The sequence below is a fragment of the Pseudonocardia kujensis genome (genome assembly GCF_021283305.1).
GTDB lineage: Bacteria > Actinomycetota > Actinomycetes > Mycobacteriales > Pseudonocardiaceae > Pseudonocardia > Pseudonocardia kujensis.
On record NZ_JAJSOK010000025.1, the window covers coordinates 56,293 to 102,956 of the forward strand.

Genomic DNA, 46,664 nt, shown 5'->3' on the forward strand with positions numbered 1-46,664 from the left:
TCGACGAGCTTCTGCTGGGTGAGCTGGAACCCGGCGAGCGGTTTGCCGAACTGGTCGCGCTGCTGGGCGTAGTCGAGGGCAGTCTCGATCGACGAGCGGGCCGCGCCCAGGGCGCCCCAGACAATGCCGTACCTGGCCTCGTTGAGGCAGCTCAACGGACCGCGAAGGCCTCGGGCCTCGGGGAAGGCGAAGGCGTCCGGGATCCGGACGGCGTCGAGCACCAACTCGCTGGTCACGGAGGCGCGCAGTGAGAGCTTGTGGTGGATCTCTGGGGCGGAGAAGCCGGGGCTGTCGGTGGGCACGGCGAAGCCGCGCACTCCCTCGTCGGTCTGCGCCCAGACGACCGCGACGTCGGCGATGCTGCCGTTCGTGATCCACATCTTCCGACCGTCGATCACCCAGTCCCCGCCGTCGCGGCGGGCCCGGGTGCGCATGGCGGCCGGGTCGGAGCCGATGTCGGGTTCGGTAAGGCCGAAGCAGCCGATGACCTCGCCTGCAGCCATCTGGGGCAGCCACTGCTGCTTGATCTCCTCGCTCGCCCAGCGGTGCAGCGCGAACATCGCCAGTGATCCCTGGACCGACACCAGCGATCGGATCCCGGAGTCGACGGCTTCGAGCTCGAGGCAGGCCAGACCGTAGGCGGTGGCGCTGGTTCCCGCGCAGCCGTAGCCCTCGAGGTGCATGCCCAGGACCCCGAGCGAGCCGAGCTCCTTGGCCAGGCCACGCGCGTCGGGGAGCTCCCCACGTTCGAACCAGCCCGCGACGAACGGAGCGATCCGGTCGGAGGCCATCTGGCGCACGGTCGCGCGGATCTCCTTCTCTTCGGAGGAGAGGAGGTCGTCGATTCCGGCCAGGTCCAGCGGGTTCATGCGGTCCTCCTGCGGTCGAGGAAGCGGCGCACCGCTTCGGTGTGCTCGCCGAGCCGCGGCGGGCGGCGGTAGGTGGTGACGGGGGTGCGGGAGTAGCTGACGGGATGACGGATCTGCGGCGTCGCGTCCGGCCCGACGTCGACGAGCGGGGTCAGACCGAGGGAGTCCGCCAGGTCGAGCGCGGAGCCGATGTCGCCGACGGACCCGGCGGGGATCCGCGCGGCCGTGAGGCGGTTCACCCAGTGTTCAGTGGTGTCCTGGGTGAGCGCGGCTTCGAGCAGCGGCACAAGCTCGGCGCGGTGCGCGACGCGGGCTCCGTTCGTGCGGAACCGGGGGTCCTCAGCGAGTTCACCGTGGCCGAGGACCTCGGTGAGGTCCCGGAACTGGCGGTCGTTGCCACAGCAGACCGCGATCTGGCCGTCGGCGCACGCCAGCGTCTCGTACGGGGCGATGGAGGGGTGCGCGTTGCCGAGCAGCCCGGGTGAGTGGCCGGTCGCGAGGTAGGACGAGGCCTGGTTGGCCAGCGAGCCCAGCAGGCTGGACAGCAGGTTCACCTCGACGTGCTGCCCGAGCCCGGATCGATCGCGCTCGCGCAGCGCGGCGAGGATGCCGATGACGGCGTCCTTAGCGGTGAGCACGTCGACCAGCGCCACACCGACCTTCGTGGGGTTGGCGTCTCCGGTGATGCTCATCAGGCCGCCGACGGCTTGGACGAGGAAGTCGTAGCCGGGCAGCGCCGCCCCGCCCGCCGAACCGAACCCGCTCACCGAGCAGTAGACGACTCGCGGGTTGGCAGCGGCGACCGCGGCATATCCGAGCCCCTTCGCATCCAGCGCGCCGACCCGGAAGTTCTCCACCACGACGTCGGCCTCGGCGGCGAGCATGCGGGCGGTGTCCAGATCGTCCGGATCGTCGAGGTCGAGTGCGACGGACTGTTTGCTGCGGTTCGCGCACTCGAAGTAGGCGCTGGTGTGCGCGGTCCACGGTGGCCCCCAGTGGCGGGTGTCGTCGCCGACCGACGGGCGTTCCACCTTGATGACGGTCGCCCCCAGGTCAGCCAGTGTCGTCGTGGCGAGCGGGCCGGCGAGGACCCGGCTGAAGTCCGCGACCAGCACTCCGTCCAGGGGGTTCACGACCCGACCTCCCGCCGGGCGATCGCCCACGGGTTCCCCGACTGCAGAGGCGGCGGGAGCAGTTCGTCGGGCACGGCTTGGTAGGCGACGGGCCGCACGAACCGCTCGAGGGCGGCCGCTCCCACCGAGGTCGCCCTCGGGTCGGTGGTGGCAGGCCAGGGCCCGCCATGCTGTTGGGCCCAGTCGACCGCCACACCGGTCGGCCAGTCCCCGACGACGACCCGGCCGACCCGGCGCCCGAGCCGGTCCAGGAACACGGCGGCATCCGGGTCCGCATCCGCGGCGAACAGACTCGCCGCGAGGGCGCCCTGCAGTCCGTCGATCACCTCGACGGCCTCGGCGACCGAGGAGTACTCGATGACCACGGCTACGGCGCCGAAGCACTCCTCGACCACACGGCTGCCCTCGGTCACTGCCGAGAGAGGTGCGGACAGGACCGCCGCCGGAGCCGACCAGCCCGAGCTCGCCGACGGGATGTGGGCGATCAGCTCGGCGCCTGCGTCCCGTAGCGCCTCGATGCCGGTCTGCACGGCCTCCGCGATCCCTCGGGTGAGCATCACCGGCTGCACGGCGATCTGCCGCAACGCCTCCCCGAGCGCAGGGGCGGCACCGGCGCCGTGCGGGGCCAGGAACAGTCCGGGCTTGGTGCAGTACTGGCCGGACCCGAGGGTGCAGGAGCCGGCGAACCCCTTCGCGATCGTCGTGACCTCGGGAGCGGCGGACGGGGTGACCACGACGGGGTTGACGGTCCCCATCTCGGCATAGACGGGGACGCCCCTGCTCCGGCAGCGTTCCCACAGGCTCATCCCGGCCCGTTGAGATCCGGTGAACGCGACGGCGGCGATGGAGGGGTGGTCGACCAGAGCCAAGCCCTGCTCGAACCCGACCACAGCACCGAGTGTGCCGTGCGGAGCTCCAGCCTCTGTCAGGGCGTGCTGGGCCAGCTCGACCGTGCGGGCGCTGGTGAGTGGATGGGCGGGGTGGGCCTTGACCACCACGCTGCAGCCTGCCGCCAGGGCCGAGGCGGTGTCGTTGCCCAGGGCGCCGAATGCGAACGGGAAGTTGCTCGCGCCGAACACCGCGATCGGGCCCAACGGCATACCCGTCCGCGCCAGGTGGGGGCCGACCACAGCGTCGAGGAATCGGCCCTCACTCGCGGCGTCGGCGTAGAACCGCAGCTGGTCGGCCGTACGGGCGACCTCGCCGTCGAGCCGGGCCACCCCGAGGGCGCTCTCGCAATCGGCGAGCAACGTCAGCTCGTCGCGATGAGCCTCCAGCGCGGTGGCGACGGCATCGAGCCAGGTCCGACGTCGCTGCGGCGAGACGCGCGACACCTGCTCGAAGCCGACGCACGAGGCATCGATGACGGCGAGGAGCTCCTCGGGCCGGCTATGGGGCACCGACCCTGCCGGTGCGCCGGTTCGTGCTTCGTAGCTGATGTCCGCGTCCATGATCTTCCTCGTGAGAAGCGGCCCGGCGCCGACCACGCCGAGCCGCAGGTCTGCCGGACCGCCCGGCCGAGCCGGCAGGCGGGTCAATCGGGGCCGATGCTGGTCGGGCGGTGCTGGTCGGGCGGCCCCGTCGGGGATGTCAGTGGCGGACGAGGTATCCGGCGTCGACGAAGTGCTTGCTGCCGGTGGTGTAGCGCGACTCGTCCGACGCCAGGAAGAGCACGGCGTTCGCGACGTCCTCGGGCTCGATGAGATCCACCGGCAGCGAGTTGGTGGCGCGGAACGCCGCCATGGCCTCGTCCTGGCCGACCTCACCCACGCCCGGCTTGAACAGCTGCCAGGTCGCCTGGTTGTCCACCATCGCCGTCCGCACCGCCGTGGGGTGAACCGTGTTGACCCTGATGGACTCTGGGGCGAGCTCGTTGGCCAAGGCCTCGGCCAGGCCGATCACCCCGTGCTTGCTGGCGCTGTAGTGCGAGGTGCCACCGGAACCGCGGATGCCCAGGTTCGAGCTTGTGATGATCACGGAACCGCCACGGCCTCCGGCGAGGACGTGCGGGACCGCAGCCTTCACCGTCGCCCACACGCCCGTGAGGTTGACGTCGATGGTCGTCTGCCACTGTTCGCGGGACAGTTCCCACGTCCGGCCCTGTGGGGCGAAGATCCCGGCGTTGCAGACGACGATGTCGAGGCGACCCAGCTCGGCGACCCCGGCGTCGACCGCCGCGGTCAAGGCCGCGAGGTCGCGAACATCGGCGACGGCGCTCACGATGCGGCGGTCGTGCTTCTCCACCTGTCGGACGGTCTCCGCGAGGTCCTGCTCGGTCGCACCCCGGCAGATCGCCTCCATGCCGTCGATCGTCGCGCAGGCGTCGACGGCGATGATGTCAGCGCCCTCCTCGGCCAGGCGTACGGCCTCCGCGCGGCCCTGCCCGCGTGCCGCACCAGTGATGAGAGCTACCTTGCCCTCGACTCGCTGACTCATGACGTTTCCCTTCTCCGCTCCGAGAGGACCCGGTCAGCCTGCGCGGGGAGGACGGATCGGCGGTGTTCGGATTTCTGACGGCGCGAGCGTCAGAAACTTGAACGGTCGGCGCTGCGCGGCTGGCCCAAGCTGATCGCACGCCCCGCGCCGCCCCCGGAGAGCGCGGGCCTCGACGAGGAGGAGACACATGTCCCGGATGAAGTTCGGCACCTTCATGGCGCCCTTCCACTGCCCGGCCGGTCAGGACCCGGTCTCGGCCTACCAGCGTGACCTGGAGGTCCTGCAGCACATGGACCGCCTCGGCTTCGACGAGGCGTGGATCGGCGAGCACCACTCCTGCGGCAACGAGCTCATCCCGGACCCGTTCATGTTCATCACCTGGGCCGGCCCGCAGACCCGCAACATCAAGCTCGGCACCGGTGTCGTCTCGCTGCCCTACCACAATCCGCTGTGGACGGCCGATCGCGCGCTGTTCGCCGACAACCTGTTGCGCGGTCGGTTCATGCTCGGCCTCGGCCCGGGTGCCCTGCCCACCGACGCCACCATGATCGGGATCTCGATGGAGGAGCAGCGCGGCGCGTTCGAGGAGGACGTCGACGTGCTGATGGCGCTGCTGCGGGGCGAGACGGTCACGGCGAAGACCCCGCGCTACACCTTGCAGGACGCTCGCACACAGTACGGCGCCTACAGCGACTTCGACATCGTGTGTGCGGCGATCGCCTCGCCGACCGGGCCTCGTGCCGCGTCGAAGAACGGCGTCGGGCTGCTCTCGGTCGGGGCGACCGCCAAGGGCGGGTTCGACTCGCTGGCGCTGCACTGGGACGTCATGCAGGAGCGCGGCGCCGAGTTCGGCAACCCCCCACGGCGCGACCAGTGGCGCCTCGTCGGCCCGATGCACCTCGCCGAGACCAAGGAGCAAGCGATCGAGGACGTCCGCCACGGCCTCGACGACTGGGCCGACTACACCCAGCACGTCCTCGCCGCCCCGCATTTCCGTGCCGCCGGCGCGACGTTCGAGGAGCGGGTGGCCTGGGTGAACGAGACCGGGCTGGGCGTCATCGGGACCATCGACGACGCCATCGCGCAGATCGAGCGCCTCGCCACGCAGTCCGGTGGCTTCGGCTCCTACCTGCTGCTCCACCACGAATGGGCCCGGCCGGAGGCGACGCTGAAGAGCTACGAGCTGTTCGCCCGCCACGTCAAGCCACGCTTCCAGGGCACCACCGACCGGCTCGAGAAGGCCGTGGCCTACGCGCGGTCCCGGTGGGAGGAGCTCGACCAGCGGCAGGCCGACGCCATCCAGGCCGCCACCGATCGTCACTCTGCCCAGAAGACCGCCGCCGCGCAGTCCGGCGTCGAGACGACGCGAGGCTGACTGTGACGACGCTGCCCGAATCGGACCGGGTGGCACCGGCCACCCCGACCGCGCGCACACTGCCCTGGTGGGGCTTCGGCCTCGCGAACGTCGCCGTCGTGCTCGTCCTGGCCATCGCCTCCTGGTGGCTGCTGGTAGACCCCCGGTGGAGCGCGATCGGGGCCTACCCGCAGCCGTTCACAGCGGCATTGTTCTGGACGATCATCAGCGTGGTCTGGGTGGCCTTCACCTGCGCCTGGACCGGCCCGAGCCAGCTCGGGCAGCCTGTCCGTGGCCTCGTCGGCATCGCGCTCACCCTCGTCCTCGGGATCGGGATTACCGCGCTGCTGGCCTACGGCTGGGGCAGGGTCGACCCGAGCTTCGCGGCGGCGCGTGAGGGCGGAGCCGGGTTCGCCACGGGCAACCTGATCGTGCTGTTCGCCTTCTTCTTCTACGTGATGGCCGTGCTGAACTGGGGCCAGGCACCGTGGGCGGGCCGACTGAACCAGCCCTGGCTGGGACTTGCCGAGCTCGGCGCGCTGGTCCTGCCCACGCTGGTCGTCTACGGCGTCTTCGCCCTGCCGGGGCTGGCGGTGTGGGGTGACCAGACAGCGGCCTGGTTCTCGACGACCACTCTCATCGGATGGTTCTACTGTCTGATCGTCGCCGCCGTCATGACCGGCCTGCTGACTGAGAACCTGCCCTGGAAGCTCGTCGGGTCCCCCGGGCGCGTCGTGCTGGCGTCGCTGGTCGGCAACGTCGTGCTCGGGCTCGTCCTGTTCGTCGTACTCCGAGGGCTGGCCACCGTCTTGATGGGCTCGAGCAATGCCGCGCTCATCGGTGACGCGTTGTCCTCGCACGCAGCCGAACTGGGAGTGTGCTGGGTGTTCTGGATGATCGCCTGGGCCAACGTGTTCGGCAACCGGCCGACCAACCGCGGCACCACGATCAACGTACTGGTGCGCGTTGTCGGCACCCTGGTCCTCGCCATGGCCACGTACGTCGTCTACTACTTCGTCCTGGCCGGCCCGGTGCTCCACGAGCCACAGGTCGCTGGGGCGATGCATGGTGACGCCCTCGGCTTCATGGACTGGATGATCCTCTGGCTTCTCTGGTACGTGCTGTTCCTGGGTTCCTGGGGTCTCCCCAAGGCGCGAGAGGCCGAGACCACGGCCGTTCAATAATCGAACAACCCCCGCCGCCCGGGCCGACTACAGTCGAGCGATCGTCGACCAACGTCGGTCCGTTAGCGGTATGAGAACACGCAGCGCCTGGGAGCGGTTTCAGGCCGAGGGCGAGAGCAGCAACGGGGCCCTCGAGGTCCGTTCAGAGATCCTCACCTCCTGGCGTCGCTCGCAGCTCAGCGGTGTCGATCCACTCGAGCTGAGCCTGCCCCACTTCGAGATCGACACCGACACACGATTCGCTCGCGCTGCTCGCCCCGTGCTCGAGGCCGTCTGCGACGAGATGACCGACAGCGGCTTGTGCCTGGCGATCACCGACCGCAACGGTCGCGTCCTCTGGAGCTGGGCGCCGAACCCCACCCTGCGGCGCGGCCTCGACGATCTCGAACTCCACCAAGGCTTCTCCTTCGACGAGGAGATCGCAGGCACCAACGGCCTGGGAACAGCGCTGGAGACGGGACGCCCGGTCACGGTCCGCGGCGAAGAGCACTTCAAGGAGGCGTTCCACTCCTTCACCTGCGTGGCGGCACCGGTGATCCACCCGGTGACCGCTCGCACGGTCGGCGCCGTGAACATCACGTGCCTTGTCGGGGACACCCACCCTGTGCTCACCAGCACCGTGGTGACACTGGTCCGAGAGGTGCGAGAAGCGCTCCTCGCCGCCTCCGGCGAGCGCGAACGCCGACTCCTCGACGTCTTCCTCGCCACCAACGTCCGACGTGGCGCAGCGGTCGCCACCCTCAACGCCGACGTCCTCATCACCAACGATGCCGCCGCCGAACTTCGCCTGGACCATCGACAGGTCTGGGCCCGCATCCTCGAAGCGTCACCGGGCGACGAGATGATCGAGCTGCCCGGCCTCGAGGGCTGGACCGCGCGGCTGCGCCTGCTGACCGAGCAGAGGAAGACGACAGGAGCGATCCTCCTCCTCGACCCGCTGCATCAGCCGGCTCCGATTGCGGACTCCCCGGTTCCCGCGGCTCCGAAGGCCTCGCCGAAGATGGCCAAGGCGCTTGCTCGTAGCCTGGAGATCAACGGCGCCGCCGTACTCCGGGGCGAGGCAGGCAGCGGAAAGCGAACCGCAGCCCGCCACACCCTCCAACGCGAGGGGCAACCGGCACTTGCCACTTTCGACCCGGCAGACCTCGCCGTCACCGACTTCAGGGCCTGGTGCAGGGAGTTCGCCGCCGCGCTCGCTGCGTCGACACCGATCCTGCTGTCGCGCATCGACGCGCTCTCAGCCGATCAGGTTCCCACCGTGGCCGCCCTTACTCGCCCGCGTCGAGCAGCGTGCATCGATCGTCGCGACCTGGGACGCCAACCCCACCGATGCCGCGCCGCCGCACCTGTCCACCCTGACGGACGCCCTCGGCGGCGCCGTCGTCGAGGTCCCTCCACTTTGGCGCCGGCTCAATGAGCTGCGGCTCTCTCGTCGACACACTCGTCGACCCGGCCCATCGACCGGTGCCGCAGGCGATGCAGCTTCTCGAGGAACATCACTGGCCGGGCAACGTCGCCGAACTCGCAACCGTCCTGCACAGCGCGGCCACTGCCGCAGGCGAGGGGCCAATCCGTCGGGACCACCTGCCCACTTACGTTCGGACCGGACGCTCGCTCACTCCGCTTGAGCAAGCGGAGGCCGCCGTCATCGCAGAGGTGTTGGCCTCGACCGGCGGGAACAAGACCGAGGCGGCAAAGCAGCTCGGAATCGCCCGCCCCACCTTGTACGCGAAGATCCGGTCGTACCGGCTCTGAGCACGACCCGAACTGACCGGTTCTCAGGCCCCCTCGGGGCCTGACCCCAGTTCCTGGACACGCTGATCCCCGCACCGCGGGGAAGGCGAGATGGTCCACGATCATGGCCCGCAAGAACTACTCCGACGAGTTCTGTGGGCCGGCCGTCGAGTTGTACGAGCCCCCTCCGGGTGCGACGGTGCGCGGCATCGCCGAGGACCTGGGCATCAAGCTGGGCACCCTGCGCGGGTGGCTCGAGCGGCTCGGCACCGGCCGCAAGACCGCCGCGGACGGCACCCCGGCCCCCAGCCCACTCACACCCTGCCCCCCCGCCTCGGCCCCGTGCCGGAGGTGGGCCCGAGGTCGGCGGGCCGGAGACTACGAGCAGCGCCTGGCCCGTCTGGAGGCCGAGAACGCCGCGCTGCGCGCGGAGCGCGCCAAGCTCGTCACCCGAGCAGACCACGATCGAAGCGTCGACGTCGATAACCAGTACGTCCAGGTCACGGCCGGCGACCCGCACCGGCGGGAACGCCCGCCCGTGGGTCTCGGCGTGCTGGGCCCACACGATCTCCCGAGCCCTGGCCCGCGCCGAGGCCACCGCCGCGAGGGCGGCATCGTCGAGCCGGTCGAGCAGCCGCCAGCACGTCGAGTCCGACGCCACCGGCCCGAACAACGCAGCCTGATCCGCCAGCACCGCGATCTCGGAGATCGTGGTCGCGCCGTCGGCCACCGCCACGGCCACATGGATCAGCACCCTTCCCGGGTCATGCCGGGCGCGCGGGCGACGCAACCCGCCCAGCGCCTCGGACAGCTCGCCGGTCAAGGTGGTCCGGTCTGCGACATCGGCCAGCAGTCGCGACCCTGCATGCGAGACCACCCCGGCCCCGTCCGCGGTCACGACGATCTTCGGACGGGTGGTTGTAGCCTGCACCTGGAAAGTGCCTCCTCGACCTGGCGGACATGGCCCTCGACAAGCCCTGTCCTACCTGGTCACGAGGCACTTTCTTCTTTCGGGGTCACCTAACCGCCGCTCACTCGTGAAGAGCCGGGGCTAGAAGTTGTGTCCGCACACAATCTTATTGGGTGGCCAACCAAGCCGTTGACGTCCTGACCGGGACATGCGTAGTCTACCAATACGTAAGTTAACTTTCACTAGATGAAAGTTGCGGGACACTGGATTAGCTGTCGCTCTAGTGACCGCTTCGACCGCGTAGGAGGCCGTCAGTCGCTCCGTCGACTACCGCTAGACCCGCTGAGGCGGCAGCTTCAGGTAACCAGTCTCTCTGCACCGAGCGACGCGGAATCGGGACGCCGGGGGCGTGTTCGGCGAAGCGCACCTTGACGACTTAGGTGATCGCGACCAGTGGCCTCGTCACGGGCCGAGACGCATTGCGCCGCAGTGAACTGAGCAACGGAAGGAGCCAGATGGGCACGGAAGAATTGTGGCAGATTCCTGCAACGCGGCTGGCCGTGATGATTCGGGCCCGGGAGGTTTCACCGGTAGAAGTTGTCGAGGCCGTCGTTACGCGAATCAGTCAGTTCAACTACATGCTGAACGCATACGTCGACGTGCACGCTGACCGCGCTCTGGCTCAGGCGAGGGCCGCGGAGGCTGCCATCGTTGCGGGGGAACCGCTCGGACCTCTCCACGGTTTGCCTGTGTCGATCAAAGACAATATTTGGTATAAGGGCGACGTCGCCGCCTCGGGTTCGCGCGTGTTGAAAGACTTTATCGCCACTGCCGACTCGCCGACGGTGCTTCGACTTCGCGCGGCTGGCGCAATCGTTATTGGGCGCACCAGCATGCCCGAGTTCGCCTGGCGAGGGACGACCGACAATCCGTTGCACGGTGAGTGCAGCAACCCATGGGATACCTCGATGACGGCCGGTGGATCGAGTGGTGGTGCGGCCGCGGCGGTCGCTGGTGGTATGGGGCCGCTCTCGGTGGGGTCTGATGGGGCCGGATCCATTCGCATTCCGGCAAGCTTCTGCGGCATCGTTGGTCTCAAGCCGACCTTCGGGCATGTGGCGCATTATCCCGCCCTTGGCGGCAGCGAACTGCTGGCCCACGTCGGGCCAATGACTCGCACCGTTGACGATTGCGGCCTGCTGTACCGCGCGATCCGCGGCTACGACAGGCGCGATCCGCTGTCGACGCTCGACCCCTCGCGCGGTGAAGACACGCTGTTGGCCGGGACGAGTGGCCTGCGGGTCGCCTGGGCCGCACACCTCGCCGACGTACCGGTCGAGCACGAGGTGCTGGAGATCGTCACACGAGCAGTGCGTGCCTTGTCGGGCCTGGTGCTGACCGTGGAAGAGGCTACGCCGAACCTGGACTCGATAGGCGAGCTGCTCGACACCCTCTATGGCGTGGCCCAGGCGGGCGGTCACGCAAGCCGCCCCGCGGAGCAGAAAGCGCTGATGGACCCGGAGCTCGTGGCGTACGCCGAGGCTCACCAGGGGATCAGCGGGGTCGACTATGTCGCGGCGGTGAAACTGCGGCAACAAAACGTGGCAATTCTGAACGAATTCTTCACTGAGTTCGATCTCCTCCTCACGCCCACGGTCGGATTGCCGGCATTTGGGCTCGGTGCAGTGAATCCGTCGGCGGTCGCGGGTCGCAACGTCGGCCATCTCGCCTGGGCGCCGTGTTACCCATTCAACTTCTCCGGTCAGCCGGCAATCTCCGTACCGGCAGGGCAGACCACGCAGGGTCTGCCTGTCGGCCTTCAGATTGTGGGACGCCGGCACGAGGACGCCACCGTCTTAGCCCTGGCTGCAGCTTTCGAGCGCCTCCAGCCGTGGGCCGACCGCTGGCCACCAATGCAACTCGCGATCGATCGCGACCCAACCTTCTCCGATTCCGAAATAGTCGCGCGAGCCGAAGGTGAATGACTAATGCAAGAGCTGCACCCGGTCGGTAACCAACTGCTGTTCGAGAACGAACAGGTGCGTGTCTGGCAGGTCGACTTGGATGGCGGCGAGGAATTGCCGTTGCACCAGCACGAGGTGCCCTATCTGGTTATGCACCAGACCGACGGTCATCTGGGTGTGGCAGACGCCGACGGCTCGCGGGAGCGGGATGTCACCGGCAATTCGTTCGAGTGGCACCCGGTAGGTGAGCTGCATGCGCTGACGAACCTCGGCGCCGATCGATATCGTAACATTCTGGTTGAGATCCGGCCCGCGGTGATCACCCGAGACGGGGGGATCTCAATCGCGGAGGTCCGTCATGAGATCCCCTGACGCGCCAGTGGTCCAGTCCGCTCTGCGAGTGCTGAAAGCTCTGGAATACTTGTGCCGGGCGTCGCAGGCGGTGTCCCTAGAAGAACTGGCGAGGGAGCTCTCGGTCGCACAGCCGACCGCATATCGGATTGCAAATACCTTGATCGCTACCGGATACGCGCGGGTGAATGGCTTTCACGGCGGATATGTCGCGACCCTTAAGGTGATGGAGCTGAGCTCGCAGGTGTATAGCACGTTCGATTTGCGCGGCGAAGCGCGGAACGCCTTTCGGTCTGTCGGCATGCAATTCGGCGAAACAATCACCGTTGCCCAGGCAGACGGATTTGAGGTGGTGTTCGTCGATAAGATTCGAGCTGGTGCCAGCCTGGCGTTCTACTGTCATATCGGCCGGCGTTTGCCGTTACATATCGGCGCCGCTGCGAGGTGCATCCTGGCGCACCTCGACGACGATGAGTTGGAGGAGTACCTCGGCGGTGAGCTGACGGCGCGCACTTCCGCGACGCACACCTCGCCCGCGGTGCTGCGAGCGCTGCGTACTCAGGCTCTTGAGGACGGTTACGTTCTAAGCGTCGACGAAGTTGACATAGGCGTCTCCGCGATCGCGGTTCCCCTGATGGACCGCGGTCGCGTCCTTGGTGCTGCGGCGATCGCCAACACGTCGACGGCGTGGACACCGGAAGACCGTGCCGATCGGGTCAGGGCGATGAAGACGGCGGCTGCCGCCATGTTCGGGACGGTCGCGAGCGGGAGGGGGGCGTTGTGAGCGGCGGTCAGATCATTGACGACTGTTTGTACACCGTAGGGCCTGACACACCGCACGTCGTTACGGTGTCGCCTGGCGAGGTGTTCTCGCTGTGCAGCCCTGACGCGTCGGGTAACCAATTGCGCCCGGGCGTCGCGTACGACGCGATCGATCCTGCGCGCCTCTTTCCGGTGGCCGGCCCGGTCGGAATCGCCGGTGTCGGGATCGGTGACGCAGTGGGCGTTGCGGTCGTCGACGTGCGTCCCTCCTCTCGCGGTCATGTCTGGACGAGGCCTGGCCTCGGCTTTCGGAATCCCGGTTGGCTGGCTGTTCGCGTCTTCAATACGGAGACGCTGTCGACCGGCGGCGCGAACGCGCGGACGGTGCCGTCGCGCCTTCATCTCGGAGCCTTGGGTGTGCTGCCGGCGAGGACCGCGCCACCACGAACTCTTGGTCTCCATGGAGGCAACCTTGATGTGCCGTTCCTCGGTCCGGGGGCGATGTTGTGGGCACCGGCCGCTGTGCCCGGCGGTGGAGTGTTCTGCGGCGACGTGCACGCTGCGATCGGCGATGGCGAGCTGTGCGGCACTGGTATCGAGGTAGAAGCAGAAGTCGACCTCGTCGCCACCAAGCTCGCCTCTTGGCAGCTCCTGCAGCCTGTGGTCATGACGAATGAACGGTGCTGGGTAGTTGGCATCGGCTCGAACGTCGAGGACGCCATCGCCTCCGTCCTTCCTGTGGCGATCACAGCAGTTCGCGAAGCGTTGGGTGAGAGCGAAGATCAGGCCTACCTCATCGCGTCGTTGATGCTCGAGATCAAGGTCTGCCAGCTCGTGAACCCGCTGACGAGCGTGGCGATTTCTCTAGGTGCGGGATTGGACCGGCACCTAGCGCCCGAAGCGGCGTGGCTTGCTTACCAGGGCCTCGTTCCCGCACCGCGAGACGAAGAATGCACAAAGTGACCCCTGAGCTGCCGCAAACCGCGGCCCACGGTGAGACCGCAACGACGAGAAACGAGAGGTAGATCGGGAATGCCTTCAACTGAACGGACAATGCATATCTCGATGGCGATCACGCAGCCGGACAGCCTCGGTAGTTGGCGGCGAGAGGTCAGTAAGGCGGCGGAGTTCGCTTCTTTGGACTACTGGGTCAAGATCGCACAGATTGCCGAACGCGGCAAGCTCGATTCGTTATTCATCGCCGATGCTCCCGAGGCTGACATGGATGCCCTCCGGACCCGTCAGGTACCGAAGCTGGAGCCCATCGTCCTGCTGTCCGCGCTCGCGACGCAGACTAGCAACATTGGGTTGGTGGGCACGGCCTCTACGAGCTACAGCGAGCCATACACACTGGCCAGGCAGTTCGCGGCTCTCGACCACATCAGTGGTGGCCGTGCGGGATGGAACATCGTTACCTCGTTCCTTGGGACCCGGAACTACGGCGTGCCGTTGGCCGCCCAGCCGGATCGGTACGCCAGGGCGCAGGAGTTCATCGAGGTCGCTACCGCGCTCTGGGATTCCTGGGCCGACGACGCCGTAGTTGTGGATAAGGCGGCCGGGATCTTCGTCGACGACACCAAGGTCCACCCAATCAATCATTCGGGCGCGTACTTCAGCGTCGAGGGCCCACTGGACATCAGCCGCTCTCCGCAGGGTCACCCAGTCCTGGTCCAGGCGGGAGCGTCTGCAACAGGGCGGGACTTCGCCTCTCGCCATGCTGAGATGATCTTCGGTGCGGCGCCAAACATCGAGTCGGCACAGGAGTTCTACGGGGACATGCACCGGCGGATCGCTGCGGTCGGCCGGAACCCGGATCAGGTGACCATCCTGCCCGGTTGCAGCCCCTACATCGGCTCGACGGAGGAAGAGGCGCATCGCATCCGTGAGGAGGCGCTTTCCCTCATCGACTTCGACCACGGTCTGGTGACCTTGCAGAAGCACATGGGGAACATCGACCTGTCCGGTCTGGACCTCGACGAGTCGATCCCGCCAGACCGGTTGCCAGCGGACACGTCGGTGCTCATCGACCGACAGAGCCGTCCGCAGCTGTACAAGGACCTAGCCCTGGCCCCGGGCTCCACCCTTCGTCGGATGATCGAGGTGTGTTTGTCCCATAACGGGCACTGGAACCTGGTCGGCTCACCTGAGCAGATCGCCGACTCGTTACAGGAGTGGTTCACGAACGGGGCCTGCGACGGGATCAACCTGTTGCCCGCGCACACCCCTGATGGTATCGAGATCTTCGTCGACGAGGTGATCCCCATCCTGCAACGCCGCGGCCTGTTCCGGACCGACTACGAGGGCAGCACGCTGCGTGACCACCTCGGACTGGAGCGGCCCGATGCGCGCTGACGCCCTATTAGGGGCTCGCCGGTCGAGCGGTACTCGCGGGACCGATGGGAGGCGCGATCACCGACCCGGTGTTGTTCCCGCCCTGGACGCGGCCGTCGACCACGGTCTAGCGGTTTGACGTGCGGCTGAGCGTGACGTTCTCCATCAGAGCGGCCCTCACCCTGAACTCGGTGTGTTCGGTGTCACCACCGGATAGCGCGGCCCCACGGCTAAGGCGCTTCCTTGCACAGGTCCACGCTGGACGTCGCTGTCGTGGACGGCAGGTTCAATTCACTACCGCCCGACCCGGTCCGTCGATCGCGGCGGTGCCCACGAACCTGTGCGGCCTCCCTCCGAGCGTACTACGTACAGGTGGGAACCAATGGCTTAGCCGCTGTCCAGATCGGGACCGGGCAGTTCGGCAGGTTCCTGGGCCGTACCTCTTCGGCTGGCTCGCGGCTGTCACCTCGTTGTCGAGCGTCGGGTTCACGATCTTCGCGATCGTCCTGCTCGCCGAGGCGGGGCCGCCCGGTGCCTCCTACGGTCCTTCCGCGAGGCGTGTCGCCCCGCCTTCCCGACATCGAACGCTTCGACGTCGGCCAACCGACGGGAGCTCAGCGACAGGAGAGTCCTCGGGAGGTCGAGTCGGGGTCTAGTGGCTGACGGGCCCCACTGCTCGTGACACCCGACTGCCCGGCTCCGGCCAGGTTGTTCTGCACGACCCAGACCCTGCTTCGAGAGAGGTTAACAATGGATTCTCGTGTCGATGAGCGTCGCAGGATGTCGCGTCGCGCCGCGATCGCCGGCGCCGCAGGAACGACGGTCGAGTACTACGACTACAGCGTCTTTGCCTATCTGGCGGTGACGCTGGTGCCCATATTTCTGCCGACCCACGGGTTCGGTTCCGGAATCCTGACGATCCTGGCCATCTACGGTGCAGGGTTCGCGGCGCGGCCGCTGGGCGGCATCGTGTTCGGGGTGCTCGGCGACCGCCTCGGCCGCCGGAAGATCATGCTGGTGACGGTTAGCATGACGGGCGTCGCGACGCTCGCCGTCGGGCTGCTGCCCACGTACCAGGCTATCGGTCCGGCCGCGCCGATCCTGCTCACGGCGCTGCGGCTGATCCAGGGCTTCGCCGCCGGCGGTGAGGCGCCGGGGTCGGCGACCTACGTCGCCGAATCCGCGCCCGACGCCAAGCGCGGGTTCCACGGGTCGGCCACGAACATCGGCATCAGCCTCGGTCTCGGGCTGGCAGCGACGTCGGTCGGCGTGGTGATCGGCCTGTGCAGCGCGGAGCAGATGGCGAGTTGGGGATGGCGGATCCCGTTCCTGCTCGCGCTGCCCCTGCTCTTGGCGACCCTGTACTACCGGCTCAAGATTGAGGACTCGCCGCTGTTCCAGGAGATGCTCGCCGGGCGCCGCCGAGCGAAAGCGCCGATCGCCGTTGTGCTCACGCACCATCGAGCGGCGTTCCTGAAGGTCTTCGGGGTCACGTTCGGCTGGTCGATCGCGAGCCTCGGGGTGGGCGCCTACACCGTCGTCCACTACGGCACCCTAGGCTATAAGCTGTCGGCCACGATTTGGATCGGCGTGCTGATGGCGCTGGTCCTCATCCCGTTCACCCTTTTGTCGGGCGCGCTGTCCGACCGGTTCGGACGACGCCGGTTGCTTTTCGCGGGGTTCATCGGGTCGCTGGTCCTTTCGCTGCCGTGCTTCCTGCTCATGCAGCAGGGAAGCTTCGCGCTGGCCCTCGTCGCGGGGGTCGTCTTCAACATCCCCGCGGGCGTCGTCATGGGTGCGTCCTTCGCCGCGTACACCGAGCAGTTCCCGACGGAGGTGCGCCTCACCGGGGTGTCCCTCGGTTTCAACCTCGCGTCCGTGCTCGGCACGTCTCAGGTGAACTTCGTCGCGGGCTGGCTGGTCGCGACGACCGGTAGCACGCTGGGCCCGGCCTACTATGCGATGGCCGGCGCGGTCGTCGCGCTGATCGCGACCGCCACCATCCGGGAGGGCGCGCGGGAGAGCCTGCGCCCCGCGACGGCGGCGAACGAGTCTCGCCAACCCGACGCCGAGGACGGGCTGGGAGATCCGGTCGCCGGGTGAAGCGGAAGGGCATGGCCGAGTTCGAAACGGTGATCTGGGGCGGCACGATCGCTGACGGGACCGGCGCCCCCAGCAGACCACGACGTCGCGATCAGGTCGAGAACGACCGTGCAGGTCGGCTGGGTGACAGGTCGCGGTGCGCGCGAGGTCAACGCGCGCCGAGCGGTTGTCGGCGTCAACGTCGTTCGCCCCTGCTTCGCTGCCGGCGCCCCACATCGCCCCTCCTTACAACGGCGGCGAGCACAAGCACGAATCGGTCCTTCGGAGAACGGGTTCAGGCTGGAAGTGAGAGCCTTGTGCCAACCTGAGTCGATCCCGCCGGAGAGTGTGCACCGCATTGATGGTCGGAGTCGACATCGTTCGTCCTCGCTTCGCTGCGCTCCACGTTGGCCCCTCCTCACAACGGCGCCGAGAAAGGGCGCGGATAGGTCCCTCAGAAACTTGCGCGAGTGCAGGTCGATGACGGTCGCGATGGAGGCCCAGCCGTCCACCGTCGCGACGTAGAAGATGTCGCCGCACCAGCGGGTGTCGGGGGTCTCGGCGGTGAAGTCGCGCCCGATCAGGTCCGGGGCGTCGATGGGCCGCAGACCTGCCACGGTCGTGCGTCGTCAGGCCCTCGGGTGGCGTCGTTGCAGGTCGGCGGCCCGCATGAGGCGCCAGACCCGCTTGCGGGCGACCCGGTAGCCGCGCACGACCAGTTCGGCCCAGGCTCGCCGCACGCCGGGGTGCCCGTGCCGGTCGGGGTGGATGCCTCGGATGGCATCGGAGAGCTCGGCGTCGGTGCGCTCGCGTTCGCTCGGCCCGGCGGCGCGCCACCGGTAGTAGCCCTGGCGGGCCACGCCGAGCTGGGCGCACATGAACGTGACCGGGTACTCGCCTTCGTCGGCCCAGTCCGCGATCGCCGCGTACTTCACGGCTGTTCTTTCGCGAACCAGACCGCCTACTATTTTTGCGAAGTCCCGCTCCATCCGCAGCGTCGCGTTCTCCTTGCGGAGTCGTTCCAACTTGTCGGTCTTGGCCCCCACGTCCATGCCGGGGGTATCGGCGTGCACGAGATGCTGCGACCGGGGTCTCCGGCCGCGCCCGGGCTCCGGAATTGCGGCGTACCCGGTCCCACGCCACTACGAGGAACGCCGGGTCATAGACAAGGTTATACAGATCATCAGACCGACGGTCCGAGTGTTCGGCCGCCGCCCATCGGTGCAGGTTGCGCTGCATCCGCCGTACCGCAGCCGAGCCTCATCGAGGTCGGGCCACGACGCGCCGATATTCACCGGCGGCCTCCGGCGGCATCGCGTTCCCTGCGAATCCGCTGGGCCCCTTCGCCATGTGACCGGCTTGCCCGGTCTCGGACTACTACGGGTCCTCCGCCCCCACGCGGCGGCATCAGCCGACGACGGGCCTTCCCGTCCGGCGGCTGGGCGCCGCCGGGATCGGGGACCACCGCGCGGGTTCCCACGTTCAGTGCAGAACCGCTCGACGAGCTTGGTGCCCAGCTATGCCCCTTAGGGCGCCCCGTTGATCTCGGACCATGACCACCAAAAAGTGCTCTGATCCGAAAGGTGACGGCATGTCCCGCAAGTATCGACAGTTCAGTCCTAAATTCAAGGATGAGGCTGTCCGGCTGGTAATCGAGGCTTCGCGGCCGATCGCTCAGGTCGCCTGCGAACTTGGCATCAACGAGGGGACCCTGCGGACCAGCGCTCCACGTCACCGGTCGTCGGTCCGGGTCTCGATGGCGTCGGCGTTGGCCCGTAGCCAGTTCAGCAGCGGCGCCAGGGCCGCTGCGGCACCGGCACCGAGCGGGCTGAGGGCGTAGCTGACCTGCGGTGGGGTGTCGTCGGTGACGGTCCGCGTGAGCAGCCCGTCGTCGAGGAGCGTGCGCAGGGTGGCCGACAGCATGCGATCGCTGATTCCGTCGAGGCTCGCCCGGAGCCGGGTGTAGCGCAATGGACCGTCGGCGAGGGCGTGCAGAGTCAGCACGGCGAGCCGGACCCCGGTCTGCTGCGCGATCGATGCCAGCTGATGCGGAAGCTGGGCAGCGGCCCGAGGATGCTCGCGAGCGTCGCGTAGACCGCGAAGTCGTACCACTCGAGCAGGTTGCCGACGGCGATCGCGACGACCGCCCGACGGCGGCCGGTGGTGCTGACGGTGGTGGTGGTGCCGGTCGGGGCGCTGCCGAGCTGGTCGGCGACGGCCGTGGTGTCCGGCTCGGCGCTCTCGGCGGGAAGGGTCACGGTGGAGCTCCTTTGCTCGCACGGGGAATCAGGTGGTGGTGCGGGTGGTGCCGGTCAGCGGGTCGAGGGCCTCCTCACGGTCACGGACGGGGCCGGGGGTCCCGGCCGAGGACGTCCCGGGCAATGATGATCTTCTGGATCTGCGGGGTGCCGTCGCCGATCTGGTAGCCGGAGACGTCGCGCAGCAGGGACTGCAGCGGCATCTCGTCCGACCAGCCGACCTGGCCGTGCAGGACGACGGCCTCCTGGATCGCGGCGAAAGCCACCCGCGGGGCCCACCACTTGAGCATCGCGGCCTGGGTGGTGTGCGGCAGGCCCGCCATCCGGAGCCCGATCGTCTGGTAGGCCAGCGCCCGGACGGCGGCAAGGTAGGTGGTGTGCTCGGCGATCGGGAAGGAGACGCCCTGGTTCGCCGCCAGCGGCCGGCCGAACGCCGTCCGTTCCCGGACGTAGGCCGAGGCCGCGTCGAGCGCACGCTGGGCCGCGCCGATACAGGTCAGCGCGATCAGGGTGCGGCTGAGGTCGAACTCGGCCATGATCCGGCCGAACCCCGTGCCGGGAGCGGCGAGCACGCGATCGTCGGGGACGACGGTGCCGTCCATCGTCACCGATCCACGGCCCAGCGGTTTGAAGCCGGGATCGGTGAACCGCTGCGAGCTGACGGACGGATCGGCGCACTCCACGAGGAAGCAGCCGATCCCCCGCGCCCCGAGGGCCGGATCGGTCTGGGCGAGGACCACCGCGATGTCGGCGTGCGGGGCCTGGGTGACCGAGGTCTTCTCCCCGGTCAGGACCCACCCGCCGTCGACCCGGACCGCCTTGGTCCGCAGCGCCGCGGCGTCCGAGCCGGTGCCCGGCTCGGTCACCGCCCAGCAGCCGAGCGCCTCGCCGACCGCCACCGGCCGTACCCACCGCCGGATCGCCGCCGACTGCTGCTCGGCCAGCAGCGAGACCAGGCTGTTGGTCGCGAAGAGGACGTAGCCCAGGTTGGGGTCGGCGTAGCCGACCTCCTCGCAGGCCAGCGCCAGCGCCAGCAGGTCGGCCCCCTGCCCGCCGTGCTCCTCGGCGAGCGTCAGGTCGATGAGGCCCGCGTCGGCGAGCGTCCGCAGCTCCCGATGGGGGAAGTCCGTGGACGCGGCCCGTACGTGGTAGCCGTCGAGCAGCTCGGTGCGGGCGAGGGCCCGCACGGTGTCCCGGAAGGCGAGATGGTCCTCGTCGAGGACGAAGGCGTTGTGCAGCACGAGTCGTCCCCGGCGGTCAGCGGGCGTGGGTCGCGCGCAGCGCCTTCTTGTCGATCTTGCCGACCCCGGTGGTTGGGAGCTCGGTGACCACCTCCACCCGCTTCGGCGCCTGGTGGGCACCCTTGCGGACCTTCACCAGGGCCGTGAGCGCGGCCGCGTCGATCTCCGCACCGCGCCGGGGGACGACGAAGGCGGTGACCGCCTCGCCCCACTTCTCGTCCGGCAGCCCGACGACCGCGGCCTGCGACACGGACTCGTGCCCGGTGAGGACGTCCTCGATCTCGCGGGGGTACACGTTGAACCCGCCCGTGACGATCATGTCCTTCTTGCGGTCGACGATGTGGAAGAAGCCGCCCGCGTCGCGAACGCCCACGTCGCCGGTGCGCAGCCAGCCGTCGCGCAGCGCCTCGGCGGTCTCCTGGTCGCGCTTCCAGTACCCGCTCATCACCGCGCGGGTGCGGACGCCGATCTCGCCGACCTCGCCGTCGGGCAGGGGGGTGCCGGCCTCGTCGATGATCTCGACGCGCACGCCCGCCGCCGCCCGCCCGCAGGAGGTGAGCAGATCCGGCCTGCCCACCGGGTCGTGCTCGTCCTTGCGCAGGCTGGTGCTCATGCCGATGCACTCGGTCTGCCCGTAGACCTGCATCATCACCGGGCCGAAGGCCTCCTGCGCCTCCACCAGCCGGGCCGGGGTCATCGGGGCGGCGCCGTAGCACAGCGTCTCGATCGAGGACGTGTCCCGGGCGGCCGGATCGGCCTTGTCGAGCATCGTGTAGAGCATCGTGGGGACGACGAACGCGTAGTTGACCCGCTCGGCCTCGACCGCCGCGAGCCAGCGCTCGGGGTCGAAGCCCTGCTGCAGCACGACCGTCCCACCACGGGCCAGGACCGGCACCACGGGCAGCATCGCCACGTGGGTGATCGGGGAGGACGCCAGGTAGACGGGCCGCTCGGGAAGCCCCCAGGAGATCGTGAGCGACTGCACCTGCTGGGCCAGGGCGCGGTGCGAGAGCATCGCGCCCTTCGGCCGGCCCGTCGTCCCGCCCGTGTACTGCAGCCACGTGGTGGCCTCGTCGTCGACCCCGGCCGCGCGCAGCCGGCGCGCCCCGGTGGCCGCACAGAGCGCGAGCAGGTCCGGCCCGACCTCGGACGGCCCGATGCCGAGCACGTGCTTGACCGAGCCTGCCCGGCTCGCCACCTCCGCGGCCGTCGCGGCGAACGCGGGATGCACGACGAGCATCTCGATCTCCGCGTCCTCGCAGAGACCGACGTGGTCGTCGACGGAGGCCAGCGGGTGCAGCCCGGAGTAGCGGGCGCCGGCGAGGAAGGCCGCCGCCTGCACCACGAACACCTCGGGCGCGTTGGGGGCGAGGACGGCGACCCCGACGCCCGGGCCGACGCCGTGGTCGACGAGCACCTGCCCGACGCGCCCGACGAGGTCGGCGAGCTCGGCGTAGGTCATCCGCCGGTCGCCGTGGACGAACGCCTCGCGCGTCGGATAGCGCGTCAGGGCCTCGACGATCACGTCGGTGTAGGAGGGTCCCACCGCGAACGGCGGGAGGGCTGACGAACCGGGAACGGGAGCCACGTTGCTCTCCCCTCTCCGCGCTGCGCCGGGGGCGGCGGGCGCCTCGGGACGGTGTGGGCCACAATCTTGACTTGTCAGTTAGTATTATGCAAGCCTCGGTCCGGAGTCACCCCGACGGAAGGCACGATCGATGACTTCGACCCTGACCAGCGCGGTGCTGCAGGAGCGCCGCGGCCCTGCGCTGTGGCTGCGGCTCAACCGGCCCGAGGTGTTCAACGGTCTCAACCAGGACGTGCTCGACGGGCTCACCGCCGGTCTCGACGCCGCCGACGCCGATCCCGAGGTGCGGGTGGTCGTGCTCGCCGCCGAGGGCAAGGCCTTCTGCGCCGGCGCCGACCTCGCCTACGCCCGGTCCCTCGCCGAGGCCCCCGTCCCGCCCGGCGCCGCCAGCGCGGCCAACGAGTTCCTGCGCCGCGGGCGCCTCGTCTTCGACCGGATCGAGTCGTTCCGCAAGCCGGTGATCGCGGCGGTCAACGGCGTGACCGTCGGCGGCGGCCTCGAGCTGGTCCTGGCCTGCGACCTCGCCGTCGCCTCCCGCACCGCGAAGATCGGCGACGGCCACGCCGTCTACGGGCAGATCCCCGGCGGCGGCGCCTCGGTCCGGCTCGTCCGCAGGCTGGGCCTCGCCACGGCGAAGCACCTCATGTTCACCGGCGAGCTCCATCCCGCCGAGCGCTTCCTCGGCACCGACCTGCTGGCCGACGTCGTGGAGCCGGACGAGCTGGTTCCCGCCGTCGACGCGCTCTGCGCGGTGATCGCCGGCCGCAGCCCGGTCGGCCTCGCAGCGATGAAGACCCTGGCCAACGCGGCGCAGGACACCCCGCTGCCGGTCGCCGTCACCCGCGAGCTCGAGCTCTCGGCCCTGCACGAGCGCAGCGCGGACTGGCGCGAGGGCATCACCGCCTTCGCCGAGAAGCGCACCCCCGAATTCCCCGGCCGATAGGAGAGAGCCCGAATGAACGTGTTGGACATGACCGGGCGCGTGGCGCTGGTGACCGGCGCAGGCCAGGGCGTCGGGCGGCAGGTCGCCCTGCACATCGCCGGGCACGGCGGTGCCGTCGTGGTGAACGACTTCCACCTCGACCGCGCCGAGGCGGTCGCCGCGGAGATCACCGAGGCCGGCGGCCAGGCGATCGGGCTGCGCTGCGACGTCACCGACCTCGACGAGGTCACCGAGATGGTCGCCCGCGGCAGCGCCGAGCTCGGGCCGGTCGACGTGCTCGTCAACAACGCCGGCAACGCCGGACCGGCCGACGACCCCCTGGCGCACAACCCGCCGTTCTGGGAGACCGGACCCAAGGACTGGGAGCCCTGGATCGCCACCAACTTCTTCGGCGTCCTCAACTCGTGCCGCGCCGCGCTGCCCGGGATGGTCGAGCGCGGCTACGGCCGCATCGTCTCCGTCATCTCCGACGCCGGCCGGACCGGTGAACCCCACCTCGCCGTCTATGGCGGGGCGAAGGCCGGTGCGGCCGGCTTCTCCCGCGGGCTGGCCAAGTCCGTGGGGCGGCACGGCATCACCGTCAACTGCGTGTCGCTGTCCACCATCAACACCCCCGGCGTGGCCTCGGTGATCGCCGACCCGCAGCTGGCCCGCGCCATGCTGCGCAGCTACGTGATCCGCCGGTTCGGCGAGCCCTCCGACGCGGCCAACGCCGTGCTGTTCCTCGCCTCCGACGCGGCCGCCTGGGTGACCGGGCAGACCTACCCGGTCAACGGCGGCTACGCGATCACGCCGTGAGCGGCCTCCCGCTGGCCGGCTACCGCGTCGTCAGCCTCGCGGAGCAGTACCCGGGCCCGTTCGCGACGCTGATCCTCGGCGACCTCGGCGCCGACGTCGTGCAGGTCGAGCGCCCGCAGGGCGGGGATCCCTCGCGGATCTTCCCCGGGCACCACGCCGCGCTCAACCGCGGCAAGCGGTCCGTCGCGCTGGACCTCAAGACCACGGAGGGGTTCGACGCCTGCCGGGCCCTGGTCGAGGGGGCGGACGTGCTCCTGGAGGGGTTCCGGCCCGGTGTGCTCACCCGGCTGGGCCTCGACCCGGCGGAGCTGGCCGAGCGGAACCCGGGCCTGGTCGTCGTCTCGGTGTCGGGCTTCGGGCAGCACGGGCCCTACCGGGACCGGCCGGTGCACGACCTGTCGTTCCAGGCGGTGGCGGGCCTGCTCGACCCGGACGCCCCGGTGGTCCCCCGGGTCGCACTGGCCGACGTGGCCGCGGGCCTGTTCTCCGCGGTCGCCGCGCTGACCGGGCTCGCCGGGCGCGTGCACAGCGGCAGGGGCGGGCACTACGACGTCGGGATGTTCGACGCGCTCCTGTCGTTCGTGGCGACCCGGCTCGTGCCGGTCGCGAACGGGATGGCCCCGGACGGCCTCGGCGGAGACCCCGGCTACGGGTTGTTCGCGACCGCCGACGGCCGCTGGATCTCGCTGTCCATCGCCTTCGAGGACCACTTCTGGCAGGCGCTGTGCGGCGTCCTCGGTCTCGGATCGCTCGGCGGGGTCCGCGCCCCGGAGCGGATCGCCCGCCGCGACGAGATCCGCGCGCTGCTCGCGGAGCGGATCGCGGCCGAGCCGCTGGCGCACTGGGAGGAGGTCCTGCCCGCGGCCGGGATCGCCTACGCCGCGGTGCAGGGTCTCGCCGATCTCGTCACGGACCCCCACGTTCAGGCCCGCGGGCTGCTGCAGGAGGTCGGCGGCCTGCGCCACCTGCGCCAGCCCCTCGTCGTCGACGGGTCGGCGCCCGGACCGCGCAGCGCCGTCCCCGCCCTCGGCGAGCACACCGCCGAGGTGCTGCGCGAGGCGGGCGTGGCCGAGAAGACGGTGGCCGCGAACGTGGCGAGACTCACCGGGCAGTATTAGCGCTATGGCACGGGAACGGGCGACCGACACCACCGCACTCGTCGCGGCGGCGGCCGAGGTGTTCCGCCGCAAAGGCTACCGGAACGCGACGATCGACGACATCGCCGAGGCCGCGGGGATCTCCCGGCCCACGGTCTACAGGTACACCAAGAGCAAGCAGCAGCTCCTCGACCTGATGGTCGAGGAGATCACCACGGTCCTCGGCGCAGGCCTGGACGAGGTCCTGCACAGCACCGCGTCGCCAGAGGCCCGGCTCCGCCGGATGATCGCCGTGCACATCGAGGCCGCGGCGGCCAACCGGACCTTCTACGCCATCGTGTTCAGCGAGGAGGTCGAGCTGTCCGAGCACGGACGGGCCACGTTCCGCGCCTGGGCGCACGAGCGCACCAAGGACTTCCGCGTGCTGCTCGACGACTGCGTCCCGCCGGACAGCGCCATCGACACCACGATCGCCGCCAACCTCGTGCTGTCGATGCTCGCGACCCTCTACCGTTGGTACGACCCCGCGGGCCCGGTCGAGCCTGCCGAGCTGTCCCAGCAGATCGAGCGGGTCCTCGGGGCCCTGTTCACCCGTTGACCGCTGTCGGCGCGCCCCGCACGACCTGCACCCATCCCTCCAGGAGACACCCGTGAAACCAGCCCTGTCGGGCCGCACGATCGTCATGTCCGGCGGCAGCCGGGGAATCGGCCTCGCCATCGCCGTGGCGGCCGCCCGCCAGGGTGCGAACGCCGTCCTGCTCGCCAAGACCGACCAGCCCGATCCCCGGCTGCCCGGCACGGTGCACACCGCCGTGGCCGAGATCGAAGCGGCCGGCGGCCAGGCGGTCGCGGTGGTCGGGGACGTCCGCGTCGAGGAGGACGTCGAGCGGGCGGTGGCCACGGCCGTCGAGCGCTTCGGCGGGGTCGACGTCGTCGTGAACAACGCCAGCGCGCTGAACCTGTCGGGGACCGAGGAGCTCCCGGTCAAGCGGTTCGACCTCATGCAGCAGATCAACTCGCGGGGGACGTTCCTGCTGACCCGCGCCGCAGTGCCGCACCTGCGCAAGTCCGACCGGCCGCGCGTGCTGACCCTGTCCCCGCCGCTCAACCTCGCGCCGCACTGGCTCGGCAAGTTCCCCGCGTACATGCTGTCCAAGTACGGCATGACGCTGCTGACGCTGGGCTGGGCGGCCGAGTTCGCCGACGAGGGCATCGCCGCGAACTGCCTGTGGCCGCAGACCACGATCGCCACCGCCGCCGTGGTCAACCTGCTCGGCGGCGAGGAGGCGGGCTCCCGGGCCCGCTCGCCGGAGATCATGGCCGACGCCGCGCTCGCGGTCCTCGGCCTGCCGGCGGAGCGGACCGGCGAGACGTTCATCGACGTCGACGTCCTGGCCGAGGCCGGGATCACCGACCTCTCGCCCTACAGCAACGGGGACGAGCTCGAGCTGGACCTCTTCGTCGACCCCCGCTGACCCGCGGCGCGGTGCCCTCCCACGCACGGCGGGAAGGGCACCGCGGCCGCAGGCCGGCCTACACCCCCAGCTTGGCGCGGACGCAGCCCAGCTGGCCGAGGGCGGCCAGGTGCAGGCTCCGCTCCCGGTCCGGCTCCCGGGTCGCGGCCTTCGCCCACGCGAGCGCGGTGCGCGGGGCGCGGGCCAGGGCCTCGGCGTAGGCCGTCGCCTCCGGCCCGACCGCCTCGGCCGGCACCGCCCGCAGTGCCAGCCCGAGCTCCTCGGCCTCCTTGCCGGTGAAGGCACGGGCGGTGAGGATCAGGTCCAGGGCCTTCTCGAGCCCGAGCAGGCGCGGCAGGTCGGCCGTCGCCCCGAGGTCCGGGACCACGCCGAGGCCGACCTCGGCGACGGCGAGCGTCGCGTCGTCCGCCACGAAGCGGACGTCACAGGCCAGGGCGAGCTGCAGGCCGGCCCCGATCGCGACCCCGTGCACGGCGGCGACCACCGGGAACGGTGCCTCTGCGATCCACCCGAAGGCGTGCTGTGCCTCGGCGATCAACGCCTGCGCCGCCGCGTCGGCGGCTCCGGCGACCCGGTGCAGGAACCCTCCGGGTTCGAGCTCCGCCAGGTCCAGCCCGGAGCTGAACGACGGCCCCTCGCCCAGGAGGACGGCCGCCCGGACGTCTTGGTCGGCGGACAGCTGGGCACCGGCGGCGTGCAGCTCCGCCCAGAGCTGCGGACCCTGCGCGTTGTGCCGCTCGGGGCGGGCGAGGACGATCCGGGCGACGGGCCCGGACCGCTCGACCCTCAGCACGCTCACGCCGCTCCCACGATCGTCACCGAGGCGGCGGCGGCGTCGGGACCGATGTAGCCCCCGGCGTTCTCCGCGAGCCCGATGCGCGCTCCCTCGACCTGCCGCGCCCCGCACCGCCCGCGGACCTGGTCGACGAGCTCCACGAGCTGGCCGAGCCCGGTCGCGCCGACCGGATGCCCCTTGCTGCCGAGGCCCCCGCTGGGGTTGATCGGCAGGGCGCCCCCGAGGGTCGTGGTCCCGTCGCGCAGCAGGGCCGGGGCCTCGCCCGGCTTGCAGAGCCCGAGCTCCTCCATGACGATCAGCTCGGCGGGGGAGGCGGCGTCGTGGCACTCCACCACGTCGAGGTCCTCGGGCCCCAGCCCGGCCATCGCGTAGGCGCGGCGGGCGGTGTCCGGCACGAGCTCGCCGTAGACGCCGGGGCGGGCCGCCCCGATCACCGTGGCCAGCAGCCGCACCGGCTCCGCGCCCCAGCGGGCGGCGATCTCGGGCGTGGTGATCACCGCGGCGGCGGCGCCGTCGGACATCGGCGCGCACATCGGCAGCGTCAGGTCACCGCTGATCGCGCGGGCGCCCAGCACCTCCTCGACGGTGAGGACGCCGCCGTACTGCGCCTTCGGGTTCAGCGCGCCGTGGGCGTGGTTCTTCACCGCTACCTGGGCGAAGTCCGCCTGCGTGGCGTCGGTCCGCTCGCGGTACCAGCGCGCGAAGCGGGCGTAGATGTCCATGAACACCGAGCCGGTGCCGGCATCGCCGAGGTCGGCCTTGATCTCGTCGAGCCGGTCCTGGTCCAGGGCCGCGGTCATCACCGCGAACGCCCGGCTCTTGTCCACGTGGTTGAGCTTCTCGGCGCCGATCGCGACGGCGACGTCGACCTGGCCCGCCGCGACGGCCAGCCACGCCTGGTTGACGGCCGTGGACCCGGACGCGCAGGCGTTCTCGACATTGATCAGCGGGATGCCTTCCAGGCCGCTGCCGCGCACGGCGTGCTGCCCGCGGACCGACTCCTGGCCGTGGATGAGCCCGGCGCCGCTGTTGCTGTAGTAGACGATCCGCGCAGCGTCCGGGGTGGCACCGGCGTCGGCGAGGGCCGCGCCGGTGGCCTCGGTGACGAGCGAGGCGAAGGTGCGGTCGAGGAAGCGCCCGAAACGGGTCATGCCCACCCCGGCGATGACGACGTCCCTCATGCCGCGGCCACCAGGGGCAGCGCCGGCGTGCCGAGCGTCGGGGCGAGGCGGTTCTGCAGGGCGACCACGCCGTCGAGCGGGCGGGCCAGGACGGTCACGGAGCGGACCCGACCCGCCTCGTCGAACGCCACGTAGTCGATGGCCTCGATCGGCTGGGTGCCGACCTTCCCGGTGAGATGCACCGCGGAGTGGTTCTCGCCGACCAGGACCTCGCCGAAGGCCAGGTCGTCGACGATGCCGCCGATCAGCCCGAGCACTCCGGCGACGGGCCCCGCCCCGACGATCGGGTCGGCGAGGATCGGGCTGTGCAGCACCGCGTCCGCGGCCAGCACCTCCCGCATCCGCTCCGGGTCTGTGCTGTGCACCGCGTCCAGGAATGCGGTGAGCGGCTCGTCGGCCATGGGTGTGGTTCCTCTCGTCGGTGGGGGCTCAGTTGACCTGGCGGTCCCGACCGGCCCAGGTCAGGTCGCGCAGGACCTTCTTGTCGATCTTCCCGACCGCCGTCGTCGGGAGCTCCGGGACGAAGACGACGGACTTGGGCGCGTGGACCGGCCCCTTCTGCCGCCGGACGAGGGCGATCAGCTCGTCCGCCGTCGCGGTCGCCTCCCGGCGCAGCACGACGTAGGCACGCACCGCCTCGCCCCAGCGGTCGTCCGGTACCCCGACCACCGCGGCGCCGGCGACGCCGGGATGCCCGGTGAGGACGTCCTCGACCTCGCGGGGGTAGACGTTGAAGCCGCCGGTGATCACCATGTCCTTCGCCCGGTCGACGATGTGCAGGAAGCCGCGCTCGTCGAACCGCCCGATGTCCCCGGTGTGCAGCCAGCCGCCCCGCAGGGCCTGCGCCGTCTCCTCGGGCAGGTGCAGGTACCCGGTCATCACCGCCCGGGACCGCAGGACGATCTCGCCCGGCTCGCCGGACGGCACCTCCCGGCCCTCGGCATCGTGCAGCTGCAGCCGGACCCCGACCGCAGGGCGCCCGCAGGAGGTCAGTTGACCGGGAATGTGCTCGTCGGGCCGCAGCGAGGAGATGAAACCGCCCGACTCGGTCTGCCCGTACCCCTGCAGCAGCACGGGGCCGAAGACCTCCTGGGCCTCCTGGACGAGGGCCGGGGAGGCGGGCGCCGCCCCGTAGGCGAAGGTGCGCAGCGCGCCGAGGTCGTACGTGCCGTGCCGGGCGGTCTCCACGAGGGCACCGAGCATCGTCGGCACGCCGAAGGCGTAGCTGATGTGCTCGTCCTGCACCGTCCGCAGGAAGGCCTCGGGGTCGAAGGCCTCGTGCAGCACCACGCACCCGCCGCGCAACAGGGTCGGCAGCAGCGGGAGCACCGCGGCGTGGGTGATCGGCGCCGCGGCGAGGTAGCGCGGCTGCTCGGGCACGCCGTACGAGGCCAGCCAGGACAACGCCTGCTGGGTGAGGGCCCGCTGCGGGAGCATGACGCCCTTGGGTCGCCCCGTGGTGCCGCCGGTGTACTGCAGCCACGCGGTGTCCTCGGGCTCGATCGCCGGGTCCCGGACCAGGCGCCCGCCGCTCTCGGCAGCACAGGCCTCCCGGACGTCGCGGCCGAGCTCCGAGGGACCGATGGTCAGCACCGTGTGCACGCTCGGCGCGCGCTCGCTGACCGCGGCCCCGACCTCGGCGAAGCGCGGGTGGACGAGGAGCAGCGCCACCCCGGCGTCGTCGCAGAGTCGGACGTGGTCGTCGACTGAACCCAACGGGTGCAGCCCGCTGAACGAGGCCCCCACCAGGTACGCGGCGGCCTGGAGCAGCCAGGCCTCGGGCGCGTTCGGGCTGAGCGCCGCGACCGCCGAGCCCCGTCCGACCCCGTGCCGGGCCAGCACCTGCACGAGGCGGGCGGTGAAGTCCTTCGCCTCGGCGTAGGTCAGCCGGCGGTCCCCGTGGACGAAGGCCTCCCGGTCGCCGTGACGCTCGAAGGCCTCCACGATCAGGTCGGCGTAGAGAGCGCCCTCCGACGCGGCGGGACTCATCGCGTGCTCGCCAGTGCCTCGAGCAGGGCGGCCCGGTCGCCGAACGGCGCCACGATCATGGTGTCGACTCCTGCGGACTCGTATGCGGCGAGCTTCTTCTCCAGCGTCGCTGGGGTGGCCGCGAGCGACACCAGGTCGATCAGCTCGGGAGTCAGGGCGGCCTCGGCGCCCGTCCGGTCGCCGGCCAGGAACCGCTCCTGGCAGGCGAGGGCACTGGCGGCGTGGCCGTAGCGCACGGCGAGCTCGGTGTAGAAGTTCTTGTCCTTGGCGCCCATGCCGCCCAGGTAGAGCGCGATCATGGGCCGGACCAGGTCGTGTGCGACGTCTAGGTCGGCGTGGAGCGCCGCCGGCACGGTGGGGGCGATTGTCATCTCGGCCCGGTTCCGCCCGGCCTTGGCCAGCCCCCGCAGCAGGGGCTCGACGAGCATGTCGGCGTGGTCCGGGCTGAACAGGAACGGCAGCCATCCGTCGGCGATCTCGCCGCACTGTTCCACGGTGCGGGGCCCGCTCACTCCCAGGTAGATCGGGATCCGCTGCTGGACGGGACCGCCGCCGAGCATCTTGAGCTCCTTGCCGAGCCCGAGACCTCCCCTGGTCGGGATCGTCCACTCGCGGCCCTGGTAGGACAGCCGATCTCCGCTGCACGCCAGCCGGATGATCTCGACGTACTCGCGGGTACGCCGCAAGGGTGCGGTGAACGGGACCCCGTACCAGCCCTCGGACACCTGGGGCCCGGACAGCCCGAGGCCCAGCAGGACGCGCCCGCCCGAGATCCGGTCGAGGGTTGCGGCGGCGGTGGCCGCTGCCGCCGGCTGCCGGGCCGGGATCTGCAGGATCCCGGTGCCGAGCCGGATCTGCTCGGTCACCGCGGAGAGCGCGCCCAGGAGTGCGACCGCCTCCTGCCCGTACCCCTCGGCGACCCACACCGAGTCGAACCCGAGCCCGTCCGCCGAGCGCGCCAGCGCGACCTGCTCGTCGTAGGTGAACCAGGGCCAGTAAGCGACGGACACGCCGAAGCGCATGGTGTGCCTCCGATGTCAGGGTTGGACGACGACCTTGCCGAGTGCCCGCCGTTCGTCGACGACGGCCAGGGCATCGGCCGCCTGCTGCAGTGGGAACATCCCGCCCACCACGGGAGCCACCGCGCCCCGCCGGATCTGGGGCACGAGGTCGGCCCACTGGCCGGCGACGAAACCGGGCACCGTGAACGCGGGGCCGCCCCACCCGACCCCGCGGACGTCGGTGTTGGTCAGCAGGAGCCGGTTGACCTTCACCGTCGGGATCTGCCCCGCGGTGAACCCGACGACGAGCAGTCGGCCGCCCCGGGGGTGCAGGCAGCGCAGGGAGTCGGTGAAGCGATTGCCGCCGACCGGGTCGACCAGCACGTCGACCCCGCGGCCGCTCGTGAGCTCGGCGACCTGGGACCGGAAGTCGGCGGCGTCGACCACCTGGTCCGCCCCGAGCTTGCGGGCGAGCTCACCCTTCTCCGGCGTGGAGGTAACGGCGATGACCCGGGCCCCGTGCGCGGCCGCCAGCTGCACCGTCGCGCTGCCCACCCCGCCGCTCGCACCGTGCACCAGCACGGTCTCGCCGGGCTGCAGCCCACCGCGCTCGTGCAGCGCGAAGTGCGCAGTGAGGTAGTTGGTGGGCAGACAGGCGCCTTCGGCGAAGCCCAGCACGTCCGGCAGCGACAGGACCAGGTGCGCCGGGACGGCCACCAACTCGGCGAACGCCCCGATCCGCATCAGCGCGACCACCCGGTCCCCCGGTTCCAGCCCGGACGACGGAGGGGCGCTGCGGACGATCCCGGCGCACTCGCCGCCGAGCGTGAACGGCGGCTCGACCCGATGCTGGTAGAGCCCGCGCGTGTGCAGCACATCGGGGAACGCCACCCCCGCCGCCCGCACCTCGATCACCACGTCCTCCGGCCCGGCGGCCGGATCGGCGACATCGCGGCAGCGGACGGCCGCCGGCCCGTGGAACCCCACAACCTGAACTGCACGCACCGCGAGTCTCCCGTCGTCTCCCCGAGCATGCGGGATAACTAATCGGTAAGTCAAGATTGTGCCTGAATCGCGCGTCACCTCGTGCGGCGGTAAATCGTTACTGACCAAGCAAGCAACTATGCCCACCTGAAGGCGGGCGGAAGGAGACCGGAACTCGATGAGGAGAACGTCCGGCTGGTGGGGCAGGCGCGCGGTGATCGCGGCTTCGGCACTGCTGCTCGCTGTGGTCAGCCTCGTGGGAGTGGGGCAGGCGTCGGCAGCGGAGGACGAGGGGGTGCCCCCGGGAGCTCTCCCCGCGCCCTACTCGGGGTGGAACGTGACGGTCGAGCCGATCGACCCGGCGCAGCCGCAGATCCTTCACCTGTCCTTCGACAGCCCGCTCCTGAAGCGGCGGATGGTCAACACCGTCTACCTCCCGGACGGCTACCGGCGCGACGGGGCGGCGACACCCGTGGTCTACGCCCTGCATGGAACGGTGCTCTCGCCGCTCGACAACTGTGCGCTGGACCCCGTGCTCGGGGCCGACACAGTCGCGCGCATGCTCGGGTGCGGTGGTGGCTACGTGCAGGACAACCTGTCCGACATTCCGTCGCAGCTCGGCGCGATGCGGTTCGCGATCGTCTCGCCGGACACCAGCCCGGAGTACTCCGTCTGCCAGACGTGCCTGTGGATCGACGGGCGCAACGACCTCCTGCCCAACGTGAAGCCGGTGACGGCCAAGACGCTGCCGGCGGACTCCTTCCTTCACCGCGAGCTCTACCCGCTGGCTGAGGCGCTGTTCGGCTTCCGGTCAGATCGCTCGGGCCGCGGCGTCATGGGCTTCTCCATGGGCGGGATCGCAGCGGCGCTGCAGGGCATGATCCACCCTGATGACTACTCCTTCATCGGCTACATCAGCGGTGCCTACGACGTCACCGAGCCGGACCTGAACACCACCATCACCGAACCCCTCGGCTACTACCGCGACCAGGGCTACGGCACCCACCTCACCGATCCGGTGTGGTGGGCCCAGTTCAACCCGAAGGACATCGCCACCAACCTGCGGGGCGTGCCCATGTCCTTCCTGCTGACGAGCGGCAGCGGCTGCCTGAACCCGGTGGAGCTCACCCAGAAGTACTGCCAGGGCAGGTTCTCCCCGGTATCGACCCCGTCCGGCGTCTTCGTCGAGACTGTGCTCGCGCACAGCCGGGACATCGCCGTGGCCGACCTGGCGGCGAAGAATATCCCGTTCACCACCAAGCGCACCGCGGGAACCCACGGTGCGAACAACGCCGACATGTTCGCCCAGCACGTCGTCCCCCAGGCCAACAGCACCTTCGCCGCCCCGGTCGCCGCGCCCGACGTGTTCTCTTACCGCAGCGCCTTGCCGGACTTCTCCGTCTGGGGCTACCACTTCGCCGCCGCCCGCCAGCAGGACGCGTTCCTCGAGCTGACCGAGGTCGACGCCCTGGGCCGGCGGATGGTCGTCGCCGGCCCGGGCCGGACGACGATCACCACCCCGCCGACCTTCGCTCCGGGCGAGACGTACCGGGTTCGTGTCGAGCAGGCCGGCAGGAACGCCGACCAGGAGGTCCGGGCCGATGCGAACGGCCGCGTCACCCTGACGCTCTCCTCCACCGCAGACCCGAGCACGGTGACCGTCTCCTGACATCGGGGCCGGCCCAGGGGGACGCGGTGTCATGCGAACGGCAGGCATCCGCCACCCCCTGGGCGTCGGGCCTCGAGCAGGGCCGCGCCGCCGTAGACCAACTGGTACTCGAGGTAGTTGTCGAGTGCTTCGGGGCGGACCTCGCGCCCGATACCGCTGTCCTTCATCCCTCCGAACGGGGCCAGGTCGAGGTCGTAGTAGTTGACCCCGATCGTGCCCGTGCGGATCCGCCGGGCGACGTCGAGGCCCCGCTGCTCGGCCACTGTCAACACCGAACCCGCGAGCCCGTAGTTGCTGTCGTTCGCGATCGCTACGGCGTCGTCCTCGTCGTCGTAGGGGATCACGGCGAGGACCGGACCGAAGACCTTCTCCCGCGCGAGCGAGTCGCCGATGTCGACGTCGGCGAAGACCGCCGGCTCGACGAGCCAGCCCCGGTCCGACCAGGCAGGCCTGCCCCCACCCGTCACCAGCCGCGCGGCGCTCTGCTTCGCGCGGTCGATGGGCCCGGGTACCCTGCCCAGGAGCTGCTCGCTGACCACTGGGTCGCAGGTCGCCGCCTCGCTGTGGGGGGTCGCGGGACTGTCTCTAGCTCCTCTGTCATCCCTGAAAGGGCGGGGCCGGTCAAGTCCGTCGGAGGTCCGTGATGTGCGTTTCTTGGCGGGGCTCCCGGCGGGGTTGGGCGTGCGTCACCGGAGCCGGGGTCCAGGCGGAGCGCCCGCAGCGGAGCGAGGACGAACGGCCTGGATGCCGGCGAGGATGGCGCGACACTGGCCGCCGTGGCGGGGGGACGGCAGCGTCGGTTTCGGGGTTGTTGGTTTCCTGCTTCCCGTATGCCGAAGATCAGCGCGAGGCGGAGCCCCTGATGGGGGGCTGCCGGTCATCCCTTCGCTGCGCGGGCGGCGGCATGAAGCGGTGCGGCTCCGACAGGGCGGGGTCAATCAAGCTGGCGACCACGCCGAAGAGCTGGTGGGGGTCATGACAGAGCACGACCACGCGTCCTGCCGGGCCCGAACCTGCTCACGCGGCTCCGCGGGCGAGCGCGCGGATCTCGCCGTCGCGCAGCCCATAGTAGACCAGGGTGAGCAGTCGGCGCGCGGCCGCAACGACGCCGACGTTGCGGCCGCGGGTGGTGATGAGCCGGGAGCGGTCGGCCGCGAGCTTGGTGCCGGAGCGGACGTGCTGGACCGCTTCGATCGCGGCCCAGCGCACCAGCTTGGAGCCCTGTTTGGTGATCGGGCCACGGCGCACGGTGGTGTCGGACTCGCGGTGCCGCGGGGTCAGCCCGGCCCAGCAGCACAGCTTCTCCGGGCGGGAGAAGCGGCCGATGTCGCCGATCTCGGCGACGAAGACGGCGGCGAAGGTCGGGCCCACCCCGCTCAACTGCTGGATCACTCGGTAGCCGCGGTGCCCGGCCAGCCGGTTCGCGATCATCCTCCGGAACAGGTCGATCTCGCCGTCATAGGCGTCGATCAGTTCCAGCAACGAGTCGATCCGCTGCCGGAACACCAGCTCGAGCGGCGCTTCGCGCAGCCAGGTCATCCCGGCGGCGCCGAACAGGTCCGAGGCTTGGGGCAGATGCCCCTGCTTGGCCAACGTGGCATGCACCTGGGCCTTCAACCCGCTACGCAGCGCGACCAGCTTGGCGCGATAGCGCACCAGCTCACGCAGCTCCCGCTCGGCCGGCGTGGCGATGTACGCCTCAGGCAGCCTGCCCATCCGCAGCAGATCCGCCAGGTCCGCAGCGTCCCGCGCGTCGTTCTTCACCCGCCGGTACGCGAACCCCTTCACTCCCAGGGGATGCGCCAGATGTACCCGGGCACCGGACGTCTCAAGCGCGTCGACCGCCCATTACCAGCCGTAGGTGGCCTCCAGCACCACCTCCGGATCCGGGCCGGCCTTGGCCAGTTCCAACCCGAGCGCGACCGGGTCGTTGTCGATACGGACCGTGTCCAGTCGCTCCCCCTGACCGGACATCCGCACGATGACACTGCGGCGGCGGTGCAGGTCGATCCCCACGTATTGGCATCCGTCGTAGTCTGCGTTCACCGGGGCCTCCCTCAACGTGTCGTTGCTGAGCACCCCCGAGCATCCGCTCGGGACCACGAAGGGCGGAGGCCCCGCCCTTTCATCGCATCAAGCGGCGAGTCGGGCGGGACTGACCCGGGCGTCTGCCTGTAACGCTCGGTAAATGACGTCGGAGAGTCGACGCTTGAGGATCCGGAGGGCTTCCACCCACCGTCGCCAGCGACCTTGCGGCGGGCGAGCATGGCTCTGGCGTCGGGGTGGCAGCGGGCCTGAGTCATCGCGATGCGGTGCAGCGCGGCGTTGAGCTGCCGGTTGCCGGTGCGGGAGACTCGATGCCGAGCCCGGTTCGACGACCACACCGGCAAGGGCGCGGTGCCGTTGTCTTGCGTAGGCGTCCTTGGAGGCGAACCGGTCGACACCGGCGGTCTCGCCGATGATCTTTGCCGCCGTCAGATGCGCGCAGCCGGGTATGGCCAGCAGGGCGGGGGCCATAGCTTCGACCTGGCTGTGGAGCTCGCGGGTCAGCTCGTCGATATCGGCGGTGAGCCGTCGCAGCTGCGCAACGAGCTTGAGCGCGAGTCGGACGACGAGCTGGTTGTCGTCGGTGCCGGCACGGCGCTGCTGGAGCTTGTCGTAGGCGCTGCGCCGGTCGAGCGAGCGCGGGGTGGGGTCCCATACGGGGTCGAGCTCGTATGGGTGCCAGCGCAGCCGGTTGATCACCCGGGTGAGTTCGGCGACGAGGCCGTCGCGGTGGTCGGTCAGCAGCCGCACGTCGCGGTCGGGGCCGTCGAGCCGCGCGGTGGGCAGGTCGGGTTCGCGCCGCACGCTGGGTGGTGCCGAGGAAGACGCTTCCGGCGCCCAGCAGGCCCGCCGCGACGGCACCCCGAACCAATGCCCGCGCTGCCCGCAGCGCTCCCGCCTTCCGATAAGGACGCCATGTCACGCAGCCGCCTGGTTGGCCGCCCCTCGACAACGGGTGACGACCACCAGCTCAACACCACCACACTCATCAGGCACGCCGCACGCACCTTTGGCGACCAGTCCGTCGTTTACCGCGACCGCGGCGAGTGGCAGAGCTACGCCTTCGCCGAATGCTACGAGCGGGTGTGCCGCGCGGCGCAGGCGCTGACTCGGCTCGGTATCGGCGCCGGCGATACGGTCGGAGTGCTCGACTGGAACAGCCGACGGCACTTCGAGCTCTACTGGGCGATACCAGGCATCGCTGCGGTGATGTTGCAGCTGAACCTGCGTCTGGGCGAGGAGGACCTATCCTATGTTGTCCGCCACAGTGAGGCCGAGTGGATCGCTGTCGACTCGAGTCTGCTGCCACTCGCCGGCGACTAATCCCCAGATCAAGGGCTGGATCCTGCTCAGCGATCGAGCACCCGCCGACACCGGAATCGACACCAGCCTCGCACCGCTGCATCAGTACGAAGAGCTGCTCGACAAGCAGGACGCCGCCATGGAGTGGGCGGAGATCGACGAACGGTCCGCCTACAGCGCCTGCTACACGACGGGGACGACAGGTCGACCGAAAGGTGTCTACTACTCCCACCGCGCCATTTATCTCCATGCCATGGCGGAGGCGGCTGCCCTGAACATGGGGCTGGCCGACACCACCATGCTCATCACCCCCATGTTCCACGCCCAGTGCTGGGGTCTCCCCCAAGCCGCAACCCTCGCTGGCAGCAAAATCGTCCTTCCGGGCCGGTATCGGGCAGACGACGCCGGGCTTTTGGTCGAGGCCTTCTCCAAGTTCCACGTGAGCGTGGCAAACGGCGCCCCCATCATCTTCGAGCCCATACTCGACTACATCCGCAAGAACAACATCACCCTTGACCTGCGCGGCGCGCGCCTTCTCTCCGGCTCCAGCGAGCCACCCCTCGAGCTGATGCGAGGGCTGTCCGAGGAGACCGGGGCAGAGGTCATCCACGCCTACGGTGCCACCGAGACCAGCCCCGTCGTCGCGGTCAACCGGCGGAAACCACACCTGTCGGACACGCTCGGTGAGTCGGAACTCTGGGAGCTCAAACGCAAGCAGGGGCTCCCGGTCACCGGCGTAGACCTGGTCCTTCTCGACGAAAACGGTCAGCCGCAACCCCACGACGGAGCCAGTGTCGGAGAAATCTGCCTACGAGGCCCCTGGATCACCGCCCGCTACCACGCGATGCCCGACTCGGAGGACCGCTTCACCTCCGACGGGTACTGGAGGAGCGGCGACGTCGGAACAATCGACGCCAACGGCTACCTCAAACTCACCGATCGAATCAAGGACGTCATCAAAAGTGGCGGCGAGTGGATATCATCCATCGACCTGGAGAACGCGCTGCTCGGCCATCCGGCGGTGCGGGAGGCGGCTGTCGTCGGGGTGCCACACCGGCGATGGCAGGAACGAGCAGTCGGCGTGGTCGTCCTTTACGAAGGCGTGACGGTGACCGAACAAGAGCTGCGGGGACACCTCGCCTCCCGTTTCGCAAAATGGCAGGTTCCGGAGCGGATCTTTGTCGCATCCCACATCCCGCGAACAAGCGTCGGGAAGATCAAGAAGATGGAGCTGCGAGAGCGATTCTGGGACACTTATATGAAAGAATAGGCCGCGAGGAAAGGCCGGCCGGTTCTTACCCAGAACCCGGGTGAGCCCGGAGGAACAAGGGAAGTGCCCAGGTCGCGTAGTCGCTCAGGTGCACGAGGGCCCAGAGGTGCCGGGGGACGCACACGATCTCGGCATCCCTCGAGATAGACGGGCTGACGGTGCGGACGCGACCTGGCTGTGCGGCTGACTGGGCCCGGCGGACACCCTGCCGCCCGCGCTTCCGGTGACCCCGAGCCGGGATGGAGCCCGTGATCTCAGAGGAGAAGAACGACGGTGCCGAGTGCGGCGAACACCACTGCAACGATGCTCATCCCGACGGGCACTCTTGGTCGACCGAGGAGCTTGGTCAGGACGGCGGCGGTACCGGCGCCGAGGGCGGGGCCGTAGGCATTGACCGGGTTCGGCAGGATCAGGGCGAGGAACATCCCGAGAAGCACCAGCACTGCCCGTGGGAACAGCTCGTCGAGCCACCAGTTCGGCCGGGCTCGCCGCCGACCGGCTGAGATCGGGGCAGGGTCTGGTCGCGGGGCCGGGTCGGGGTGAGCTGCGGCCACGAGCTCACCGAGGGATTCCCGCGCGTCGTCTGAGCGTGCGATCTCGGCGGGATCGACGAGGACGTAGCCGGAGGCGGTGGACAGGGACTGCCATCGCGGGGTGCGCTCGGCGCGCTCGAGCAGCTCGTCGGCCAGTTGCAGGCGGTCGTCGCGTTCGGTGACGATGGCGGGCAGGGCAGGGAGTTCTCGGACCATGTCGTCGAGCAGGACGAGCTCGTCAGCAGTGCCGGGGTCGAGGTGGAGGACCTGGCCGTCCGGCCAGTCCCGCGCAAGGTCGCTGATGCGGTACCAGCGGCGCGGAGGTCGGGTGGGGAGCATGCGGTCGAGGACCTGGACGGAGCTGAACGCCGCGACCACGTGCGGGTTGTCGTTCGTGCCGGCGCCGAACACCCGCGGTGCCCCGTGGTCGTCGAGCAGCACCACCACGTTCCGCCTGGCGAGCGTGGCCATGACGTGGGAGTCCGGGGGCCAAGGCTGGGCGAGCGCCACGGGGTGCGCGGCGATCCCGAGGCTTTCGGTCACCGCCCGGCGGAGCCCGTGGAGGGCGTCATTGACCAGTTGCTGCTCGAGGTCGGCTACTGCGAGCAGCGTCGTGCGTCCGGCGCTCAGCTCGTCGATCTCGTCGAGGGCAACCACAGCTCCTCCCGGTAGGTCGGGGTCGACGAGCAGGGAAGCCTCGCCGGGGTATTCGGACCGAAGCTCCGCTACCAGCCGCACGACGTGCCCGCTGGCCGCGTTGCCGACGACATGGTCGAACCCGTCGGCGGTGGTGAAGGCGATGACATGCCCGGGGTCCTCGGGGTGGGGTAGGTGGACGGGCCAAGACGTCCCGGTGGGCGTCAGTGGAATGTAGAGCCGCGCGGTGGCGAGCAGCTGGGCCCACTGCTGGCCGTTCCTGCGAGCCAGAGCGGTGCCGAGGGCTTCGGCATGGCGGCGGTCAGAATCGTCAGGGGCAGGGGAACCTCGCCGACACAGCCGGCGCAGGCGGGTGCGGGGCAGGTCGACCGCGTCGAAGAGGACGGCCAGGCGCTCGCGGTCATCGGCATCGGTGGGAATCCGGTGTTTGAGCAGCAGGTGCGCGACGCCATCGGCGAAATGCTCCAGGTCCTCGAAGGCCCAGGCGGCGTCTTCGTCGTCGATCTCGATCTGCCACCGATCCGGCTCGGGCACCAGCGGTACGAAGCGGCGGGACGCTTGCCGGGCCAGAGTAGCGATGTCGACGCCAAAGGATCCGGCCATTACGGGCAGGCTCTTCAGGGTGGCGGCGAGCCGAGCGACCGCGTTGGTGGTGTAGGCGTCGGACAGCCCGGCGCCGGCGAAGGTGGCCACGTAGCGGCGTAGCTCGACGTGTTCGCGGTAGGTGATCGCGCTGGCCGAGCGGGACAACCCGTGGACCACCGACCCGGCGGCCAGCAGCCACTCGCCCGCGTTGCGGTAGGCCTGTGCGTTCTGCAGTGAAGTGGGGTGCAGGCGATCGGCGAAGCGCTCGGGGAGCGTGGCCATCCCCCGTGCCACCTCGACCTCAGACAGCGCTGCTGTGGGCGGCTGCCCGGTGAAGTCCTCATTCATGGGAGCTGCCGCTTCCTGACCAGACCGACGAGGCACGGGCAGGCGTCACGCCGAGCGAGCTGAACAGCACCTGGAGGCAACGCTCGCGCAGCTGTTCGCGCGGCACCTCGCTCCCATCGAGCCAGGACATGCCCACGGTGGCCAGGAACGACACCCAGCCGCGCACAGCCACCCGCTGCAACGGGTCCGGGTCGAGCTCGCCGAACAGCGCGAGGATCCGACGGGCCTGGCGGGCGTGTGCCCGCTCCACGAGCTCCCGGGCAGCGGAGTGGGCGGAGACGGCGCTGCGGTAGATCGACCGGTACCACTGCGGATGCGCGGCGACGAAGTCGAAGTAGGCGTCCAGCCCGGCCCGAACCGTCGCCTCCCGTGTCCCCGGCGGGCTGTCCGGCGCGGCCGGCGCGACTCGGGTGGCCCGGGCGAGCGCGTCGAGCTGGCGGGCCATCACGGCCAGGAAGAACGCCACCTTGTCCGGGAAGTAGTGATACAGCAGCCCCCGCGACACCCCCGCCGCTGCGGCGATGTCGGCAATCTCCACCTCGTCGTAGCCCCGCTCGGCGAACAGCACGACCCCGGCCTCGAGCAGCTGATCCCGACGTGCGGCGGCCTCCATCCGGACCCGCCGCCGGCCGTTCCCGCCGGTGCTGCGGGTGCCACCGGCAGGGGTGAGGCCCGTTGACTCGACTTCGATCATGAAGCTAACTTTCGTCGGGTGCAGCTACTGAACGCAGTTCAACAACACTACCGGCGGTTGTCGGCGGCCCGCGCTTCGGGGCGCGGGCGGGTGCTGCGCCGTCGGGTGGGTGCGTTGATCGTGGCGCTCGGCACGGTGGTCGGGCTGATGGTGGTGGCCGGGCCGGCCTACGCGGACTCGCGCGGCTGCAACGGTGAGATCTGCCTGCAGCTGTGGGGCTCGGTCGGCCCGGACCCGATCACCGCGCGCATCACCTACACCGGCGGCAACCAGCTGGCCAAGTCCTACGGGCTGGTCACCCAGCACAACGGTGTGTTCTGGGTCGGCTCGCCCACCAACTCGGCGACCTTCTCCAACATGCGCATAGCGCAAGGGCAGGTATGCGCCACCATCCGATGGGCCGGCAGCCAGAACGGCCCGCCCGGCTACCCGTGCCTGCAACTGCGCTGAGCGCGTTCGTTGGTCGCCCACCGCGCTGGGGGTGTGGTGGGCGACTCCTGGCAGAAAGTCGGTCTACCCGTGACGATCTCGCCTACTCCGCCTACTCCGCCTACTGCGCCTGCTCCGAAGGTCCGGCACGGCTGCTGTGGGCTGCTGATGCTGGCGACCGGACTGGCAGCTGTGGCCGGGCTGGTCTGGGCAGTGATCGCGTTCCTGAACTGGGACCCACCGATCAAATACAACGAGGCCACCACCCAGGAAGCCGTCGCCGCGCAACCTGACTGCGCCGAGATCGGGCGCCGGCATCAGGACGACGACGTCACGCAGGCCCAGCGCTACGACGTCACAGCCCAAATGGAACTGCAGGCACGCAACCAGGGCATCGGGATGGTATGCGACGAGAACGTGCAGGCCACCTGCAACCCGTCGAGCTCCTGCCTGATCAGCTACGGCGACGAGCAACTCACCCTGCGCGTGATCCACGGGACCTGCTACACCATCGCCGACCGGCTCTGCCACTACCGCCTCCAGCCCGAAAACCGGCTCCTGGCCCAGCGACGGGTCAACGAAGGCTTCGCCGCCTACGCCAGCAAACAACGCGAGGACGGAGCGATCCTGCGCTGCGACACCATCCCCGGCGGGGCCGACCTGTTCCCAGCGAGTCCGAGGACCAGCAGCGGCGACCTCGACGACAGCGCCGGGCCCGACCCGACCGGCTACCGCTGCTACAGCCGCGAACCCGGTCACATCACCTACCTCTACGACGTCCTACTCCTCTCCAACGGAACAGCCCACTTCCAGGAGGTCGACGACTAGCGCAGAGCCTCGGCTCTCGAACTCCTCGCCGCCGACATCCGCGGGCGCCAGGCGGCCGGACCGGGCGGCTCGCTCGGGCGGGGCACCATCGCCCCGCGCCCGCCGGCGGCGCGTTCGGGCTTGCGGTCGGCCTACTTCGCGCTCGGTGACGCTGTTGCTTCGTTCATGGATGCGCCAGACACCGATCCCGCCGCCGTGCGGGACGCAGACGCGCTGGCCTTCCTGCCAAGCGATCCCGTGGCAGCCGCCGCGGAGATCCACAGGCGGCGCGAGGACATCGGCTACTCCTATTTCGTGTTCGGTGCCGATGTCGCCGACGGGCTCGCCCCGGTCGTCGCTGAGCTGGCCGGACAGTAGGCCGTAGCCAAGATCAGCGATCACGTCCCGCGGCATGTCGAGGGCGTGCGGCCAGGGCGGATCGTGCGGCTCAGCTCAGGTGGGGGCGCCTGTCGCTGGCCCGCCACGGTGCCCGCTCCACCTGCTGGCGCCGATCGCGGGCCCCAACGTGCCGTAGGTGCCGTATGTCGTTCCTCTATCCGGGTCGAGGCCCGAATCGGGAGGCAGCGGCAACCGTCGTCGCCGCGCCCGCAGGACCGGCCGCGGTCGGCTCTTCTCAACTCTTTTTCTTCAGGTTTTCGGCGAGCATCACGAGGATGCCGCTGGGGCCGCGCAGATAGGTAAGCCGGTAGGCGTTGCCGTAGATGGCCACGCCGCGCAGCGGGTGGCAGCCGTGTTTGGCCGCGGCCTGGAGGGCCTGGTCGAGGTCGTCGACGGAGAAGGCGACGCGGTGCATGCCGATCTCGTTGGGCCGGGTGGGGGTGGTCTTGATCGCGTCGGGGTGGGTGTACTCGAACAGCTCCAGGCAGCCGTTTCCGTCGGGGGTCTGCAGCACGGCGATCTTGGCGTGGTTGCCGTCGAGACCGACCGCGGTGTCGGCCCACTCGCCGCTGACGGTGTCGCGGCCGAGCACGCTCAGCCCGAGGTCGGTGAAGAAGGCGATCGTCTCGTCAAGGTCGCGGACGGCGATCCCGACGTTTTCGAACTTGATGGGCATGGATCTCTGCTTTCTGCGTCTCGTGCTGTTCGCGGCGTGGATCTTGCGCGGTCTCGGCGGTGTCGTCGTCGGCGCTGGCTCAGTTCCGGGGCGTGAGCAGGATCACCGGGATCTACCGGTCGGTCTTCTGGGCGTACTCCTCATAAAGCGGGAAGAGGCGCACCATCTGCGGCCAGAGGGCCTCACGCTCGGCCGGGGAGGCCACGCGGGCTCGTCCGCTGAAGCGCCGGGTGCCGACCCGCACGCCAACTCTGGGCTCGGCCTGGAGGTTCTTGAACCAGTCCGGGTGCTCGTCCTCGCCGCCTTTGGAGGCGACCAGGACGAAGTCGTCCTCGGCCCTGCCGTAGATCAGGCAGGTGCGGCGCGGCTGTCCGCTGACGCGCCCAGTCGTGACCAGCACGAGCATGCGCACCCCGTTCGCCTCGTGTCCCTGCGTTCCGCCCGAGGCGATGTAGGTCCTGGTCTGCTCGGCCACCCAGTCCCATCGCGAGTCGGTGGCCCGATCCAGATCGGCAGCGACGGCCACGTTCGGTCTCCCTTCCTGACGATGCTTCGGCGCGGGGCCGGCCGCCCGCACCTATCCGGTAGACGAAGCTGTCGCGCCGCTCTCGACATCGCCGCCCTGGTCTGCCACGGTGCGGCGGGGGAGCCGGCCGGAGTCCAGGCGCCGGGGCCGCGGCAGGAGCCACCGTCACCGCCGGTGCGGGGGTGGGTCGGGCGCGGCGATGCCCTCGAGCAACACGGTGGCGACGTGCACGGCGTACCGGTCAGGATCGACGTCGGGATGGTCGAGGAGGTGGTCGACCATGGTGTCTACCAGGCCCTGATAGGTGACGGCGAGCAGCTGCGGGTCCAGGTCGGCGCGCAGGTGTCCCTCCTGTTGCCCGCGGCGCAGCAGGGCAGCCTGTCGAGCCAGCAGCGGTTCGCTCTCGGTGTCACGCAGCAGCCGGTGCCCGGCCGGGTCGCGCAGGTTGTCCACCAGCTGCCGGATCGCCCGCAGCTCGCGGGCATGGGTGGCGGGCAGCCGGGCTGCGCGGCCGATTGCGGCGCGCAGCAGTTTGGGCAGCGGCGCGCGCAGGTCGAGCTCGGCAGCCACCGCCGCCTCCAGCAGCCGCAGCGCGCGCCGCGCGGCGTGCACGAGTAGATCGGTCAGGTCGGTGTAGTAGTGCCACACCAACCCCTTGGAGGCGCTCGCGGTGCGGGCGATCGCGTCGGCGTTCGCCGCGGCGTACCCGTCGTCGGCGACCACGACGAGCGCGGCCCGCTCCAGCTGGTCCCGGCGGGCCTCCGCGCTCAGGCGCTGCCGGCTCACCGCCGGACGGCCTGTTCCCGGATCACGAGCCCGATCATGGCGGCCATCAGCACGGCGATGCCGACCATCTCGACGCGCATCCACACCAGCACGAACCCGGGAATGCCCGCCTCCACGACGTTGACCACCAACAGCGCCGATGCGATCAGCCCGACAGCGCGCAGCGCGCCGGGATTGCCGCGCCGCGCGGCCCGCAGCGGTAACACCACGCCGAAGACCGCGCTGATGACCGCGTGTCCCCAGGCCTCGCGGGGAGCCCGCGCGGGCGCCGTCGCCGCAAGTACCCCCAGCACGGCGAGGGTCGCCCCAGCGATGGCCAGGTAGACGCGCACCAACGCCGTGGCGGCGGCCAGATGCCGAGACACCAAGGGCCTATTGACCATACAGTCAACACTCATGAACTCGAGTCCGCCCGCAAGCGGTGGGTTCGTGACGCCGGCGAGTTTGCGGCCAGAACTGCGTCCGCGGCGCTGCCGGCGTCACTCGCGCCCGGCGGAGCGAGCGTCCGCCGGAGACACCCGCGTTTTCGGAACCAGGGCAGGCGGTGATCAGCGCGAGCTCCTGGGCCACCGCCGACCTGCACGCGGTGGCCTCGCTCGACGGCTACATCGCCGACGAGCGCGACGACGTGGGCCCGCTGCACGACTGGTACGTCAGCGGCGACCACCAGCTCGTCGACGAGAACCACGCCGAGATCCACAGGGCCCCGTTCCGGGTGCCGGCCGCCTCCGCTGACTACGTGCGTGGCATGTGGGCGCGCCAGGAGCTCCTGGTCACCGGGTGGCACCTGTTCGACCTCGCCAACGGCTGGGAGGGCAAACGCGCGCGTGCCCGCGTGCTGGTCGAAACGCACCGCGGCGAACTGGCTGCGCGCGATGAAGCCCTGGCCGAAGCCCGCGCGGAGCCTCGCCGAGCTGGAGCGGAGCAAACGCCGCCGAGCTTGAGTGGATACGCCGGGATGCGGCTGCGGCCGCCGAACAGACCGGCGCACACCCCACCGCAGACTGGAGTGGGAGCGCGCCGAGCTCACCCTGGCCACGCCAGCAGCATGTCGCCAGCTCGCCGAGCTGCGCCGCCAAGTCGGCGCCGCCGACCACGAGCTCCGGGACCTGCACATCGAACGGCGGCCGGACGCTCTTGGTCTCCTCGTCCAACCGTCGAAGCGCCCCGTTCGTCGCTGCTCATGGGCCCAGAGAGTCCCACGCGGGACCGACAGCGAGACCGGCGTGGGCCTGCTGCACGTTCGTCACCCGCCACTACACAGGACGTCGAAGGAAACTGTCGAACAGATGCCTCTACCAATCGTTCATACGCAACGTATGCGCCCCTGGCGTATGCTAGGGGCATGCCCCAGCGGGAGCGAGCCACGTTTTCCCTCGACAGCAGCACGGTCGCGCGGATCCGCCAGTGCGCAGCGAGCAACCGCGGCGGCGCCTCGGGCTACATCGAACGCCTGGTCCGGGAGGACGCCATGCG

Annotated in this window: 45 protein-coding genes and 4 pseudogenes (1 of these 49 running past the window's edge); 23 read left to right on the forward strand and 26 right to left on the reverse strand. The window is 70.1% G+C overall.

Annotation, left to right across the window (positions count from 1 at the left end):
• From LWC35_RS18935 to LWC35_RS18950, 4 genes are all read right to left on the reverse strand, one after another.
• A protein-coding gene (locus LWC35_RS18935) for an acyl-CoA dehydrogenase family protein (RefSeq protein WP_232871481.1) crosses the window boundary here: on the reverse strand, positions 1-869 show its 5' portion. The gene continues 295 nt to the left of window position 1, outside the view; 869 of the gene's 1,164 nt are visible here — the first part of the coding sequence; it begins with the start codon at positions 867-869; its stop codon lies beyond the left edge, outside the window.
• Positions 866-2,002 (reverse strand): CaiB/BaiF CoA transferase family protein, encoded by a 1,137-nt coding sequence (locus LWC35_RS18940; protein ID WP_232871482.1) that lies wholly within the window; start codon positions 2,000-2,002, stop codon positions 866-868. The genes LWC35_RS18935 and LWC35_RS18940 overlap by 4 nt, the downstream gene beginning before the upstream one ends.
• Entirely contained in the window at positions 1,999-3,453 is a 1,455-nt protein-coding gene (locus LWC35_RS18945) for an aldehyde dehydrogenase family protein (protein WP_232871483.1), read from the reverse strand. The genes LWC35_RS18940 and LWC35_RS18945 overlap by 4 nt, the downstream gene beginning before the upstream one ends.
• Before the next feature lie 139 nt (positions 3,454-3,592).
• Positions 3,593-4,438, reverse strand: a complete 846-nt coding sequence (locus LWC35_RS18950) for a mycofactocin-coupled SDR family oxidoreductase (protein ID WP_232871484.1) — start codon at positions 4,436-4,438, stop codon at positions 3,593-3,595.
• Positions 4,439-4,625: 187 nt separating this feature from the next.
• Between LWC35_RS18950 and LWC35_RS18955 the strand changes: the two genes are divergently transcribed.
• From LWC35_RS18955 to LWC35_RS18975, 5 genes and pseudogenes are all read left to right on the forward strand, one after another.
• Entirely contained in the window at positions 4,626-5,813 is a 1,188-nt protein-coding gene (locus LWC35_RS18955) for an LLM class flavin-dependent oxidoreductase (RefSeq protein WP_232871485.1), read from the forward strand.
• A gap of 2 nt (positions 5,814-5,815) precedes the next feature.
• Entirely contained in the window at positions 5,816-6,976 is a 1,161-nt protein-coding gene (locus tag LWC35_RS18960; protein ID WP_232871486.1) for a hypothetical protein, read from the forward strand.
• 70 nt (positions 6,977-7,046) lie between these two features.
• Entirely contained in the window at positions 7,047-8,393 is a 1,347-nt protein-coding gene (locus tag LWC35_RS18965) for a GAF domain-containing protein (RefSeq protein ID WP_232871487.1), read from the forward strand.
• Positions 8,394-8,440: 47 nt separating this feature from the next.
• Positions 8,441-8,731, forward strand: a complete 291-nt coding sequence (locus LWC35_RS18970; RefSeq protein WP_232871488.1) for a helix-turn-helix domain-containing protein — start codon at positions 8,441-8,443, stop codon at positions 8,729-8,731.
• A 103-nt stretch (positions 8,732-8,834) separates the two neighbouring features.
• Positions 8,835-9,170 (forward strand): annotated as a pseudogene (locus LWC35_RS18975) (transposase); the annotation flags it as partial.
• On the opposite strand, the pseudogene LWC35_RS18980 reads toward LWC35_RS18975, so the two are convergent.
• Positions 9,164-9,641, reverse strand: a pseudogene (locus tag LWC35_RS18980) (transposase); the annotation flags it as partial. The pseudogenes LWC35_RS18975 and LWC35_RS18980 overlap by 7 nt on opposite strands.
• Before the next feature lie 494 nt (positions 9,642-10,135).
• Here LWC35_RS18980 and LWC35_RS18985 point away from each other — a divergent pair.
• From LWC35_RS18985 to LWC35_RS19010, 6 genes are all read left to right on the forward strand, one after another.
• Complete coding sequence (locus LWC35_RS18985) at positions 10,136-11,605, forward strand: amidase (RefSeq protein ID WP_232871489.1); 1,470 nt, start codon at positions 10,136-10,138, stop codon at positions 11,603-11,605.
• Positions 11,606-11,608: 3 nt separating this feature from the next.
• A complete protein-coding gene (locus tag LWC35_RS18990) occupies positions 11,609-11,956 on the forward strand; it encodes a cupin domain-containing protein (RefSeq protein WP_232871490.1) in 348 nt (115 codons plus the stop codon).
• A gap of 28 nt (positions 11,957-11,984) precedes the next feature.
• The gene (locus LWC35_RS18995) at positions 11,985-12,719 is read left to right on the forward strand and encodes an IclR family transcriptional regulator (protein ID WP_232871491.1); all 735 of its coding nucleotides are present in this window, start codon (positions 11,985-11,987) and stop codon (positions 12,717-12,719) included.
• The gene (locus LWC35_RS19000) at positions 12,716-13,660 is read left to right on the forward strand and encodes an acetamidase/formamidase family protein (protein WP_232871492.1); all 945 of its coding nucleotides are present in this window, start codon (positions 12,716-12,718) and stop codon (positions 13,658-13,660) included. The genes LWC35_RS18995 and LWC35_RS19000 overlap by 4 nt, the downstream gene beginning before the upstream one ends.
• Before the next feature lie 102 nt (positions 13,661-13,762).
• Positions 13,763-15,049 carry an LLM class flavin-dependent oxidoreductase gene (locus LWC35_RS19005; RefSeq protein ID WP_232871493.1) on the forward strand — a complete coding sequence of 429 codons (1,287 nt, stop codon included), beginning with the start codon at positions 13,763-13,765 and terminating at the stop codon, positions 15,047-15,049.
• Positions 15,050-15,808: 759 nt separating this feature from the next.
• Positions 15,809-17,131 carry an MFS transporter gene (locus LWC35_RS19010; RefSeq protein ID WP_232871494.1) on the forward strand — a complete coding sequence of 441 codons (1,323 nt, stop codon included), beginning with the start codon at positions 15,809-15,811 and terminating at the stop codon, positions 17,129-17,131.
• A 608-nt stretch (positions 17,132-17,739) separates the two neighbouring features.
• On the opposite strand, the gene LWC35_RS19015 is transcribed toward LWC35_RS19010, so the two are convergent.
• Positions 17,740-18,162 (reverse strand): IS3 family transposase, encoded by a 423-nt coding sequence (locus tag LWC35_RS19015; protein WP_232871495.1) that lies wholly within the window; start codon positions 18,160-18,162, stop codon positions 17,740-17,742.
• A 539-nt stretch (positions 18,163-18,701) separates the two neighbouring features.
• On the opposite strand from LWC35_RS19015, the gene LWC35_RS40990 reads away from it, so the two are divergent.
• The gene (locus LWC35_RS40990) at positions 18,702-18,950 is read left to right on the forward strand and encodes a transposase (protein ID WP_372463066.1); all 249 of its coding nucleotides are present in this window, start codon (positions 18,702-18,704) and stop codon (positions 18,948-18,950) included.
• Here LWC35_RS40990 and LWC35_RS19020 read toward each other — a convergent pair.
• The 4 genes from LWC35_RS19020 to LWC35_RS19035 all read right to left on the reverse strand — a co-directional run bounded on the left by LWC35_RS19020 (position 18,842) and on the right by LWC35_RS19035 (position 22,197).
• The gene (locus tag LWC35_RS19020; protein WP_232871496.1) at positions 18,842-19,114 is read right to left on the reverse strand and encodes a winged helix-turn-helix transcriptional regulator; all 273 of its coding nucleotides are present in this window, start codon (positions 19,112-19,114) and stop codon (positions 18,842-18,844) included. The genes LWC35_RS40990 and LWC35_RS19020 overlap by 109 nt on opposite strands.
• Entirely contained in the window at positions 19,108-19,368 is a 261-nt protein-coding gene (locus tag LWC35_RS19025) for a hypothetical protein (protein ID WP_232871497.1), read from the reverse strand. The genes LWC35_RS19020 and LWC35_RS19025 overlap by 7 nt, the downstream gene beginning before the upstream one ends.
• 80 nt (positions 19,369-19,448) lie before the next feature.
• Entirely contained in the window at positions 19,449-20,609 is a 1,161-nt protein-coding gene (locus tag LWC35_RS19030; protein ID WP_232871498.1) for an acyl-CoA dehydrogenase family protein, read from the reverse strand.
• Positions 20,610-20,625: 16 nt separating this feature from the next.
• The gene (locus tag LWC35_RS19035; protein ID WP_232871499.1) at positions 20,626-22,197 is read right to left on the reverse strand and encodes an AMP-binding protein; all 1,572 of its coding nucleotides are present in this window, start codon (positions 22,195-22,197) and stop codon (positions 20,626-20,628) included.
• A 130-nt stretch (positions 22,198-22,327) separates the two neighbouring features.
• Between LWC35_RS19035 and LWC35_RS19040 the strand changes: the two genes are divergently transcribed.
• The 5 genes from LWC35_RS19040 to LWC35_RS19060 are packed head-to-tail and all read left to right on the forward strand — an operon-like array spanning position 22,328 to position 26,510.
• The gene (locus LWC35_RS19040; protein ID WP_232871500.1) at positions 22,328-23,140 is read left to right on the forward strand and encodes an enoyl-CoA hydratase/isomerase family protein; all 813 of its coding nucleotides are present in this window, start codon (positions 22,328-22,330) and stop codon (positions 23,138-23,140) included.
• A 12-nt stretch (positions 23,141-23,152) separates the two neighbouring features.
• Positions 23,153-23,938 carry an SDR family NAD(P)-dependent oxidoreductase gene (locus tag LWC35_RS19045; RefSeq protein WP_232871501.1) on the forward strand — a complete coding sequence of 262 codons (786 nt, stop codon included), beginning with the start codon at positions 23,153-23,155 and terminating at the stop codon, positions 23,936-23,938.
• On the forward strand, positions 23,935-25,056 hold the full coding sequence (locus tag LWC35_RS19050) for a CaiB/BaiF CoA transferase family protein (protein ID WP_232871502.1): 1,122 nt from the start codon (positions 23,935-23,937) through the stop codon (positions 25,054-25,056). Before LWC35_RS19045 ends, LWC35_RS19050 begins: the two co-directional genes overlap by 4 nt.
• Before the next feature lie 4 nt (positions 25,057-25,060).
• Positions 25,061-25,633: a TetR/AcrR family transcriptional regulator gene (locus tag LWC35_RS19055; protein ID WP_232871503.1), complete on the forward strand. Its 573-nt coding sequence runs from the start codon at positions 25,061-25,063 to the stop codon at positions 25,631-25,633.
• A gap of 52 nt (positions 25,634-25,685) precedes the next feature.
• Complete coding sequence (locus LWC35_RS19060) at positions 25,686-26,510, forward strand: SDR family oxidoreductase (protein WP_308194591.1); 825 nt, start codon at positions 25,686-25,688, stop codon at positions 26,508-26,510.
• A gap of 58 nt (positions 26,511-26,568) precedes the next feature.
• Here LWC35_RS19060 and LWC35_RS19065 read toward each other — a convergent pair whose 3' ends face one another.
• Genes LWC35_RS19065 through LWC35_RS19090 form a run of 6 tightly spaced genes read right to left on the reverse strand, consistent with a single transcriptional unit; the run spans position 26,569 to position 32,482 of the window.
• Entirely contained in the window at positions 26,569-27,309 is a 741-nt protein-coding gene (locus LWC35_RS19065; RefSeq protein ID WP_232871504.1) for an enoyl-CoA hydratase/isomerase family protein, read from the reverse strand.
• Complete coding sequence (locus tag LWC35_RS19070) at positions 27,306-28,487, reverse strand: thiolase family protein (RefSeq protein ID WP_232871505.1); 1,182 nt, start codon at positions 28,485-28,487, stop codon at positions 27,306-27,308. The genes LWC35_RS19065 and LWC35_RS19070 overlap by 4 nt, the downstream gene beginning before the upstream one ends.
• Positions 28,484-28,888, reverse strand: a complete 405-nt coding sequence (locus tag LWC35_RS19075; protein WP_232871506.1) for a nuclear transport factor 2 family protein — start codon at positions 28,886-28,888, stop codon at positions 28,484-28,486. The genes LWC35_RS19070 and LWC35_RS19075 overlap by 4 nt, the downstream gene beginning before the upstream one ends.
• A 28-nt stretch (positions 28,889-28,916) precedes the next feature.
• Positions 28,917-30,476 carry an AMP-binding protein gene (locus LWC35_RS19080; RefSeq protein WP_232871507.1) on the reverse strand — a complete coding sequence of 520 codons (1,560 nt, stop codon included), beginning with the start codon at positions 30,474-30,476 and terminating at the stop codon, positions 28,917-28,919.
• On the reverse strand, positions 30,473-31,486 hold the full coding sequence (locus LWC35_RS19085) for an LLM class flavin-dependent oxidoreductase (protein ID WP_232871508.1): 1,014 nt from the start codon (positions 31,484-31,486) through the stop codon (positions 30,473-30,475). Before LWC35_RS19085 ends, LWC35_RS19080 begins: the two co-directional genes overlap by 4 nt.
• A gap of 27 nt (positions 31,487-31,513) precedes the next feature.
• Positions 31,514-32,482 (reverse strand): NADPH:quinone oxidoreductase family protein, encoded by a 969-nt coding sequence (locus LWC35_RS19090; RefSeq protein WP_232871509.1) that lies wholly within the window; start codon positions 32,480-32,482, stop codon positions 31,514-31,516.
• A 157-nt stretch (positions 32,483-32,639) separates the two neighbouring features.
• Here LWC35_RS19090 and LWC35_RS19095 point away from each other — a divergent pair, with 157 nt between their 5' ends.
• Complete coding sequence (locus LWC35_RS19095) at positions 32,640-34,130, forward strand: alpha/beta hydrolase-fold protein (protein WP_232871510.1); 1,491 nt, start codon at positions 32,640-32,642, stop codon at positions 34,128-34,130.
• 29 nt (positions 34,131-34,159) lie between these two features.
• Here the strand turns inward: LWC35_RS19095 and LWC35_RS19100 are convergent.
• The 4 genes and pseudogenes from LWC35_RS19100 to LWC35_RS40995 all read right to left on the reverse strand — a co-directional run.
• Positions 34,160-34,687 (reverse strand): annotated as a pseudogene (locus LWC35_RS19100) (aldehyde dehydrogenase family protein); the annotation flags it as partial.
• Positions 34,688-35,147: 460 nt separating this feature from the next.
• Positions 35,148-35,963, reverse strand: a pseudogene (locus LWC35_RS19105) (IS110 family RNA-guided transposase); the annotation flags it as partial.
• 15 nt (positions 35,964-35,978) lie between these two features.
• Positions 35,979-36,176: an IS110 family transposase gene (locus LWC35_RS19110; protein WP_232871512.1), complete on the reverse strand. Its 198-nt coding sequence runs from the start codon at positions 36,174-36,176 to the stop codon at positions 35,979-35,981.
• An 11-nt stretch (positions 36,177-36,187) separates the two neighbouring features.
• Positions 36,188-36,574, reverse strand: coding sequence for a transposase (locus LWC35_RS40995; protein WP_372463067.1), 387 nt, complete (start codon positions 36,572-36,574; stop codon positions 36,188-36,190).
• A 472-nt stretch (positions 36,575-37,046) separates the two neighbouring features.
• On the opposite strand from LWC35_RS40995, the gene LWC35_RS39365 reads away from it, so the two are divergent.
• Together LWC35_RS39365 and LWC35_RS39370 are read left to right on the forward strand one after the other, a co-directional pair.
• Positions 37,047-37,499, forward strand: a complete 453-nt coding sequence (locus LWC35_RS39365; protein WP_269804414.1) for an AMP-binding protein — start codon at positions 37,047-37,049, stop codon at positions 37,497-37,499.
• Positions 37,429-38,748, forward strand: coding sequence for an AMP-binding protein (locus LWC35_RS39370; RefSeq protein ID WP_269804415.1), 1,320 nt, complete (start codon positions 37,429-37,431; stop codon positions 38,746-38,748). The genes LWC35_RS39365 and LWC35_RS39370 overlap by 71 nt, the downstream gene beginning before the upstream one ends.
• A 254-nt stretch (positions 38,749-39,002) precedes the next feature.
• Here the strand turns inward: LWC35_RS39370 and LWC35_RS19130 are convergent, their stop codons facing one another.
• Positions 39,003-40,631: a hypothetical protein gene (locus LWC35_RS19130; RefSeq protein WP_232871514.1), complete on the reverse strand. Its 1,629-nt coding sequence runs from the start codon at positions 40,629-40,631 to the stop codon at positions 39,003-39,005.
• Positions 40,632-40,863: 232 nt separating this feature from the next.
• Positions 40,864-41,565, reverse strand: coding sequence for a TetR/AcrR family transcriptional regulator (locus LWC35_RS19135; protein WP_232871515.1), 702 nt, complete (start codon positions 41,563-41,565; stop codon positions 40,864-40,866).
• Between the two features lie 18 nt (positions 41,566-41,583).
• Between LWC35_RS19135 and LWC35_RS19140 the strand changes: the two genes are divergently transcribed.
• From LWC35_RS19140 to LWC35_RS19150, 3 genes are all read left to right on the forward strand, one after another.
• Entirely contained in the window at positions 41,584-42,015 is a 432-nt protein-coding gene (locus LWC35_RS19140) for a hypothetical protein (protein WP_232871516.1), read from the forward strand.
• A 147-nt stretch (positions 42,016-42,162) separates the two neighbouring features.
• A complete protein-coding gene (locus tag LWC35_RS19145; RefSeq protein WP_232871517.1) occupies positions 42,163-42,822 on the forward strand; it encodes a hypothetical protein in 660 nt (219 codons plus the stop codon).
• Positions 42,823-42,987: 165 nt separating this feature from the next.
• Entirely contained in the window at positions 42,988-43,179 is a 192-nt protein-coding gene (locus LWC35_RS19150; protein ID WP_232871518.1) for a hypothetical protein, read from the forward strand.
• 256 nt (positions 43,180-43,435) lie between these two features.
• On the opposite strand, the gene LWC35_RS19155 is transcribed toward LWC35_RS19150, so the two are convergent.
• The 4 genes from LWC35_RS19155 to LWC35_RS19170 all read right to left on the reverse strand — a co-directional run bounded on the left by LWC35_RS19155 (position 43,436) and on the right by LWC35_RS19170 (position 45,556).
• Positions 43,436-43,876 carry a VOC family protein gene (locus LWC35_RS19155; protein ID WP_232871519.1) on the reverse strand — a complete coding sequence of 147 codons (441 nt, stop codon included), beginning with the start codon at positions 43,874-43,876 and terminating at the stop codon, positions 43,436-43,438.
• Positions 43,877-43,988: 112 nt separating this feature from the next.
• Complete coding sequence (locus LWC35_RS19160; RefSeq protein ID WP_232871520.1) at positions 43,989-44,402, reverse strand: nitroreductase family deazaflavin-dependent oxidoreductase; 414 nt, start codon at positions 44,400-44,402, stop codon at positions 43,989-43,991.
• 165 nt (positions 44,403-44,567) lie between these two features.
• Positions 44,568-45,188: a TetR/AcrR family transcriptional regulator gene (locus LWC35_RS19165; protein ID WP_232871521.1), complete on the reverse strand. Its 621-nt coding sequence runs from the start codon at positions 45,186-45,188 to the stop codon at positions 44,568-44,570.
• The gene (locus tag LWC35_RS19170) at positions 45,185-45,556 is read right to left on the reverse strand and encodes a hypothetical protein (protein ID WP_232871522.1); all 372 of its coding nucleotides are present in this window, start codon (positions 45,554-45,556) and stop codon (positions 45,185-45,187) included. Before LWC35_RS19170 ends, LWC35_RS19165 begins: the two co-directional genes overlap by 4 nt.
• Positions 45,557-46,664 lie beyond the last annotated feature (1,108 nt).

What these genes read in the sequence shown, in the direction of transcription:
- LWC35_RS18945 (WP_232871483.1), bottom strand. Translation starts at nt 3,453, where the DNA reads ATGGACGCGGACATCAGCTACGAAGCACGAACCGGCGCACCGGCAGGG.
- LWC35_RS18950 (WP_232871484.1), bottom strand. Translation starts at nt 4,438, where the DNA reads ATGAGTCAGCGAGTCGAGGGCAAGGTAGCTCTCATCACTGGTGCGGCA.
- LWC35_RS18955 (WP_232871485.1), top strand. Translation starts at nt 4,626, where the DNA reads ATGTCCCGGATGAAGTTCGGCACCTTCATGGCGCCCTTCCACTGCCCG.
- LWC35_RS18965 (WP_232871487.1), top strand. Translation starts at nt 7,047, where the DNA reads ATGAGAACACGCAGCGCCTGGGAGCGGTTTCAGGCCGAGGGCGAGAGC.
- LWC35_RS18985 (WP_232871489.1), top strand. Translation starts at nt 10,136, where the DNA reads ATGGGCACGGAAGAATTGTGGCAGATTCCTGCAACGCGGCTGGCCGTG.
- LWC35_RS18990 (WP_232871490.1), top strand. Translation starts at nt 11,609, where the DNA reads ATGCAAGAGCTGCACCCGGTCGGTAACCAACTGCTGTTCGAGAACGAA.
- LWC35_RS19005 (WP_232871493.1), top strand. Translation starts at nt 13,763, where the DNA reads ATGGCGATCACGCAGCCGGACAGCCTCGGTAGTTGGCGGCGAGAGGTC.
- LWC35_RS19010 (WP_232871494.1), top strand. Translation starts at nt 15,809, where the DNA reads ATGTCGCGTCGCGCCGCGATCGCCGGCGCCGCAGGAACGACGGTCGAG.
- LWC35_RS19015 (WP_232871495.1), bottom strand. Translation starts at nt 18,162, where the DNA reads ATGGACGTGGGGGCCAAGACCGACAAGTTGGAACGACTCCGCAAGGAG.
- LWC35_RS40990 (WP_372463066.1), top strand. Translation starts at nt 18,702, where the DNA reads ATGTCCCGCAAGTATCGACAGTTCAGTCCTAAATTCAAGGATGAGGCT.
- LWC35_RS19040 (WP_232871500.1), top strand. Translation starts at nt 22,328, where the DNA reads ATGACTTCGACCCTGACCAGCGCGGTGCTGCAGGAGCGCCGCGGCCCT.
- LWC35_RS19045 (WP_232871501.1), top strand. Translation starts at nt 23,153, where the DNA reads ATGAACGTGTTGGACATGACCGGGCGCGTGGCGCTGGTGACCGGCGCA.
- LWC35_RS19055 (WP_232871503.1), top strand. Translation starts at nt 25,061, where the DNA reads ATGGCACGGGAACGGGCGACCGACACCACCGCACTCGTCGCGGCGGCG.
- LWC35_RS19070 (WP_232871505.1), bottom strand. Translation starts at nt 28,487, where the DNA reads ATGAGGGACGTCGTCATCGCCGGGGTGGGCATGACCCGTTTCGGGCGC.
- LWC35_RS19075 (WP_232871506.1), bottom strand. Translation starts at nt 28,888, where the DNA reads ATGGCCGACGAGCCGCTCACCGCATTCCTGGACGCGGTGCACAGCACA.
- LWC35_RS19080 (WP_232871507.1), bottom strand. Translation starts at nt 30,476, where the DNA reads ATGAGTCCCGCCGCGTCGGAGGGCGCTCTCTACGCCGACCTGATCGTG.
- LWC35_RS19095 (WP_232871510.1), top strand. Translation starts at nt 32,640, where the DNA reads ATGAGGAGAACGTCCGGCTGGTGGGGCAGGCGCGCGGTGATCGCGGCT.
- LWC35_RS39365 (WP_269804414.1), top strand. Translation starts at nt 37,047, where the DNA reads ATGCCCGCGCTGCCCGCAGCGCTCCCGCCTTCCGATAAGGACGCCATG.
- LWC35_RS39370 (WP_269804415.1), top strand. Translation starts at nt 37,429, where the DNA reads ATGTTGTCCGCCACAGTGAGGCCGAGTGGATCGCTGTCGACTCGAGTC.
- LWC35_RS19135 (WP_232871515.1), bottom strand. Translation starts at nt 41,565, where the DNA reads ATGATCGAAGTCGAGTCAACGGGCCTCACCCCTGCCGGTGGCACCCGC.
- LWC35_RS19145 (WP_232871517.1), top strand. Translation starts at nt 42,163, where the DNA reads ATGCTGGCGACCGGACTGGCAGCTGTGGCCGGGCTGGTCTGGGCAGTG.
- LWC35_RS19150 (WP_232871518.1), top strand. Translation starts at nt 42,988, where the DNA reads ATGGATGCGCCAGACACCGATCCCGCCGCCGTGCGGGACGCAGACGCG.
- LWC35_RS19155 (WP_232871519.1), bottom strand. Translation starts at nt 43,876, where the DNA reads ATGCCCATCAAGTTCGAAAACGTCGGGATCGCCGTCCGCGACCTTGAC.